Consider the following 55,924-nt stretch of genomic DNA (forward strand, 5'->3'; position numbering starts at 1 on the left):
GAATATGACGGCTGACGCCAGACTGAGAGGTGTAGAGCATATTAGCGACGTCGGTCAGGTTGTAATCCCGCCTTGCCGCTTCGCGGATAATTTTAAGCTGCTGGAAATTCACATCGCCCCCGGGAGACATTCAACATGACGCTATTGTTAAAGTCACCCGATGGACAGAACAAATAATAAAAACCAGCAATATATTCCTGGATGGAATATAAGCTAGCCCACCAGCATCAACTCACGGCTTTCGAGCGCCGGGCGCGTCACCAGCGACAGCAAAATTTCTTTCACCGCCTGCGCTTGCGGGGAAAGCGGCAGCGTTGACGAGAGATTCAGCGACAGCGGCAGGTTCATGGACGGCGCCGTTATGCGGGCCATCCAGCCGTTCGCGGAGCCCGCAAGGGATCGCGCCGCCGATTCCGGCAATACCGTTACGCCCATGCCGCTGGCGATAGCCGCTGTCAACGTAGCGATAGACTCAATCTCGCCGATGATTTTGGCCGTCAGGCGACGCAGCGAGAAGGCCTCATCCACGCGCTTGCGCACCGCGCTGTAATCGCGAGGGAGAAACAGGTTCATCTCCGCAACGGCGGCGAGATCGATGCTCTGGCCCGGGCAGTCGCGGGTGCCGACCAGGTAAAGATCTTCTTTCAGCAGCGGCTGGCTGGTGAGCCCGGAGGTTGCCGAACGGTCATAGAGCACCGCCATGTCGAGCTGGCCGTTGAGCACTTTCTCGTTTAACACCGACCCGCTGTTTTCATGCAGATAGACCAGCACGTCCGGCAATTCCGCGCGCACGGCCTGCAGCAGCGGCATGGTAATAGAAGAGGCCGCCGTTCCCGGCGCAAGGCCGATAGAGACGTGGCCGCTCAGCGTCTGGCCGACATTGTTCACTGCCAGCTGCGCCTGCTCGCACTGGCGTAAAATGGTGCGCGCATGAGCATAGAGTATTTTTCCGGCTTCCGTCGGGGTTACGCCCCGCTTGGTGCGAATCAACAGCTGTTGATTCATCTCCCCTTCCAGGGTTGCCACCTGTTGGCTAAGGGCGGGTTGCGCAATGTGCAACACTTCAGCGGCCTGCGTCAGGCTCCCGATGTCGACGATTTTTACGAAATACTTCAGTCGTCTTAAGTTCATTTTGCCTCCTGTACGGAACGCCGGTAGTAAAGCCAGCAAGATAGTCGCAGGATGTGTTGCAATATGCTTGCCAGTTTTCAGATTGCTCCGACCAGGGACGCTAACCGGCTGGATAATAAGAGAAACCAATCACAACGCGTTGAACCATTATTGAAACAGCGTTTTTCTGATGCCCCGTTTCGAACGGCGGTTGCACCACAACGGTGCGAGAGCGGATTTTATGAAGGGCCTGCGCGCGGGATGGCTAATTTGTCGGCAAACGAATCGTTAACGTTAATTCGCCCTTTGACAATCCCGGCCTGCGCCGTTAGTATGCGCCCCGTTCACACGATTCCTCTGTAGTTCAGTCGGTAGAACGGCGGACTGTTAATCCGTATGTCACTGGTTCGAGTCCAGTCAGAGGAGCCAAATTCAGAGAAGCCCGCTTAAGGAAACTTAAGCGGGCTTTTTGCTTTTCAGCGTTTCATCTTTCCTTCACTGCGCTTTCCTTATCCTGTGACATACTAACGGCATGGCTAACACCCGCCTGTCATGCGGGATAAGGAGAAAATATGCATAACGAAGCCGGAACTCACCTGACGCCAGAACAAGCGCTTGATAAACTCGAAGCCATGTACGACGCGGCGGTTAACGCCCTGCGCGAAGCCATCGCCGCCTTTATTGAAAACGGCGAAACGCCGCAAGAGGCTCGCCGTTCGCAAGGGTTGTTCGTCTACCCGCAATTGCGGGTAAGCTGGGACGGCAACGCCCGCAACCCGAAGAAAACCCGCGCCTACGCCCGCTTTACTCACCCGGGCTGCTATACCACCACCATCACCCGCCCTTCGCTTTTTCGGCCTTATCTGGCGGAACAGCTGACGCTGCTGTATGAAGATTACGGCGCGGCGATCGAGGTTTCGCCTTCTCAGCATGAGATCCCCTACCCTTATGTGATAGACGGCTCCACGCTGACGCTGGACCGCTCAATGAGCGCCGGTCTCGCCCGCCATTTCCCGACCACTGAGCTTGCGCAGATTGGCGATGAGACCGCCGACGGCATCTTCCATCCGACGGAGTTTTACCCGCTCTCGCATTTCGACGCCCGCCGCGTGGATTTTTCGCTGGCGCGCCTGCGGCACTACACCGGCACGCCCGCCGAGCATTTCCAGCCGTTCGTGCTGTTCACTAACTACACGCGTTACGTGGATGAGTTTGTGCGCTGGGGTTGCAGCCAGATCCTCGACCCGGAAAGCCCTTACGTGGCGCTCTCTTGTGCGGGCGGTGTCTGGATCACCGCGGATACCGAAGGGCCGGAAGAGGTTATTTCCGATCTCGCCTGGAAAAAGCACCAGATGCCCGCCTGGCATCTGATTACCGCTGACGGTCAGGGCATTACGCTTATCAATATCGGCGTTGGACCGTCGAACGCGAAAACCATCTGCGATCATCTCGCCGTGCTGCGCCCGGATGTCTGGCTGATGATTGGTCATTGCGGCGGGCTGCGTGAAAGCCAGGCGATTGGCGACTACGTGCTGGCGCACGCGTATCTGCGCGACGATCACGTGCTGGATGCCGTACTGCCGCCGGATATCCCTATCCCGAGCATTGCAGAAGTGCAGCGCGCGCTGTATGACGCCACCAAACTGGTGAGCGACATGCCGGGCGAAGAAGTTAAACAACGGCTGCGCACCGGCACCGTTGTCACCACCGACGACCGCAACTGGGAGCTGCGCTACTCCGCCTCCGCGCTGCGCTTCAATTTAAGTCGCGCGGTGGCGATTGATATGGAGAGCGCCACCATCGCCGCCCAGGGGTATCGCTTCCGCGTGCCTTACGGCACGCTGCTGTGCGTTTCCGACAAGCCGCTGCACGGAGAGATAAAGCTGCCCGGCCAGGCGAACCGCTTTTATGAAGGGGCCATTTCAGAGCATTTGCAGATTGGCATTCGCGCTATCGACCTGTTGCGCGCCGAGGGCGAGCGCTTACACTCTCGTAAGCTGCGCACCTTCAACGAACCGCCGTTCCGCTGATCCCCCGGCTGAAAAAACACCGCCGCGTACTCCCTTCGCGGCGGCGTTTTCTTTTCACTGGCGCGTCCGATATGCGGCCTTTCGCCCAGAAAAGTGTCAAAAAAAGCGCAGCTTGCGGAATTAATCGGCAAACGGCGCGTTTTTTTAAAAGAGCTTTTGACAACCCAGGGTCATCTCGTTACTATGCGCCCCGTTCACACGATTCCTCTGTAGTTCAGTCGGTAGAACGGCGGACTGTTAATCCGTATGTCACTGGTTCGAGTCCAGTCAGAGGAGCCAAATTTTAGTCTTAAGAGATCTCTATGCGTCTTAAGGCTGTTAAAAAAACAAGAAGTTATCTATACCCGGCTGTCCAAATAAGGATTGCCGGGTTTCTTTGCATCCATAGTTTTTGGGGGCTTAATCGGGGGCCTTACGGTTCGGTGAACAAATGGAGCCCCCCGCTATGGCATTAACAGATACCGCTATCCGCAAGCTCAGACCCACAGACAAACCCTTCAAACTCGGCGACAGTGCCGGACTGTACCTGCTGATCAAACCCAACGGATCAAAACTCTGGTACTTTTATCGTCATGAATAATTTTGAGTACAATGTGCTGAAAAATTTCATGAAGAATCAGGCTGGCTACTCCTCCGTTGCATTGGGGAAATTCATCGGCATGGTTCTGGTGAACCCTTGCATTGATTTTCAGTCGCTTGCGACGTCGATGGGCATCAGCGCCTGCCGTGTCACCCAGGCTGCTGATATCACAGCGGCGGTTAAAATAGGTATAGCCAGCGGGAAGACGAATCTGATTGAAGTGGTGATCTCCGCGGGCTAAATAGCTGTTATTAGTCGTTTCGCACCAGAAAGAGATTCAGTGCGGATTGTACGATCTGATCAAGCATACACTCCGGAAAGAGTAACACCAATCAGCTGCGGCCACGCCGTTGAGAATGAACAGGAGTAGAGCTATCAGCAGTTGTTTCATCGCATCCTCCCCATGGGGATTGAAAATGAGGGGGATAGCGACAACTGTTTTTTGGTAAAAAAATAGCGCCCGATTCTCCAGGCGCGAAGACCCAGTATTTATGCAATGCCAGGTTTGTTATTGCTGGTCAATGATTTCATAAGACGTGATGGCATACGCTGAACATCCCCAAATTATATTTGATGATGTCTGAGACAGGCATAAATCGCCCTGGCCAAATAATGACTGTTCTGCCGGAATATTCACTGAAATTTCTTCAATATAGCCAGTGTCAGGATCAAGGGTTCCCAGATACTGGCCTGAATGTTCGTTAAACCAGATTGCACCATTATTCATAATGACAATATCAGATGGTGGGCCATTCAGAATGCCTTCGCTGTATTGGGTATATTCCCCTGTTTCGGGAGTAAACTTACCGATTGCTCCGGCGTTATTATTATAGTAGGTGTTGGTATACCAGATGTTTCCGTCAGTATCGGTAGTTAAGGCGTTAATATTGATATCTTCATTCAATGGGGCGGGATAGTATGAGAACTCCTGAGTGTTGGGTGTAAATCGGATAAGCCCTGCTCCAGAGAGTTCGACAAACCAGATATTCCCGGCATTATCGACAGTAATATCTCCGGGATTATCAGGACTGAACGATGCTGTGAGGTATTCTGAGATTTCTCCGGTAGCAGGGTTATAGCTGATAATGCCCTGCCTGACGTTTTCGGGATCGGTTTTAATATCATAAACACGGCTGGTCAGCCAGATGAGTCCGGTCGTTTTGTCAGTAGTTATCCCTCCCAGCATTCTTGATGTCACTGTACCGGGAATGGGTATTTCGGATATTGAGCCAGATGTGGGGGCGATTTTGCCAATATGATAATTTATATTTCTCTCAGAAAAGTAAATCATCTGGTCATTGCCCAGAGTCATTTTACCAAGCTCTCCCTGCGGAGTGAAACCGCTGGTAATGGCACGGGTTGTTGAGGTTGCCACATTAAGTTGATATATCGCCCCCTCTTCTCCGCCATTAAATACAGGAAAGGTTCCGTAGATATAACCCATTCCTGAATCCTGAATGCCGAAACCATCACTACCTTCACTACAGTCATAGATTGTTGTTTTGATTGAAATAGACATATTTATTCATCCTTGTACTGTTAGTCGATATACGTTGAAGAAAATTTACCTGCTGTGGTTGGTGAGGCTTGAGCAAAAAAGCATAAAAAATAAATCAAAATGCGCCCGGTTAAACCGGGTGCAAAAATCAATATGATGTTTTAAATTTATGATATGCATCACATTCCAATCAATTATAAGATTGGGGACTTTATTGAGGGCTTCGTTCTAAACCGAAAATAGAAATAATTAAAAATTCAAATGGAGATGTGACATATTGTATCCAGTCAGAGGAGCCAAATTCAAAAAAGCCCGCTTAAGGAAACTTAAGCGGGCTTTTTGCTTTGCTGGTTCAGAGCGTTAAACGCATAAAAGGACGCAACTCTGCTTGCTTTGCGCCCTTTGAAAATAGCGTTACTCGTTGCCCCACTGATTCAGAAACATCGCTATCTCGTCGATACGTTCTTCATCAATCCCGGCTTCACTGGCCAGCTCTCGCTGCGCCTCTTCGCTGATCTCCTCGTTATTCATTAACCGGGTGATCAGCAGTTGGAAATAGCGCGCCAGGGGTTCGCGTTCGGACTCCGTTACCGGCTCCGCGCATTCGGTCGAGTACTCATCCGCGATATCATAATATTTAAGTGGTATTTCAGCGCTCATAAGCAGCCCCCCTAGATTAACGTCTTTAGTAAGTTATAGCCTGCCCCGGCAGACCTGAAAATATCCTGCTTCCCTGCGGCTTGCTGTCATCCCTGCAAGCTGGACGCCTGAAAGACTTCATGCTGGCATCAGCATTAACCCAACGCCGTAGTCTCTGCACGCCATACTGCTCATTACCACATCAAATCATCAGGGACTTTGAAATCAGCATACGGGTCGTCCTCATCCTGCGCTTCCTGGCTCAGCACGTGATTGACGACAATGCTGCTCGCATCTCGCTGGGCGATTTTATCGGCAACGCTCGCCGGGATAATGGCGTATTCACACTCTCCCTTGCCATCAACCACTAATCGCGCAATGGCGAGACGGCCGTTTATCAGCTGCGTCTGAGTGGGCTTATCCACAACAACTTTTTTGATGAGGTTATTATCGGTGAAATTAAAATCGATGTTGCCTTTTGAAATGGTAATTCTGTTCATTTCAATGAGTTGCTTAACCTGAGCTTTATACTCTTTAGATAAAGCCGCCTGTTTTTGCTGTTCGCTTAGCTGCTTATCACGCTCAAGCTGCGCTTTTTTATTCTCTTCCACGGCTTCTCGCGCCTCGCGGGCCTGAACCCGTGATTTTTTCGCCGTTCTTTGCACTTTGGCCATTTTTTTGCTGGTCACTAAGCCAGCCTTTAGCATCTGCTCTTGTAAGGTAAGTTTCGTCATTTTCGTTTCTATAACCCGCCAGTCATGGGTGAGGTTGTATTCAGGCAGTTATGCCCGGGTGCGGTAGCCGATGGGCGTATACCCTGTCCGGAACCCGGCGCAAGGCATATCAAACTTTAAGCAGTTTCACCGTGGCATCCACATCAATCTCATCTTCCGAAAAGATTAATGTCGTACCCTGGAAAGTGGTGATAGCCAGCTTTTTCAGCGAACGCATTTCACCAGGCTTAGCGGCGGTTTTCGGCTTAATGCTGTTCATTAACGCCCCGACAGAGAGCACCGCATTTTCTTTATCAATGCGCGTGCTGGCAGGCACCTCTTCGCTGAAAACCACGTAAGATTTGATAGACGTGAGCTTCAGGCGCTCGCCTGCGATATAAATATATTTGCTCTCCGGTACAACTTTCACCGCATAAGCTGACAACCCTTTATTATTGGTGGTGGGTTCGAACGTCACCGCGGCATCTTTTTTAATCAGTTCCGGATTGGCGACCTTAATCACATGAAAATAACGGTTATCGCCGTTTTCATCTTTGATAAACCCAAACCCTTTTTCTTTAAACCAGGTTGTGATCTTTCCGTTCATCGCCATTATCGCCTGCTAATCGTTTATCTACTCAGTTTTTGCAGCGCGCAGTGTAAAGCACAATGTCCGCGCAGACTACGTCTTTAGTTTACGTCTGGATGCTCAAGGAGCGATAAAGTGGAGGAGTAAAAAACCGTAAACGCGCTAGCCTGGCGTTTACAGGCGTCGGCGCAAGCGCCCTGTACAGCTGCCGACAGGTCAATAAAGCGCGCCGTTATCGCGCCTGACGTTGAGCGCCCGCAGTGTGCATCGCGTGCTGGCTACATCCCGTCGTCAGGCGCATCCCTGGTCTCATGCCGGCTTGATGTTCTGATTCATCCGAAAGAGGTTCATCGGGTCGTATTTATTTTTAAGCTCCACCAGCCGCTTCCAGGTTGTACCGTATGCGAAGACGATGCGGTCAGTCTCGTCGTGGGTGAGGAAGTTGATGTAGGCGCCGCCGCTGGCAAACGGCTGTGATTTAGCGAAGAATTCACGCGCCCAGGTGATGCAGCGCTCATCCTCGGCGGCGGTCTCCCAGCGCCCGTGCACATTCATCACATACCTGGCGTCCCGGCTTGAGTAAGCCATGGCCTCGGGCGCTACGCTGGTCGTCTTGCCGCCAACTGTGCCGATAAATATCTCACAATGCGGTGACGGCAATCTGGCCGCATATTCAATGATGGTATCGATAACGCCTTCGCTGATTTGTGAGAAGTTGTGCGACTTCCAGTAGTTGCGCGCCCCTTTTGTTAAGAGCGGATCGAACGCCTGCTGCCAGGCCGTATAGGGTTGCACGCCGATGTGTTCGCCGAGCACGGTGCCGAACCCGCGTAGCGGTGCGATGAGCTTCTCGCCTTCTTCCGGGTCGTCCGCATAGCATAGTGCGAGCGCAACCATCTCTTTCCCGTGAACCGCTTCCGGCAGGAAAGGCAGCGGAGGCGCCTTGCGCGTAACCATCCAGACATTGAGCGCTTCCGGCATCGTCTCGGTGAAACGGGCGAACTGCGAGATAACGGATTTTGCCTGCTCAAACGGAAAGACGATCAGCCCGCTCAGTACGTTCGGCCCGACGGGATGAAGCTGGAATTCGAAGCGAGTAATCACACCGAAGTTGCCGCCGCCGCCCCGCACCCCCCAAAAGAGATCGGCGTTTTCTGCTTCGCTGGCGTGCAGCTGTCTGCCATCTGCCGTAATAATCTCCACCGAGAGTAAGTTATCTATGGTCATGCCATACTTGCGGCTCAGCCAGCCGAATCCGCCGCCGAGCGTCAGGCCAGCCACGCCGGTGGTTGAATTGATGCCAAGGGGCGTGGCAAGGCCCCAGGCCTGCGCCACCGCATCGAAGTCGCCAAGGGTGCAGCCTGGCTCAACGTTTGCCCTGCGGGTGGTTGGGTCCACTTCCACGCCCTTCATCAACGACAGGTCTATCATCAGACCATCGTCGCACACGGCATTGCCCGCGATGTTATGTCCACCCCCGCGGATAGAAATGAGGAGATTTTGCGTGCGCCCAAATTCGATGGCCTGGATGATATCCTCAGGCGTCGTGCAGCGGACGATCAGCGCAGGTTTACGGTCGATCATGGCGTTCCAGATCTGGCGCACCTCGTCATAATTTGCATCTTCAGGAACAATCACCTCTCCCGTGAACTGCTTTTTGAACTCGCCGATATTTACCTCTGATAACCCGTTCATGATGCTTTCCTCTTTTGGCTTAACCCTACTAATTATGGTAGGTGGGTTAAGCCATGATAACTTTAAGGGTATTTTTGAGGCGTTTATCAACTTTGGCCGCCATCAGGCGCAACACGGGAGCACTCGTCTGCCTGAGGCTGCGTTTCGCTCAATGATTTTTAAGCGCGCATGCTGGCGACACGGCGTGAAAAAACAGGGCGCGAGCAGCGAGTGAGTAAAATAAACGTGTTCCAGCAACTGAGGAGCCAGGAGAGCGCTAATCTTAAAAGTAGCCCTCGCTTTGCAGAGCGAGGAGCGGACGGTAAATGACGCTTGCGGTGGCCTGCCAGGCAGGCTAGCCTGCTCAAACCACATGTAAATTATCTCCTTGTAACAGGTAACACCGGCATGGCTCTGATCCCAAAAAACTACTCACGGCTGGAAAGCGGCTACCGTGAGAAAGCATTAAAACTCTACCCGTGGGTATGTGGGCGCTGCTCGCGTGAGTTTGTTTACTCTAACCTGCGTGAATTAACGGTCCACCATATCGATCATGACCATACCAATAACCCGGAAGATGGCAGTAACTGGGAGTTACTGTGTCTTTATTGCCATGACCACGAACACTCGAAGTACACGGAAGCGGACCAGTACGGCACAACCGTTGTAGCGGGCGAAGACGCGCAAAAAGATGTGGCTGCGGCAACCTATAACCCCTTTGCCGATTTAAAGTCGATGCTTAATAAGAAGAAATAAAGGCAGGCGTATTTGCTTGCCATAGCCGCTTCGTGACTCACCCAAAATTAAAAGCCCCGCATCTTTTACAATGCGGGGCTTTTTTTATTTCAGACTGACCTTATCAGGCTATTCACGCCAGCCCATCGCCGGAGCGACGTGCTTCAGAATGGACTCAATCACGTGTACGTTGTAATCCACGCCCAGCTGGTTCGGCACGGTCAGCAACAGCGTATCGGCTTCGGCTATCGCCTCGTCCTGCTTCAGCTGTTCGATTAACTTATCCGGCTCAGCCGCGTAGCTGCGCCCGAAGATAGCGCGGGTTTTCTCATCCAGGTAGCCAACTTTATCGCTTTCGTCACGGCTGGCGCCGAAATAAGCACGGTCGCGGCCATCCATCAGGGCGAAAATGCTGCGGCTAACGGAGACGCGCGGCGTGCGGGTATGCCCCGCCTGCGCCCAGGCTTCGCGGTAAGCGCGGATCTGCTTCGCCTGCTGAATATGGAACGGCTCGCCGGTTTCATCATCTTTCAGAGTGGAGCTTTGCAGGTTCATGCCGAGTTTTGCTGCCCAGACCGCCGTCGCATTCGAGCCCGCCCCCCACCAGATGCGCTCGCGCAGGCCTTCCGAGTAAGGTTCCGGGCGCAAAAGCCCCGGCGGGTTCGGGAACATCGGCTGCGGGTTGGGTTTCGCAAAGCCTTCGCCGCGCAGCACATCCAGCAGCACCTCCGTGTGGCGGCGCGCCATGTCAGACTCGTTTTCCCCTTCCGCGGGCTGATAGCCAAAGTAGCGCCAGCCGTCGATCACCTGCTCCGGCGAACCGCGGCTGATGCCAAGCTGCAACCGCCCGCCGGAGATTAAATCCGCAGCGCTTGCGCTCTCCGCCATATAGAGCGGGTTTTCATAGCGCATGTCGATAACGCCGGTGCCAATCTCGATAGTGCGGGTTTTCGCGCCAATCGCCGCCAGCAGCGGGAAAGGAGACGCGAGTTGACGAGCAAAATGGTGAACCCTGAAATAAGCGCCGTCCGCGCCCAGCTCTTCAGCCGCGACGGCCAGATCGATGGATTGTAACAGCGCGTCAGCGGCCGTACGCGTTCCGGACTGCGGCGAAGGCGTCCAGTGACCAAATGACAAAAATCCGATCTTTTTCATGACCTTTTACCTTATCTTCAGGGAAATAATCGGCAGGCGGCGCGTTTCTCATAACACGTAATGAAATTCGCCTGAGGGACTGCCTTGCGTGGGGTCTACTTTACGCGTTCCCTGATACGAATAAATGCCATTTGTTTAACATAAAGCTTCAAATTAATTGACCGAGCAAGGCGTTCGCCCGATTCAAAAAGCCCGCCGGATGCAGGCTTCGCTTTGTGTATCAAACGTTTATTGCTGAACACCACTCTGCGGCAGTTGGTCGAGGCTTGTGTAGATCGTGAGCCCCAGCGACTGGCCGATGCGCACGTCGTTGTCGGCGCCGCGGGAAGCGCCATCCAGCCGCAAAATCGCGTCGCAGCGGCCAATGAGCCGGTGCGCCACCGGGTATAAATACGCTTCGCTGATTTCATCGCCAATGCGGGTTGAACCCGCGGCTTGCGCCAGCGGTAAGGCCAGCCACTCGCCGATAACCGGCACGTGGCCCTTCTGCCAGACCTCCAGCGCAGCCTGTTGCATCCGCTTCAGGTTGGCGTCGATAAGTTCGGGGCGATCGTCTGTGCCGCTTCTTACCGGGCCGGCAATCAGGATCTGCATGATTTTCATATCGTCTCCTCAAAGATGGCGCTTAAGGCAAGATGCTGGAGCAGCATGATCGTTTTCCCATCCTCAATTTCCCCGGTTCTGATAGCGTCCAGGGCGCGGGCGAAGGGCCATTCCAGCACTTCGATATCTTCCCCTTCTTCTTCCACCCCGCCGCCGTTGCTGCTGCGGTCCCGCTCCGAGTATTCGGCGATGAAAAAATAGAGTTTCTCTGTGACCGAACCCGGGCTCATATAAGCCTCAAAGACCTTTTCGACATGACTCACGCGAAAGCCAGTCTCTTCCTGCGCTTCCGCTTTGATGCGCTCTTGCGGCGAAAGGTTGTCGAGCAGGCCGGCAGCGGCCTCAATCAGCATGCCCTGGCGATCGTTAAGATAAACAGGGAAGCGAAACTGGCGCGTCAATACCACCGTTTTTTTGGCTTTGTTGTAAAGCAGGATCGCCGCGCCGTTGCCGCGGTCATAGGCTTCGCGCTCTTGCTGCTGCCAGTTGCCGTCACGGCGCAGCAGTTCGAAGCGATATTTCTTTAGCGTGTACCAGTTATCCGAGAGCAACGTCTCGTGAACATTGCGTACTTTTTGCGATTCCAGAAGCATTTTTTGCCCTCCCGTCGTGACAAAAAAGACTCTGGCATGGATAATCGTGCACAGTCAAGCAAAAACAGGAACAAAAACGCATGCTCGCCAGCCAGCGAAAAAAACGTATTCTGGATATTTTAGGCGCCGAGAAGCAGGTGCTTTCCGGGGAATTAAGCCAGCGCTTCGGCGTTTCGGAAGACTCCATCCGCCGGGATCTACGAGAGTTAGCGGCAGAAGGCTTATTGCAGCGGGTGCATGGCGGCGCGCTGCCGGTTTCCGCCGCCCTCGCCCCGTTCGAAACAAGAAAAAACGTGCAAATAGATTCAAAGCGTGCAGTTTCACGCAAAGCCGCCGCGCTGATTCAGCCAGGCCAGGTGGTGATTATCGACGGCGGCACCACGACCACAGAGATGATCAAACAGCTGCCCACCGATCTCCCTTTTACGGCAGTGACTCACAGTCCCGGCATCGCGGTCGGGCTGGTCGATTTTCCCCGGATCGACGTCATTCTTATCGGCGGCAGGCTTTACAAGCATTCCGTTGTTACCGTGGGCGCTTCGATGCTGGAATCCATTAACCGCATCAATGCCGATCTCTTTTTTATGGGGGTGACCGGCGTACACAAAAACGCGGGCTTTACGACGGGCGATTATGAAGAGGCCTCCGTTAAGCGGGCGCTGTCAGCGCGCGCGGCGGAAACAGTCGTGATGGCCTCGCAGGAAAAACTCAATTCCGCCTCCGCCTTCGCCATTGGCCCGCTCTCGCTTGCCAGCACGCTGGTAGTGGACGGGGAACTGGATGCCGAACTGAGCGCACTACTGAAAAAAGAGCGGGTTACGGTCATCTGAATGGATATCAACATCGTGGGTTTTATTCCGGCGCTGCTGCCGGTGGCGCTCTCGCCGGGGGCGAGCTTTACGCTTGCGATGAACAGCGCGCTGGCGCAGGGCCGAAAAGGTCTTCTGGTCACGCTAACGGGAACGGCGCTTGGCATTTACACCCATGCGCTGCTGATTGGCCTTGGCGTGACTTCGCTGCTGGTGGCCTCCCCCGCCCTGTTCGGCCTGCTGAAAATAGCAGGGATATTCTACCTGCTCTGGCTGGGCGCACAGCTTATCCGCAGCGGCCTGGGCGCACAGGAGCTGGCTTTCAGTAAAAACGAGAAGGTAATCACGCTAAAGGATGCCTGGCTTGCCAACGTGCTTAACCCGAAGGCGATACTCTTTTACCTGACTGTGGTGTCGCAGTTTGCTGGCCGTCAGGGCGAGGTGAGCCACTACTTAGCCCTCGCCTCGGTACATGTAGCGGTCATGGCCGTGTGGCTTATCGCGCTCAGCCTGCTGCTGATAACCTCCGCGCGCAAAATCAATACGCGAGCGCTTAAGCGAGCCATTAACATGGGCGGCGGCGCGCTGTTAATCCTGTTCGCGCTGCTTAACCTGCTTCACTAGCTTTACTTTCAGCGCTGAGGGCGGTTTCTGAGCGCACGCGCGGGTACTTCTGTAGCCATTTGCCGCTGGCCATGCGCCAGTAGAAGAGCGCGCCGCGCACCGCCCAGTCGAGGAACATACCCAGCCAGACGCCGACCACGCCCCAGCCGAGCATTATCCCCAGCACATAGCCCGCGATAACGCGACAGCCCCACATGCCGAGCATCGAAACCCACATGGCGAAACGGGCGTCGCGCGCGCCCTTGAGCCCGGCAGGCAGCACCCAGGAGGCCGCCCAGATGGGCATGAAGGCAGCGTTCAGCCAGATAAGCACCTTCACCACCTCTTTTACATCTTCCTCATGGGTGTAAAACGACGCGAGCAGCCCGGCGAACGGAGCGCTAAGCCAGGCGATGGCGGTCAGCATAATGGTGGAAAGCCAGAATACGTGGCGCAGTTGCCGCTCGGCCTGGCCTATCTGCCCTTTCCCCAGCCGCTTGCCAGTGATGATGGTGGAAGCAGAGCCAAGCGCGTTGCCCGGCAGGTTGATGAGCGAAGCGATGGAGAACGCGATAAAGTTCCCTGCAATCACATCGGTGCCCATGCCAGCCACAAACATCTGCGTCAGCAACTTGCCGCCGTTAAACAGCACCGATTCAATACTGGCGGGCAGGCCAATGCCCAGCACTTCCCAGAGAATATTGAGCTTCAGCGGCGAAAAGTAGCTTTTCAGCGTGATGCGCAGCGCCGGGTTAAAACCAATCATCAGCACATAAATAATGCCGATGGCACCGATATAGCGCGAAATGGTCAGCCCCAGCCCGGCGCCGACAAACCCCATCCCGTCCCAGGAGAAAAGCCCGTAGATGAGAAAGCTGCTGATGACGATATTGAGGATATTCATCCCGCCATTAATGAGCAGCGGAATTTTGGTATTGCCGGCGCCGCGCAGCGCGCCGCTGCCGATAAGGGCAATGGCGGCGGCAGGGTAGCTCCAGGCGGTAAGTTCAAGGTAGGTCAGCGCCAGCTCTTTCACCTGCTGCGTGGCCTCGCCCGCCACGAAATCGATGATGTATTTGCCGGAAAGATGAATCAGCGCCGCGAGCAGTATCGACACAATGGTCATTAGCACCAGCGACTGCCGGGCGGCGGCGCGGGCGCGTCGTCGGTCGCGCTTGCCGAGGCTAAAAGCGACCACTACCGTAGTGCCGAGGTCAACCGCAGCAAAGAACGAGAGCACGACCATGTTGAAGCTGTCCGCCAGCCCCACACCCGCCATCGCCTCTTTGCCAAGCCAGCTGACGAGGAAGGTGCTCAGCACGCCCATCAGCAGTACGCAGGTATTTTCCAGAAAAATAGGTACGGCGAGCGGCGTGATTTCGCGCCAGAACAGTACCCGATAACTTTTTCTTCTGACATACCAGGGGGTGCCTTTCACCGCCTGGTTCAACCTGGTCGCTAAGCTCAAGATAACCTTCACTTAAAGTTGAAACCCCATTTCAAATAATGGGTTAGTTCGTAAACAACTGCAAAGTTTTTCCGGTAAATTGCTAAAAAACAGGGGGCGCTGTGTGGTTTTAAAGCAACTGAACGCGAAGCGATGAAATCGTGTTTGACAAATTCCGCGGCGACGCTAAGATTAGCCTCCACAATTCCTCTGTAGTTCAGTCGGTAGAACGGCGGACTGTTAATCCGTATGTCACTGGTTCGAGTCCAGTCAGAGGAGCCAAATTCGAAAGCCCGCTAAACAGCGGGCTTTTTTTATAACCCGTTTGCCCCGGCAGGGTCGACGCCAATCTGCACCGGCATTCCCGATCTTCGCTCCATCGCTTCGGTTACCGCCGCCGCGTTCACGCTTCCCTCCTGCATCGCTTTTCGCAATACCGGCTGCACTGAGAGCGGTACCCGCTTGTTCGATTCAAACTCCCCCCGGTTACGCGACAACGGTTCATGCACTTCCAGCCAGCGTGAGCCGTCAGGCTCGGTGGTGAACTTCACCGGCCGGTCGATAATCTGTACGCGAGTGCCAACCGGCACATTATCAAACAGGTATTTAATATCGGCGTCGCGCAGACGAATGCAGCCCTGGCTCACCCGCAGGCCAATGCCAAAACGCGCATTCGTGCCGTGAATGGCATACAGCCTGCCGATATAAATCGCATAGCGTCCCATGGGGTTTTCCGGGCCTGGCGGCACCATCGCCGGCAGCGTCTCACCACGGCTTTCATACTCACGTCGGGTATTGGCCGTTGGCACCCAGGCGGGGGCCTCCTGCTTGCGCTCCACGCGTGTCACCCAGTTTCGCGGCGTCTCACGGCCCGCCTGGCCGATGCCGATGGGCAGCACTTCCACCGTATTGGTGTCGGGCGGATAGTAGTAAAGCCGCATCTCCGCCACGTTAATAACAATGCCTTCCCGCTTTGTATCAGGCAGGATCAGCTGCTGCGGAATGACCAGCGTTGTGCCTGCGGCAGGCAGGAAAGGATCGACGCCCGGATTCGCTTCCAGCATATTGCTCAGCCCCTGGCTGTAAGTCGCGGCGAAAGATTCTAACGGCTCGGTATTGCCCTGCGGCACCACCACGCTAAACGTGTTGCCGACCAGGCGGCTGCCTTCCGGCGGCAGCAACCAGGTGACAGCAAGCCCGGCGCGCATGGCGGCGACCATCAGCAAAACGGCAAGCAACAACACTCTGGTCATAGGTTTTCCTGTATCCGGGGGATGAGTTAAGTCATTACCCGCGCCGTCTGTTAAAGCCATCATGCCACGGTATGTTTTTGTTAACGTCAGGAAACCAAAAGACGGCTTTTGGCGAGGACAGGATAAATTTTAGCACAGGCACGGGGATAGCCTGTTTCGGGCAGCGGCAAGCGGGAAGCGCGAGGAACGCGCACTGACTGAACGCCTTTTGCGGAATGCGGCCGTAAAAAAACCGCCCGGAGGCGGTTTATTGCTTATTCGCTTTTCGGCTCGTGGGCTTTCAGTTCGCCCATCGCTTTAAGCTTTTTGGAGATCTCACGGCGCTCTTTGGAGATTTCCGCATTCTTGATGATGTAATCATCCACGCGGTCTTCATAGTCGCTTTTCATGCTGGCGATGATGCCCTGAATGGCCTCTACGCTCATACCAGGCTTAATGTAGTCGCTCAGGTTGTCGAGCAGCAGCACGCGCTTCTGGTTGTCACGGATCTTTTTCTCAACGTCCTGAATTTCGCGCTGAAGTTTGTTTTTACGACGGAACAAGCGGACAAACTCAAGCACGTCCTGGAATGAAGGTTTGCTGTTTTCCATTTTTACACCCCTGCTAATTTTGAGACTCGGATTCGTTAAACAACCGCGACCTGGTTAAACATAGCCTTTCAGGGCTGCGGATGACAATGGCTTACGCCGGATAAATACCCTGCCGGTATCATAACCTTAAACGCGGCTGAATCGAAACAACCTGCCTGCGCGCCCGCGTCGTCTGATTCTTATTTGCGCAACGCCCGGCAGATAAGCTGCGAGAGCCGCTCAAGCTGGCGCGCCAGCTCCATGCTCAACCAGACATAGCCGTGTATGGAGGTTTCCACCAGCTCGCCGTACTGTTCGTCACGCATCAGCGTACGCAGCTCCTGCACAATTTCCGCCAGCTTTTCGTTATTGGCCAGCGCGGGCGAAGGGTTGCCTTCGTGCAGCGCCTGCGACAAGGCCTCGAAGGTGCGCTGCGTCATCAACTGCACGTCGCGCAGCGTCCGGGCGTTAATCATCAGGAAATGGCTTTCGCGCGAGGCCCAGTAGGCGTTGATTTGCATCTCCAGCGTGCAGACCATATTGCGGCTGGTAGTCTGGATCGCTTCGTAAATCCCTTTCTGAATGTGCGTCTCTTTGCTGGCGGGCGTGATAAGCGCACGCATCTTTACCACGTCGCTAAGCACTTTCTGCAATGGTTTATCGAGCCGCGGCCGCTCCACCAGGTTAGGCGAAAAGCCCGCCTGGTAGATGCGGTTAAAGTCGCCTATCAGCTTCGCCATCTGGATGCGCCAGTGGATAAAGGCGCGTTGCGGCAGTACGCTGGTAAAAAGCATCGCCAGCAGCGAGCCGAAAATTACGTCGCCGCTTCGCCATAGCGCCACTTCCATATCGCCGCTCGGCGAACCCACCACCACAGAAAGCGTAATGCCTATCAGCAGCGCCTGGTAGGGGCGCTTGCCAAGGGTCAGGTAGCCGCACAGAAACATCGCCAGCGCGCACCAGATAAGCATCAGCGGCAATGAAAACAGTTCCAGCCGGAGGGCCACCAGCCCAAGCGCGGCGCCTAAAATGGTGCCGCCGATGCGCTCAAAGGCGCGGGGCACGACGTTGCCCCAGAAGGAAATAGGCCCCATCACCACCACCAGCGTGATAAGCGGCCAGGTGCCTTCCGGCACCTGAACGAGGCGCACAATCAAAAAAGTGAGGATAAAAGCCAGCGCGATGCGCACGCCATGCACAATGCGATAGTGACGATAAATGCGCACCTCGAAAGGCGTTAAAGTCTTGTCGGGACGCACACCCGTTCTCCACCTGCCAAAAGGCTAATTGTACCCGCTTTTCGCGCTTCCAGGCCATATAACCCTGTTTTTTACCGCGTTATTTGCCCTTTTTTCACCCCCTGTACTACTGTCTTCTTAGTCTAAAAAAACACACAAATACATATTTCTTAACATTTCTGACATTTCATTACAGGAGATAAACCTTTTCTTAACAATGCAAAGCGAGCTACCCTTTAAATACTTCGCTGCGTAATCATTTCACGCGGTGGTTTTTTTATGCACATCTAAGGAAGCAATAATGCGCAAGCCACAAAAAACGCTGCCTGGGGTCACCCGACGGCAGGTTCTGAAATGGTCTGGCGCGGCGCTAACCCTGGGTGCCGGTTCCGCAAAAGCAATCACGTTAACTGGTACACCCGGCTGGCAGCCGTTCGCCGATAATCCTCCCGAAACGTTCGACGCGCAGGGTTGGCTTTTCCTCACCGCTGATGAAGCGGCCACGCTTGAAGCGATAGTTGACCGCCTGATCCCGGCAGACGATCTCAGCCCCGGCGGCAAAGAGATGGGCTGCGCGGTGTTTATCGACCGTCAGCTTCACGGTTTTTATGGCAACTTCGAACGCCTGTACATGGAAGGCCCGTTTCAGGAAGGTACGCCGGAGCAAGGCGACCAGTCTGAGCTGACGCCTCGTCAGCGCTACCGCATAGGCCTCGCCGCGCTGAACAAATACACTCAGCAGCAATTTCAAAAACCCTTCCGCGAGCTTTCCGGCGACGACCAGGACAAGGTGCTGGCGGGCCTTGAGAAAGGCGATATTGAACTGGAAGGCATTGCGGGCACCCTTTTCTTCGCTCAGGTGCTCAGCAACACCACCGAAGGTTTCTTCGCCGACCCGGTCTATGGCGGCAACCGCGACATGGCGGCCTGGAAAATGCTCGGTTTTCCCGGCGCGCGCTACGACTACCGCGATTTCATTGAGAAACACAACGTAGAACTGAAATTCCCGCCGGTCAGCATTCAGGGCGGACCTCAATGGAACAAAAAGGCATAAAACATGGCGAAGAAATTACCTAAAACCGACGTGGTCGTGGTGGGCCTCGGTTGGGCGGGCTCTATCATCGCAAAAGAGCTTGCCGACGAAGGTCTTAACGTGGTCGGCATTGAACGCGGCCCGTGGCGCGACACCGCGCGCGACTTCAATATCAACACCGTCCCGGACGAATTACGCTACGTGCAGCGCCAGGAGCTGATGCTGCGCACCCGGCAAAACACCTGCACCATGCGCAACAATCCGTCGCAGACGGCGCTGCCGATGCGCAGTTGGGGCTCTTTCCACCCGGGCAACGGCACCGGCGGCGCGGGCAACCACTGGGCGGGCATCACCTTCCGCTTCCAGCCGGAAGAGTTTCGCTTAAAAAGCCACCTGCTTGAGCGCTACGGCAGTATTCCTGACGAGCTGGTGCTGCAGGACTGGGGCACCACCTGGGAGGAGATGGAGCCTCACTACATGGCGTTTGAGCGCGTGGCGGGCACCTCCGGCAAAGCGGGCGTGCTGAACGGCCAGCGCCAGGAAGGCGGCAACCCGTTCGAAGGCACCCGCAGCGGCGAATACCCTACGCCGCCGCTGCGCCAGCCCTACGGCCCGGTGCTGTTCGCCGACGCGGCGAAGAACATGGGGTATACCCCTTTCCCGGTGCCTTCTTCGCTGGTCTCAGAGGCTTACACCAACCAGTATGGCGTGACCATGGGCCCCTGCACCTTCTGTGGTTTCTGCACCAACTACGGCTGCGCCAACTACTCCAAAGCCAGCGCCATCGTCAACGTGCTCCCTGCGCTGCTGCGCCAGGAGAACTTTGAAGCGCGTACCTTCTGCGAAGTGTTGCAGGTCAATACCGACAACACCGGCAAGCAGGTGACGGGCGTAACCTATATCGACTCCTCCGGCGACGAGTGGGAGCAACCGGCTGACCTGGTTATCGTTGCGGCGTTTACCTTTGAAAACGTTCGCCTGATGCTGCTTTCCGGCATCGGCAAGCCTTACGATCCGGTGACCAACTCCGGCACCACCGGGCGTAACTATGCCTACCAGACCGCCAACGGCGTGACACTCTTCTTTGATGATAAGAAGTTCAACCCGTTCATCGGCGCGGGCGCGGTGGGCATGGGCATCGACGACTTCAATAACGATAACTTCGACCACAGCGGCCTTGGCTTCTTCGGCGGCGGCAGCATCCGCGTAACGCCAATCGGCGGCGCGCCGATTAACTATCACCCGACACCGCCGGGCTCGCCGAAATGGGGCAAAGGCTGGAAAGAGGCGATGGTGAAAAACTACCAGAGCACCATGTCGATTGGCTGCGAGGCGAGCAGTTACACCACGCGCACCAACTATCTGTCGCTCGACCCGAACTACAAAGATCATCTGGGGCGTCCGCTGCTGCGCATCACCTTCGATTTCCCGGAAAACGACTTGAAAATGGCGCAGTACTGCACCGGCAAAGTGGCGGAAATCGCCAAAGCGATGGGGCCGCGCGAGATAGTCGCCAAGCCGACTACCGGCCACTGGAACAGCGTGCCGTACCAGTCTTCCCACGTGGTGGGCGGCTTTATCATGGGCGCCGATCCTTCCACCAGCTCAGTGAACAAGCATCTCCAGGTATGGGATGTGCCGAACCTGTTTGTGGTGGGCGCTTCCGCCTTCCCGCAAAACCCGGGCTACAACCCGACCGGCACCGTGGGCGCGCTGGCGTTTAAAGCGGCGCACGCCATCCGCAACTTCTACCTGAAAAACCCGGGGGAGATGATAAGCGTATGAAACGACTAGCTGCTTTATCGCTTCTCGCTCTCGGTCTCGCGTCGTTTGGCGCGCAGGCGCAGCCGGAGTTCGAGCAGGTTGAAAAAGGGCGCTATCTGGCGACCGTGGGCGACTGTACGGCCTGCCATACCAGCGATCCGCAAAAACCGTTCGCAGGCGGTGTGGAAATCAGCACCCCGTTCGGCAAGCTGGTGGGGGCCAACATCACACCGGACAGCGAAACCGGCATCGGCAACTGGACTTACGATGACTTTAAGCGCGCCATGTCCGAAGGGATCGGCCACGGCGGCAAGCGGCTCTACGGCGCGATGCCGTTTACCGCTTACACCAAAGTCACCGATGAGGATAACCGCGCTATCTGGGCGTACCTGCAAACGCTGGAGCCCATCCATAACCCGGTGGAAACCAACCAACTGCCCTTCCCGTTCAACATCCGCACCAGCCTGATTGGCTGGAACTGGCTGAACTTCGACAGGGGCGTTTACCAGCCGGATATGTCGAAATCCGCTGAGTGGAACCGCGGCGCCTATCTGGTGCAGGGCCTTGGTCACTGCGGCACCTGCCATACGCCGAAAAACATGATAGGCGGCGATAAGAACGACAACTTCCTGCAGGGAACGGAGATAGAAAACTGGTGGGCGCCGAATATTACCGCCGCCAATCACCAGGGCATTGGCCGCTGGAGCGAGCAGGATATCAAGGATTACCTGCGCACCGGCGTAAACCGCTACGACATCGCCTCCGGGCCGATGGCCGAGCAGGTGAAAAACTCTTCCCAATACTGGAAAGAGGAAGACCTGCAGGCGGTGGCGGTCTATCTGAAATCGCTCGGCGTGAAAGATGAGAAGGTGCCGGCGCCGCTTAAAGGCGACGACAAGCAGATGATTGCAGGGCGCCACATCTACTTCGACCGCTGCTCCGCCTGCCATGGCTCGTCGGGCAAGGGCGAGAAGAACATCTTCCCGCAGCTGGCGAACAACGCGCTGGTCAATGCCTCTGAGCCGGTTTCGCTGGCGCACGTGGTGCTGGCGGGCAGCCGCGGCGTGGATACCGACGCGCGCCCAACCGCACCGGCGATGCCGGCTTTCGCGAGCATCATGACCGATGAAGAGATAGCGACCGTTCTGACCTATATCCGCAATAGCTGGGGCAACTCGGCGCCGGCGGTTAGCGCAGACGATGTGAAGAAAATGCGCGAACGCTTAACGCCGTAAGGCGTGATGATGCGCAGAAAAACAGAGGCCACCCCCGGGGTGGCCTTTTTACTGGCTAAACGCCTTATTCCGTGGCGTTCGGCCCGACAGGAATATACATGGCGATATCCCAGTGGCCATCGGCCTGCCCATCATTGAGGTAGATTTCAAAGCAGGGTTTATCCGCCACCCGATTTATACCGTCGTGGTGCAGCTTAACGAAAAATTCATCCCAGGCGGAGGCGAAATCCTGGTTCACCACTTTGGTTTTCGCCACCGCATACTCGCCGCCCGGCAGCTTCGTCAGGATCACGCCTTCGCTGTTCTCCGGCAGGCTGAAGCCCTCCGGCACAGAAACGACAACATCCGCCCGCAGCTTCTCCGGGGGCACTTTTTCCGGATTATCGTAATAAACGGCGATCCATTCATTAGGCTGGATAGCTTTATTATCCACCCACATCGTTAGCTGCTCGAACCCCTGCGGCACCGTTTGCTCCCAGGGGCCAACCAGATGAAAGCCTGCGATAGCGCGCTCGGGTACGTGCTCAATGGTGTAGTTCATGCTCTCTCCTCACGGTTTAAATAACCGAGTATAGATAGTTCTCACCAACAAGCCGTGCGATAGCGCGCAAGCGCGCCTTACAGTTTTTGATGCAGGTAGTCGCTAAGACGCGAGAACATGCCGCCCTTTTCAACGTTATCCAGGGTAACCAGCGGCCAGTGCGCCACCACTTTATCGCGGTCATAAAGCTGAATTTCGCCAATGCGCGTGTTGGCCGCCAGCGGCGCGTCCAGCTCCGGTTTTTCCAGCACGTAGCGCGCTTTGATATTCGCCACTTCCGCCTTCGGCAGCGTCAGCCAGAAATCCTGATCGGTGCCGACGTTCACCTGCTCTTTATCGCCGTACCAGACTCGCTCGGTTCCCACCTTTTTGCCTTTATGCAGGATCTGCACAGTGTCGAAATTCTGCTGGCCCCAGTGCAACAGCTTGCGCGCCTGATCTTCGCGCCCTTTCGGGCTTTCGGCGCCCATGACCACCGCAATCAGGCGGCGGTTGCCGTCAACGCTTGAGGCAATGAGGTTAAAACCGGCGCCGGAAGTATGGCCGGTTTTCAGCCCGTCCACGTTCAGGCTCTTATCCCACAACAGACCGTTGCGGTTCTGCTGGGTGATGCCGTTCCAGGTCAGGCTTTTCTCGCTGTACATATGGTAGAACGACGGCTCGCCGTGAATAATGGCGCGGGAAAGCACCGCCAGGTCATACGCCGAGCTGTGCTGGCCGGGAGCGTCGAGGCCGTGCACCGTTTCGAAATGCGTATCCGCCAGATGCAGCTTTTGCGCGTAATTGTTCATCATGGCGACAAACTGTTGCTCGCCGCCCGCCACATAATCCGCCAGCGCCACGCAGGCGTCGTTGCCGGAATCGACAATCAGCCCACGGCTCAGATCGCGTACCGTCACGCGATCGCCTGCTTTTAGAAACATCAGCGAAGAGCCTTCAAACACCGGGTTGTCTTTTGCCCAGGCGTCGCGCCCTACGGTCACGATGTCGTCGGCGGTAATACGGTGGCTGTCAATGGCGCGATCCACGACATAGCCGGTCATCAGTTTGGTAAGGCTGGCCGGGTTGCGCTGCTGGTGCTCGTTATTCGCCGTAAGAATTTGGCCCGTGGTGTAATCCATCAATACCCAGGCGCCCGCCTGAATGGGTGGCGGCACCGGCGAACCGCTTATTGGGGTATCCGCAAAAGCGGGGCACGCAAGAAAAACGAACAAAGAAGCGGCAAATAAAGGGCGAAGTTTCAACAGCATATCCTCAATGACATATTTTTCGTCGCCTGTTTTACGGGAGTTCTTATTTCGTTGCGCGGGCAAATTGCAAGGAAATATTTCTCAAAATCTGTACGCCGCTATTTCCATTGATTTGCGGTAATTCTGATAATCAGACATTCTCATGCTGTTCCGATTGCCCTGAATGCTTTTTTCCTGGTTTCATGCATCCTTATTTTAACCAGAGGAAAAACGTTATGGCGCAGGGCAAAAACTGGTCGCCGGAGCTGGAGGGGCTACGGGGCATCGCCTCGCTGTGGGTGCTTTTTGGGCATATTTGTCTGCTGGTGCAGTGCCGTATTCCGCTGCTTTACGACCCGGGTATGGGGGTTGATCTGTTTATTTTGCTGTCGGGCTATCTGATGGCGAAAAATTATCAGGATCGGCGTGAAAAAGCGCCGTGGAATAGCCTGACGACCATCCGGGAGTTCTGGCTACGACGCTTTTTCAGGATCGCTCCGCTCTATTATTTGTTACTTATCGTCGCGCTTATTTTCGGCGGCCTGTTTGGCGAGTGTCGTGATATTATCGCCAGCGCCTGGATTTCCACCCAGACCGACGCCAGCCGTTACGCCGATCATTCATTCCTTAATATCCTTACCCACCTGAGCTTTATTTTCGGCGCATTGCCGGACTATTCCTTCCGTACCGTGCTGCCGGACTGGAGCATTGGTCTGGAGATGCAGTTCTACGTCCTGTTTCCGTTTATCATGCTGATGGTTATGCGCTGGGGTTTTATGCTCAGCGCGTTGGTAGTCATGGTGGTTTGCCTCGCGGCGCGCTTTTTGCTGGCGGATTACTTCGACGCGTTCCCGATGCCGTCGATGATTTTAATTAAGCTGCCGCTGTTTCTGGCGGGCATGGTGATGGCGCAGGCGGTGCGCGAAAGCAACCTGCGGCTCTGGCTGGTGGCGCTCCTCGCCCCGCTTTGCGCCGCCTGGATGGGCATTGCGGTTACGCCGGTGCGGCTGGCAGCGCAGTGGGTGATGATAATCGGCATGACGGCGCTGCTATGGCAGGCGGCGGAAGGCTCGCGCCTTGAGCGCGCCATGCGCCTGCCAAAGCGCCTGCTGACGCTGCGGATAAGCCAGTTCCTGGGCGATGTCTCCTATTCCGTTTACCTTTTGCATTTGATGATTGTCATCCCGACTATCGCGCTGCTGGTGAACTACAGCAATTTTGAGCATCTCCCCTCGCCCGTACGCATGCTGATGGTGGCGGCGCTCTGCACGCCTGTGGTTTACCTGTGCGCCTGGGGGCTGTTCCACCGGGTGGAAAAACCGGGCATTGCGCTCGGCAGGCGCGTTATTACCGGCAAGAATGTCCGGCCGGAGCAGGTTTTACCCTGATAAAAGGGCGCTTCGGCGCCCTTTTTCTTCTGCTTGTCGGGGGGATGGTTTACCATTAAAGACAGTGTATTACTGACTGGAAAAATCCCCGTGTCTGAGCCTTCGGCGCAACCCACTTTTCTGTTTCATGATTATGAAACCTTCGGCACCAGCCCGTCGCTGGACCGGCCTGCCCAGTTCGCCGCCCTGCGAACCGACGAAAATTTCAACGCGCTTGGCGAACCCGAGGTGTTCTACTGTAAACCGGCCGACGACTACCTGCCGCAGCCTGAAGCGGTGCTGATAACCGGCATTACGCCGCAGGAAGCGCTGGCGAAAGGCGAGAACGAAGCGGAATTCGCCCGGCGCATCCACGCCCTCTTCACCGTGCCGAAAACCTGCGTGGTGGGCTATAACAATGTCCGCTTTGATGATGAAGTGACGCGCAATATTTTCTATCGCAACTTCTACGACCCTTACGCCTGGAGCTGGCAGAACGATAACTCCCGCTGGGATTTGCTCGACGTCATGCGCGCCTGCTACGCGCTGCGCCCGGAAGGGATTGTCTGGCCGGAGAACAACGACGGGCTGCCGAGTTTCCGCCTGGAGCACCTTACCGCCGCCAATGGCATTGAGCACAGCAATGCGCATGACGCGATGGCGGACGTTCACGCCACCATCGCCATGGCGCAACTGGTGAAAACCCGCCAGCCGCGGCTGTTTGAGTATCTTTACAGCTATCGAAGCAAGCAGAAGCTGATGACGCTTATCGATATTCCGCAGATGAAACCGCTGGTGCATGTCTCCGGCATGTTCGGCGCCTGGCGTGGCAACACCAGCTGGATTGCGCCGCTCGCCTGGCACCCGGAAAACCGGAACGCGGTAATTGTGGCGGATCTGGCGGGCGATATTAGTCCGTTGCTGGAGCTCGACCACGACGCGCTGCGCGAGCGGCTCTATACGCCAAAAGCCAGCCTTGGCGACGACCCGGCGGCGCCCATTAAGCTGATTCATCTGAATAAATGCCCGGTGCTGGCCCAGGCGAACACGCTGCGCCCGGAAGACGCGGAGCGTTTAGGCATCGACCGCCAGCAGTGTCTGGCGAACCTGAAGCTGCTGCGAGAAGCCCCGCAGGTGCGGGAAAAAGTGGTCGCGCTGTTTGCCGAAGCGCCGCCTTTTCCGCCGAGCGATAACGTCGATGCGAAGCTTTATGACGGCTTTTTCAGCGACGCCGACCGCGCGGGCATGCGCATCATCCTGCAAACGCCGCCGCAGAATCTGCCGGCGCTGGATATCACGTTTGCCGACAAGCGCATTGAGAAATTGCTGTTTAACTTCCGCGCCCGTAATTTCCCGGGCACGCTGGATGAAGCCGAGCAGCAACGCTGGCTGCAGTACCGCCGCGACCGCTTCACACCTGAATTCCTGCAGGCCTATGCCCAGGAGCTGGAGATGCTCTACAACCAGTACGAAGGGGATAAAGAGAAAATCGCGCTGATTAAGGCGCTGTATCAGTACGCGCAGGAAATCGTGGGCTGAGGTGACGCGCGTTGCGCTTCGCTTGCCTGCGTTACGCGGTTTGGTATTTTCACACGCGGGTGAGCACAGCGCCGCCCGCCTGGGCAAAGAAGGGCCTCTCCCGCCGGGTTTTTCTCTCATGCTGGCCCACATACAAAAAAGGCTCCCGCAGGAGCTTTTTTTAACGCTTCAACATAATGAAATAAAAGGATTTATTTCAGGTGGCGTCCACATATTGACCACATCGTATAAAAAGCCCCGTGAATGCGGGGCATTTGTTTGAACTGATGCTGATGGGTAAAAACACATTTAGCCAGTAAGGAGTATTCTTACGACTGTCTGCTGTGAGCGAAGAGCTGACTTTGTAAAAGAACGAACGCTGCTTCAAGAGATAAAAACAACTTGTTTACGCAACATACTGCGAAACGACCATAGCTTTGCTAGCTTCAGATATCTTGCTGAGTTCCTCAGCCACCTTAAGTAAACCGGCGTTGTGTATGATGACAGGATTGTTAGTATGAAAGAGGAGAGTTACCTTGTGTTTTGTATAAAACTTCGACACCCATACCAAAACCGCTAACTATCAATCTTTCAAGGCTATGTGTCAGATCAAGTTACGACTATTACGAATAATAGACAGATATCATTCTGTTCTGCCTATTATTCTTTCACAATTATTTAGTGTAATTCCGATAGGATTATGGTAACAAACTCTTTACATGTTGAAGCTTTATAATCAAGCTTACGGCTGTCCTGTCTCATCACCGCGATGAGAAGACAAGCGGTAAAACACCAAAAATGCGATGAGTCTGAAAGATTGTATCCCCCTATCATTGTTTGAATCCTCATTGCTATAGATGGGTACTCTTCACTACCCCATTTATCGGTATCTGGTGTTAATGCATGTATAGTAAAGGCGGCAAGAGCTATCCCCATTGCTCGTTTTTGCATGACCTCTTCATAAGTATGTCCAGCATTTTTAGCATAGTCTCCGGCCCCCTTAGTTATATATTCACGAGCCCAAGTGTCACAGGCTAACTCTTCTTCATTCTTCTCTTGGAGATTTTCATGTTTTTTTTCTTCAGCTCGTGCTTGGACATGATTATATTCATGAAGTATTGAAAAAGACAATGCTAATGCTACTAGATCAAAAACAGTTTGCTCTTGAGCATTATTCAAACTATCTCGCGTTTCTGTTGGATAAGGAATATCTTGAGGCCATGTAATATCAGATGTATTGGCAACGCTTAGCAAAGACTTTGTAGTATGGAAATGCTGTTTATAATTTAGTTCATATTGGCCACGTTCTTCATCAGATTCTAAAGCCGACTCTAACGTCATACCTTCTAAGCATGCTTTTACTAGGGCTGGAGAATATGTCTCAATCGTTAACCATGAACTAAACCCAAATAACCAAAAGAAATCGATAGTTTTAGAGTCGAACTCGATGCGCCTACTAGTTGCATTCATTGTTGATCCATGGGCATCCTTTGCAAGCTCGACCGTGTGTTTATAGCTTTTCCAGGTCTGACAGAGCTCATCAGCATTCTCGGGGACAGCCCCTCTTAGGAGGTTTAAAACTATAGTTTCTAGTGATGGCATAAAACCGAATCCTTATTCTATTTGTTATAAAGCAACGATGTTGTGTTAATGCTCTATTTTAGATGTTCATATAATTCTTAACACATCTATTATTTGATAATAAAAAGCATAAAGTGCTATTTTAAACCACTAGAAAAAATGAATATAAAATGTTCCTTTGCCCGCTCCAGCCACAAGCGATAGGCATGAAGTCTTCAGTGTACGAATAGTAAGCATTTCCATTACACTTGGAAAGGCTATTTACAAGTCTCAACTAAACATCATAATTTATACCATTAGTAATCTCATATACCTATGATAAACTAGGTTTCAGATTTAAAATTATCATCTTAACTTGAAGCTAGGTTGCTAAATAGGGAGGAGATAGCACCTCTAAAATTAAATCCTATGCTCCTATATTCCTTTTTTATAATCCCTAGATAAAAAATCAAATAGGACTTTACGTTTATAAAGCAACGTAGCCCTTACATTTTCAAGATCTGACTCTTTAATGTCACTTTTGCCATCATAATAATTTCTCCGCATTGCTTTTAAATAATCACCGTAGTCTCTTAAAGCAACTGATGTATCAGTTAAACCTAAAAGCAAAAGCTTCGACTCTGCAACAGTCAAACTTTTAAAATTGTCAAATAAATCTAATTTTGTTTTCTTTAACTCTTCTTGCCTTTCTTTAGTAAGATCCAGTCCCTTCTGTTCATTATTTCTAACCCATTCAATTATCAAAGCCCAATAGCGTAAGGATATATGTGTCATATCCTCAACCTGAGTGCTTACAGATTCTAATGAATCATAATAGCGACGACTTTTATCTTTATCAAATTCATGTTTGTGATTCATTTTTGAAATAATAAATGTACCTGCCAGCGTTATTATACCACCAAATCCAATCTTCACAGCCGTATCAACAACTTCCACCCAGGTTGTCATCAAAAACTACCTCTTGATGTTATTAAACACTCGACCACACAAATGCATTGAAAACTAATTATTTTTTTCTCGAAACCACATTTTTTATATTATGTCTTCTACTAGAACCAAAATCAATCATTAGTGAAAGTGAAATAATAGCGACATTGGCTTAAAGCTACTGAGTGTTGATCAGCCGTTTATGGACACACGTCCGCTTCTGGCTGTGAGTCCATTGAATTATCACTAGAAACTAAAACCCCGCGTTTGCGGGGCTTCTTTTTAGTCACTGCCAGTGAATTTGTTGCTGGCCGGATGATGTCGGGTGCGGTGCCGCTGGTACTACTATCCCCGGCGATACAATAAAGCGCTCGACCGTTTCGGTGGTCACAAACGTCGCGCTGCAGTTGATGTTTGTACACTGGTGATACCGCTCTTTGGTCGTGTCAGTAAAATAGCGACTTGTGCGGGCATGAGCGGCGAAATGGCATTTTGGACAGTGAAACATGGCGAGCACCTCATTTATTTTCCGATGCGCTAATTTTACTCAATTTATCATTATATAACAAACACTTAAAAATAAATCACTGCGTTAATTCTTCGCTTTCGTACTCCACATCCGAAACCTTAACCTCAAGCTCTAAGCCCGTCGTGTAGCCGCTCCCGTTGAGGTTATGCACCACCCGGCTGATTATCCACGCCTGCTCGTCTATAACGCGCTTAAAGCCTTTCACCGCGATGGGCGTTTCAGGAAATAAATCTGCCCGGCCAATCGCCAGCGAGATTGAAAACTCCGCAACGCCTCGCTGCAGCTTGTCCCACTTAGCCTGAGCGGCGCGCATGGCCTGCGCCTTTGTCGCGTAGATGGTCGTCAGTTCCAGCACGTTGTCAGCCTCACCGGCCATATATTCACCCTCGCGCGCTTCCTGCTCTTTTTTAGCTTTGGTCTTTGCCGGGGCTTTGGTTGCTTTCGGGTGCTGCAGCGCTGCATGGTCGATGCGATGGAAGAATGGGAGGACTTCGAGCCGTTCGCCGACCGACCGTTTAACTGGCGACCGGTCTGGATTGGCTATGACCCGTCACACACCGGCGACAGCGCCGGGTGCGCGGTGCTGGCTCCGCCGGTGGTTGCCGGTGGCAAGTTCCGCATCCTTGAGCGTCACCAGTGGAAAGGTATGGACTTTGCCGCGCAGGCCGAGGCCATCCGGGCGCTGACCGAAAAATACACCGTCGACTATATCGGCATCGATGCGACCGGCATCGGCCAGGGTGTTTACCAGCTCGTGCGCTCATTCTTCCCGGCGGCGCGCGCCATCCGCTACACGCCGGAAATGAAAACCGCAATGGTGCTGAAAGCAAAAGACACCATTCGCCGCGGGTGTCTGGAATACGACGCAGGGGCAACCGACATCACGCAGTCATTTATGGCTATCCGCAAAACCATGACCAGCAGCGGCCGCAGCGCGACCTATGAAGCCAGCCGCAGCGAGGAAGCCAGCCACGCGGATATCGCGTGGGCGACCATGCACGCCCTGTTAAACGAGCCGCTTTCCGCCGGTAGCGGTATGCAATCAAGTTCAATTCTGGATATTAACTAAGATGAAAAAACGCCAAAACAAACAGCCAAAACAGACCAGCATGACCGCCAGCGCGCCTCAGAAAATGGAGGCGTTCACCTTTGGTGAGCCGTCACCCGTTCTGGATCGCCGCGACATCCTCGACTATGTCGAGTGTATCAATAACGGCAAATGGTACGAGCCGCCGGTCAACTTCTCGGGACTGGCAAAAAGCCTGCGCGCAGCCGTACACCACAGCTCCCCGATTTACGTCAAGCGCAACATTCTGACCAGCACCTTTATCCCGCACCCGTTGCTGTCCCGTCAGGACTTCAGCCGCCTTGTGCTTGATTATCTGGTCTTTGCAAACGGCTATCTCGAAAAGCGCATGAGCGTGACCGGCCAGCTCTTTAAACTGGAAACCTCCCCGGCCAAATACACCCGCCGCGGTGTCGAGGATGGCGTTTACTGGTACGTGTCGGACTATACGCACCCGCACCAGTTCACCCCCGGTTCGGTGTTTCACCTGCTTGAGCCCGATATCAATCAGGAGCTCTACGGGATGCCGGAATACCTGAGCGCGCTCAATTCCGCCTGGCTGAATGAATCCGCCACGTTGTTTCGTCGCAAGTATTACCAGAACGGCGCGCACGCGGGTTACATCATGTACGTGACCGACGCGGCGCAGAGCAGCACCGACGTTGAGGCGCTGCGCTCCGCCATGCGTGACTCGAAAGGACTCGGTAATTTCAAAAACCTGTTTTTCTACGCCCCGAACGGGAAGCCGGATGGCATTAAGATCGTGCCGTTGAGTGAAGTCGCCACGAAGGATGATTTTTTTAACATCAAGAAGGTGAGCGCCGCTGACCTGCTCGATGCGCACCGCGTACCGTTCCAGCTCATGGGCGGCAAGCCTGAGAATATCGGCTCGATGGGCGACATCGAGAAGGTGGCGCGGGTGTTTGTGCGTAACGAGCTGACGCCGCTGCAGGAGCGGTTTAAAGAGATAAACGACTGGCTCGGGATGGAGGTGATCCGCTTTAAGGATTACAACATCGATACCGAATAACCCCGCCTAAAATGCCGCCTGCGGGCGGCACATCCTCAGAGCAAGCCAGACGCCGCACACGCGACGCAAGCGCCCCGACATGACCTTGACGACTTCACATCACAGCGCGCCACCACGACGCGCACAGACGCGTAAAATAAATCCTGTCACCACGTCTGGCGCGCAGTGCTATCCCCGCCTCGCCTGCCCGCTTGATGGAGCGGTTTTGATGCAGCAGCATGATCACGCTTGGCCCCCACCAGCTATGGAAGCACTCTTGCAGATAAGGCATACCGAGCGCATGCAAAATCATGCATGATATGCATGCATTCCCGAAAACTGAAGCGTCACGGTAAAATGTAATAAAATAACCGGACGCAAGGTACCGGTTTAAATTTAAACTTTTAAGGATTTTGATTATAGTGCATCACGGATCCACGATTCATAATAGCGTCTAATTTTATATAGATAAGAATCGACATCAGAAATTGTCAAACCACTAGGGTTTATCACACTCGCTGCAATCAAATCTGTTGCCACCGTTCGGTCATTCATATGTGATGATGGCGTACCAGTTGGGACGACTAAAAAAGCATCTCTTTTGATAAATCGATATGTATCTTTAAACTCATCACGATTTACCGCGTACGTTTCTCCTTCAATTCTGACATACTGGTTCCTAACATCGTCTGGATCGAGGTAATGTCCACGCCATTCTATTGCGTAATCTACCTTAGAAGTTATATTGCCTCGAGTTTTATACTTAGAAAGATCATTTATATCAGAATATTCAAATTGTGGCATGCCGTGAGTTAAAACTATAAAGAAATTTTTATACGGATAGTTCCTGTCATTATAGGCATAAATTTCATCAATAGTAATTTGATGTGGAAAAACGCCGTACATGACGTTGTAGAGACGACCGCTTTTAAGAATTGCCCCATGATAATTAAGATCACCACCAGTAGAATCTATCATCCAAAGATGATCTTTTCTTTCTTCATCCATGATAAGAGCATCAACATTCGATAAGAACTGGCTTATATCATTTTCGGTTGAAATTTTAGCCAATCTATTTATATGAGGTATGCTGCGGACTATAGCATCATCTAGGTCATGTAAAAAAAGCCAACGTTCTGAATCTCTTTTCGACTGCTCACGCATTTTTTCTTGATTTTTAAATGATTCGGATTCAGTGTCAAAGAATATTTTAATGTCCTCCATGCTTGAAAATCGATCACTAGGGTTATGCATTATACATTTATTAATAACTTTATCCAGAATAGTTAAGAACTCTGACTCATTACGAAATAGTAAAGGTGCTCGACCGGGTCCTTTGCTAACATCTCCTGTACCAAAGTACTGCAGCAATTGTCCGAAAGAGTAAATATCACTAGATTTTGTTACTTCATAAGTATTTGACGATTGCTCAGGTGCCGAGAATTTGAAGTTTGCCAACCTTTCGCCATCTTGTGTTCTTGAAAACCGCGCATAGACATCATCGTCAAATTTGGATATGCCGAAATCACCAATAACATATGTATCATTAATCTCATCAACAAACACATTCTCTGGCTTAAGGTCTCTATGAATGATCTCATGATGATGAATGAACCTAATCCCATTATAAAGGGCCGTAAAAAATTTACGCATTGAGTCATAGTACGTTTCAGCTGACTCTTGATTTGCATAATCTTTTTTCACACTCCTTGCATAACGCTTCATAATAATGACATAATAATCATTCTCAGCAACTTTAATTTTGTCTAGGTGATAATATTTGACTACGTTTTTATGAGTAGGCATTTGTGCAACGCAAAAATACTCATCTTTGAATCTTGTTATTTTACTATCTTCACTTTCTTGCTTTAAAAACTTAATCGCAAATTCGTGCTTTAAATGAGAATAGAGAAAAACATTACTATTCCCACCTTCACCAATTACCCCTTTGTAATCAAAACGGCCAACATTGGTATCTATAAAACCAACTGCTTTTAGTTGCTTCGGCAAACTTTGTGTAGTCATTGAAAAAACCCATCAATTATTAGAAATATGATAAATAGAGAACAGTCTCAAATTAAATATACAACACAAAATATCCATGAGCAAACAAAGAGTTATAGAAAAATACGCAAGAAACAAGTTAGCATGGTAATCACTAAAAATCATTTTAATCACTAATGGTGATCATGCGAACTCAAATTATGAGCCTCTACATCATCTTAAAAAGAAACTATTAGTTTTCAATTGCTTTTTCAAGGTTATGCTTCTTGAGGGCATTAGAGATATAACTAATTAGTAATCATTAAAATTCTATGAGTCGCCTTCAAAGAGTTTTTCTTAGACTCCATAGATCTTCCGGCCTTTGTTACCCATATTGCTAAAATATATTATCTTTTAACTCAACTCTGACCCTTTTCATAACTCCTGTATCACTCAAACAAATAATGTTATCAATCGGATTTAGCATCATATCTGCACACTCAAAGGATGTAGGCTCCATGACTTGAGCCGTGTTTTCAGTAAGCTTTCCACAGTTATTGACAGGACTCCGAGGCGCGGCAATGCCGCTTTTTAAAGTCAAAGGCTCAACGGCCAAAAGCTTTGGAACAATGCGCCATTCGGCTGTCCGAGTAAGACGTACCAGCTCAGAGCCCAAGTGCGGGGCGTAGATGCCCACAACTCTCTCTATATCCTCTTCATAGGCGTTGACCTCATCAGTCACGTTACGAGCCACACGGACGGTCTGGCTATCGCGTGGAACATTCGCCCCACCCTGCGCTGCGATATACCGGTCAAATTCACCTTTATCAGCTGCAGCTCTGGCTGCCTCGACACGCTCATCGAATTCATCAGCAATACTTACCCCGCGAGGCAGTTTGCGCAGTTCGCGGTATGCGCCCATCGTCGGCAGACCAATTGATTTGAATTGCGGGATACGCCATGTTGATGCCCATGCGGTTACAGCTGCTGCGGTATCGGTTAGAGGTTTGCCGGTGTCGTGATCGACCTGACCATCGAGCGCGTAACCATCGATATTCTTCGCGATGTATTTTGCAATGTAACCGGCTGCGCCACCTTGATTGAGGTGCTTAGCTTCAAAGCGCTGTGCTTCAGCGCCTTTTTCATCGCCATCTTCTTTTAAGGCATAACGGCGCATGATTTCGGTGACCTGTTTGCGTTGCTCTGGTTTGCAAAAAAGCATCATATGCCAGTGCGGAGTCCCGTCATGATGCGGCTCAACAACACGCATCCCGTAGACCTGCAGACCGTTATCCTTAAAAGCTGTACGCATCAGGCTCCAGATACGGCACAAATACCGCTGTCCATCCTTGGGCGTAAAGGCAGTGTCATTCCATCCGTGGTTAAGCTGCACCGTCTTTTTGTCGCCCTTTCCAACCTGACGTGTCGGGTGATACTTCGACGGCGTGGTGATAGTGATAAACATCCCGACGTCACCCTGACCGGCCGCATAGCGTTCAATTCCTGCGATAGTATTCATCAGTTCCATACGACGGATTTCGGGGTTTGAAATACTTCCCATGACTTTGCTGATGAGATCGATGCGCTCACCGGTGACTTTGTTTTCCAAGTCACACGACTTCAAGTATTCGAAGTTAGCCTGACGGCGGGAATGTACATCACGGATCGCCGTTTTGCTGGCGTATGGGGAGCGGTCTTTATTCACCTCACCGGCGGCAATCAGCAAAGCCTCGTGCCAGCGCATACGCTGCGCCTTAAACTGGTTAATCCACCATTCATCGTTAATCAGACGAGAGATGGCGGAAAATGCCTGGCGGATCGTGATTTGCCCTTTGCGGTATTTCTTCCAGAACATTGGGGTAATGTTGAATGCACGAGCTGCACCGGCAACGTGACCATATAAGTGCGCCTGCGCTTCATCGGTGAAAAGGGTTTCTTTACCGCCATGAGCATCTGCCCATGCGTCGCTAAGTTCCTCATAAGCAACATAGAGCTGCGAAGCAATACGAGCAGCAAATTTTTTGAGCGCTTTGTCACTCATACCCGCTAATCGTGAATAGCTTTCGCGCTCGCTCAGAAAGAGAAGCGATGCAGTCTCGTTCATTCCATTTAACTGATTAACCCGCTCAAGACGCGGCCCCACCCTTTGCTCAACGGTATTCTTGAGGAAATAGAAACCATGAAGTGGGCTTTTTGTACGACGGATGAAGTCATACCGCGAGTTAAACAACGTTTTTAAGACATATGGCAGGCGATTAACTTTAACTAAAACGCCTTGCACCTGACGGAATTCGCCACGTGTAAGGGGTCTTTCACGGCCAATTGCAGGACGTGGAGCATTCCATGGGTAAGCACCGACGAATGAATCACTAGTGCCCTTCAAAAATGGTGGTGGTGGCGAGGGGGCAACACGCCCCCGAGGTTCGTTGGACATATTATTTAAAAGCGTCCAGACATTGCTTCCCCATTCGTTCAATCCGAGCTTCCAGAGCTGAGAAGCCAGTAAGATCGCTGGTCAAAAGATCATGCAATACCAAGCCTGAGATAAGCTTAGGGATAGTTGGGTAGTAACCCACAACGTCCAACCATTCCTTACCTTCATTCTTCCCGGATGTAGCGGTCTTTTTTTCCTGCAATATGAAGTGATAGCGGTCACTGGTGATGACGTACTGGTTATTAATCTCGATGCGTATGCACATTTTTGCTTCCTGTTAAAAGTGGTTAGCCAGCCCTACCAAAAATTGAGTTGTGTAACTTTTCAGACTCCTGACCTAATAACTCGATAATCTCGGTACGATTAAGTTCTGACTTACTGATGTGCGCGATAAGCCCGTCAAACTGAGAAGAGAAACGGGTCGCCGTATCGCGCTGTGCCTCACTTACTGCCTGCGCCAGATGTGCCGAATACATCCCCCGCTGCGCTGTATTTTGTTCTTGCATTTGCCTATCTCCGGGCAAAAGGAGTCCCCACGCTGTAAGGCGCGTAATTAGTCGAATCCAGATTAATTAATGTAAATACTGCTCAGGTTTTACCGAGGTTAAAATAGTTGGTGCGTATTCAAAAAGGCTGAACAGCTCTCGCAGAGCGCGGAAAAGTTTGTCACGCCAGTAACAGTCCTCTTCATTCAAACGCCAGTGCGGCATCATAAATTCCTGCTCTGTCAGTCCGGCATGAAGAAACAATGAACGCCTTTGGCTGACGGTCAGGCGGCTGATGAAAGTTGCTTTTGACGCGCCAAGTTGACGATACCGGGTGAATGCATTTCTCAATTCATCAAGTGCACAAACAAGACGCTCACGATCGGCTTCAGCCATTTCCTCTAAGCGCATCACAGAGTGACGCTGTTTTAATTGAGCGTGGAAACAAACCGTTAGACGCTCCCGCTCCATCATCTGATTGTAAAAATCACAGGTATCCTGCCAGCGAGGCTGAGCCAGATACTTGCAGACCAGACCGCGAAGTGCTGTTGGTTGTTTCTGGATCACATCAAGTGTCATTACCGTCATAACCACAGTCCTCTTTTTTTGACCAAACGACGAAGCTTCTCGATAACACCCTTCTTACGGGTTCGGATGATGATGCCCTTGCGTCCGCGACCGTGAGTGATAGTGAAGTTAATCGGATTAGGGCTTTCTCTTCGAAGCAACTGTGCAATGCAACGAGGTTCATTCTTCATACTGGCCCCCCTAATCCGAGCCACATCAGCCAACCATCGCGAATCTCTTTAGGACGGCTGTCATACGCCATCTTCATTCCTTTGTTCCATGCTGGCAGGTAGACCCAATATTCCCCTGCGCGCCCACTCGTTGACTGCGGATCAGTCATCTCGACTACAGGCAGCTTGCCCTTCTCAATCATGCCTTTAACGGCTGCAGGTGTTTTACCAATAAGGCGCGCGAATTCCTGGTATGGAACGGCGTCGCTCACACTATCAATGACCCTATTCATTTGTGAGTATTCCTCGTTAGTGTTTTAATTGCTCCTAATGGCTATTAATTGCCATATTGGAGCCATTGTTTTGCGATAACGAATCAAAGATTACTCCGTTATCGTTTTTCTATCAATAGTGGAGTGTTAATTACGATGATGCCCGTAAATGAAAAGCTAGCGATCATGCGTGAGTCTGAACGTATGAATAGGAAAGAATTCAGTGACTTAACCGGTGTTCCATACAGTTCTCTTTCGAGTTACGAGAAGGGTGTAAAAGATATGGGCATACAGGCGGTGATGAAGATTTTGAATCATCCTCAGTTCAAAAAATATACGATGTGGTTCATGACAGAGACAATATCACCTGAAGCTGGGCAGATTGCACCGGCTCTCGCGCACTTTGGGCAGCAGACAACAACGTCACCCCACTCAGACCAGAAAACTGGCTAACCATTTACAGCGCTTTTTTGTGCAGTAAATGCACAGTGAGTTTTTGCTATTTAAATCAGGAAATTGAAGTACGCAGTAACATCATCGGGAGGCTTTATGTCTGTTAAAAAGCTCGATGATGGTCGATATGAAGTGGACATTAGACCGGCTGGGCGTAAAGGAAAACGCATCCGTCGGAAGTTCGATAAGAAAAGCGAGGCGATGGCTTTTGAAAAGCATACTCAATATAACCATCACTCAAAGGAATGGCTTTCAAAACCCACGGACAAACGCCAACTGTCAGAACTGAAAGAGTTATGGTGGAAGCTGAAAGGTAAACACGAGGAACACGGTCAATCGTATCTCAGGAAAATTGAGCGTTTCGAAACGATGACCGGTAACCCATGCGCTTTCCAGATCACCAAGAGCCTGATAACGCAATATTGTGCTCAACGCCGGGCTGAAGGTATTAAGCCAACTACCATCAACCGCGACCTGATTACATTAGGTGGAATGTTTACTACCCTGATTGAGTCAGAAATGTATAACGGCGAGCATCCGTTTAGGGGGTTCAAAAAACTGAAAGAGCAGACTGCCGAAACGGGCTATCTCACTCTTGAGGAAATTGACACCTTACTGGCAGCGCTATCAGGAGATAATCGTAAAATTGCCGTCTTGTGTCTGAGTACCGGGGCAAGATGGGGTGAGGCTGCAAGGCTGAAAGCGGAGAACGTGATTCATAACCGGGCGTCTTTCGTTAAGACGAAAACCAACACACCGCGCACGGTCCCGATCTCTGATGACGTTGCGGCTTACGTAGTCGGCAAAGCACGAGGCTTTCTGTTTCCTGATGCCAGTTATGCTGAATTCAGGCGAATCCTCAAAGAAGTTAAGCCCGACTTACCGGCGGGGCAAGCAACACATGCACTAAGACACTCTTTCGCCACGCACTTTATGATTAACGGGGGCAATATCATCACACTGCAGAGGATCTTAGGTCATACGAAAATTGCGCAGACAATGGTCTATGCGCACTTCGCTCCTCAGTACCTGCAGGACGCGATTTCGCTTAACCCGCTGAAGGGTGCTAATGGTGGTAAGAGTGTCCACAATGTGTCCACACCCTAGCCGCTTTTTATGGCTTTTGGCTGCTAGTAGTAAAATGTGAAGCCTTGTCTGGCGCGGCTTTCCAGCTACGCCAGACATTAAAAAGGCTCCCGACGGGAGCCTTTTTCTTTTCGCCTGAATTACGCGATATCTTCGTTGTATTGCGGAACCGGGTTGCGGAAGCTGCGGGTTACGCAGGCCAGGTAAACCACACCGATGCCCGCCCAGATAAGACCCAGCACCATGGAGCTTTCTTCCAGGTTCAGCCACAGCGCGCCTACCGTCAACGCGCCGCAGATCGGCAGAATCAGGTAAGTGAAGTGATCTTTCAGCGTTTTGTTGCGCTTCTCGCGGATCCAGAACTGAGAAATCACCGACAGGTTGACGAAGGTAAACGCCACCAGTGCACCGAAGTTAATCAGCGCCGTCGCCATCACCAGGTCGAAGTTAATCGCCATCAGCGCGATAGCGCCTACCAGCACCACGTTCAGCGCTGGGGTACGCCATTTCGGATGAACGTAGCCGAAGAAGCGGTTCGGGAATACGCCATCACGGCCCATAACGTACATCAGGCGCGCAACGCCTGCATGCGCCGCCATACCGGAAGCCAGCACGGTAATGGTGGAGAAAATCAGCGCCCCGACCTGGAACGCTTTGCCGGCCACGTAGAGCATGATTTCCGGCTGCGACGCGTCTGGATCTTTAAAACGCGAGATATCCGGGAAATAGAGCTGGATAAAGTAAGTCGCTAAAATAAAGATAAGCCCGCCAATCAGCGCCGTCAGGAAGATAGCGCGCGGAATAACGCGGCCTGCGTCTTTCGTCTCTTCAGACAGGTTGCTGATGCCGTCAAAACCGGTGAAGGAGAAGCACAGAATCGTCGCCCCGGTAATCATCGGTATCACGTGCGCGTTTTCAGACCAGAACGGACGGGAGCTCACCAGCGTACCCGCGCCTTCGCCATGAGAAACGCCGTAAATCACCATGCCCAGAATAACGGCGATAAGCGCCACCTGCAGCACCACGATAATGGTGTTGAAGTTCGCCACGCCTTTCAGGGTGCGCATGTTGAAAACGGTCATGAAGGCGACCAGCACTATCACGAAGATCCATGATGGAATGCCAGGCACCAGCGCTTCAAAATAGATTTTCGCCAGCAGAATGTTGATCATCGGCGCGAACAGGTAGTCAAGCAGCGAAGACCAGCCCACCATGAAGCCCACGGTCGGGTTAATCGCTTTCTGGGCGTAAGTGTAGGCAGAACCCGCAGACGGGTAACGACGCACCAGTTTGCCGTAGCTCAGCGCGGTGAACAGAATCGCTACCAGTGCGAAGGCGTAGGCGGTCGGCACGTGACCATCCGTCAGACCAGAAACAATACCAAACGTATCGAACAGCGTCATCGGCTGCATATAGGCCAGGCCCATCATTACAACCGGAATTAACGTAAGCGTTTTACGTAATTCCACGCGAGGGGTGTTAACGTTATTGACGTTATGCGACATGGTGATTTCCCCCTACGGCGAAAGCCAGCGCAAAAGCAAGGAATTGCCCCATCTTATATTCTTCCTCAGCGACACGACTGTCGATTTTTAGTAAGTATCTATCCGGTACGAAGCCCGGCCTCTTGAATTTAATGACGTTGCTAAACTGCAAAAAAATAACCGACGCGTTTTACGTCGGTTATTTATCTCATTTTGCAGGGCGCGTATTTTGCACCATTTCGAGGCTCGATGACAAGATGTTGAGCCCTTCATCGATAATTTCTTTTTCCGCCGTGAGCGGAATAAGGAACCTGATAACGTTAGCACGCACCCCGCAGGAGAGCAAAATCAGGCCCTGTCGTCCCGCTTCCTGGACCAGCCGTTGGGTTAGCGTTTTGTCCGGGCGGTGGCTGTCTCGCCCTTCCACCAGCTCCATCGCCACCATCGCGCCAGGGCCGCGTACGTCGCCAATACAGTCATAGCGTTCGGCCAGTTCTTTGAGGCGGCTGATAAGCCGTTCGCCCTGCGCCTGCGCGCGCTCGTTAAGCCGCTCTTTTTCGATAAGCTCTGTGACCGCCAGCGCGGCGGCGATGCTGACGGGGGAACCGGCATAGGTGCCGCCAAGCCCGCCGGGCAGCGCTTTATCAAACAGCGATTTCTTACCCACCAGCGCCGCCAGAGGAAAACCGCCCGCCAGGCTTTTGGCCATCGTGACCAGATCCGGTTCGACGCCAGAATGCTCGATAGCGAAGGTTTTGCCGGTGCGGCAAAAGCCGCTTTGGATCTCATCGACGATAAGCACTATGCCATGCTTATCGCATAGCGCGCGGAGTTGCTTCATAAACTCCGGCGACGCGGCGTAAAACCCGCCCTCTCCCTGTACCGGTTCGATGATAATCGCCGCCACCTCGTCGGGGGAGACATCAGCCGCGAAGATGCCCGCCAGCGAAGCCAGCGCCTGCGTGTCGCTTACGCCAAGGTAAGAGGCTGGATAAGGCGCATGGTAGATTCCCGCCGGAAACGGACCATAGCCCTTTTTGTAGGGCTGCACTTTACCCGTCAGCGCCATTCCCAGCAGGGTGCGGCCATGAAACGCGCCGCGAAAGGCGATAACGGCGGAGCGACCGGTGGCGATGCGCGCCACTTTAATTGCATTCTCCACCGCCTCCGCGCCCGTGGTGAGAAACAGCGTCTGGCACGGCTCGCTTATGGGCGCAAGTTTATTCAGACGCTCAGCCAGTTCAATATAGTTGCCATAAGGGGTGACCTGAAAACAGGGGTGAGTAAAGTGCTCAAGCTGCGCTTTAACGGCTTCAATAACAGCCGGATGATTATGGCCGGTATTAAGCACCGCAATGCCCGAAGCGAAATCGATATAACGCCGCCCTTCCACATCCCAGAGTTCTGCATTTTTTGCCCGCTCAATATAAACCGGCAGCGCATTACCCACCCCTTGCGGCACGGCGTCGACGCGCCGCTGCTGCCATTGCTGGTTAGTCTGACTCATACAACCTCCTTGCGCATAAAACCCCTGCGTTAACAACACAGTGGTGAAAGAAAAACGGTTTCGGCAGGGATCTGCCTGCTTTAAACATAGACGAGGTTATAAAGTCGAAAGTATGAAATTAACTCAGCCTCCGTCATGAGGGGCGGGAGCGGAATAAAGCGCGGTAATTTCGCTGTTGCTCAGGATCTGCTCGCGCCACCAGGCGCAGGCAAGCCCCGAGGTCTGCTCATTCCAGCCAATCCATACCGGCTCGTAAGAGACGTGTGAAGCCACCTCTTTTTCCACCAGCGCGCCGCTGTCAAGATGCTGTTGGGCGAGATAGCGCGGCAGCCAGCCGCAGCCGATGCCGCGCAGTTGGAGTTCCAGTTTGGCTTTGAAATCAAAAACGGTGACGGCGTCCTGGTCCTCCAGAACGCCGGAGGCAAAAGAGAGGTGTGTACTTGCCGGGTCGGCCACCGCCACGGCGCGGTAGCGTTTGATAAGGCGTCTTGATAGCGGCTCCTGCGCCTGCGCCAGCGGATGGTGGGGAGCGACCGCAAAAACGCTGGCCAGATGGCCAAGCAGCGTGAAAGAAAACCCGCTTAGCGGCGGAGGCGTGCGCATCGCGCCGATAACCAGATCAACGCGCCCCTGCGTCAGCGACTCCCAGGAGCCGCCCAGCACGCCGTTGATAAACTTCAGCCGTGTCATTTCATGAAGCTGTAAAAAAGCCTCGATATGGGGAAACAACAGCGTAAAGGGAAAAGTATCGTCAACACCGATGGCCAGTTCGTTTTCCCAGCCCAGGTGAAGCTTGACCGCCTGCTTTTCAAGATCGCGTACGGTTTGCAGCACTTCGCGCCCTTTATTCAACAACATCGTGCCGGTTGGGGTAAAACGGGCGCGATGCCCGCTGCGGTCCAGCACCTGAATATTCAGGTCGCTTTCAAGTTTATGAACGGTGTAGCTCAGAGCGGAAGGTGTTTTATAAAGCCGGGAAGCGGCAGCGGCAAAGCTGCCCTCTTTATCTAATGCATCAAGAATAATTAATACATCGAGCAATGCTCTCATTGTCGCCTCTTGCGCTGTGCAGCACGTTTACCGGCGTCAGGAACGGCAGCTACTCCATTGGCATCACTAACGGATCGGGATAAAGATATTCAAAACCAAGTTCATTACAGATACGGTTGCCATCCACCCGCTTTCCTTCACCATTGCCTGCCGCTTCGCTAAAGCGAGGCGGCTCAAGGCCGAGCAAACGCGCCATATGCGGATAAAATATGGCGCGCGCCGGATGTTGGGGGGCACAGATATTATAGATATGTCCCCCTTTCGGCGCCTGTAAAAGTAACTGTATGGCGCCAATAACATCTTCCAGATGCACCAGGTTTACGCCGTGCTGGCCGTCCGGCGCGTGCTTACCGGCAAAAAAGCGGCCCGGATGTCGCCCCGGCCCTACCAGCCCCGCCAGGCGCAAAATGTCGACCGAGGTTCCCGGCAGGTTATGCAGCCAGTCTTCCAGCTCCTTAAGCACCCTTCCGCTTTCCGTGACCGGATTGCGCGGCGAGGTCTCTTTCATTACGCCTTCGCCATTGCCATAAACGGAGGTGGAGCTGGTGAAAATAATACGCTTAACGTTGTGCGCCAGCGCGCTGTCGACAATTTCCTGCACTGCCTGCATATAAAAATCCCCGTTGCCGCCGGTGCGGCGGGCGGGCAGCGTGAGCACCAGCGCGTCGACGTTCAGCAACGCGTCCAGGTCATCGCTGTCGCAGACCAGCTCAGGTTGCAACAGCAGCGGGTAACTCTCAATGCCGCACATGCGCGCCGCTTCTACGCCATCCTGAGTGGTTTTGCTGCCCGTGACTTCCCACCCTTTTGCCGAAAGCGACAGCGCGAGCGGCATACCCAGCCAACCCAACCCGACAATTGCGACCTTTTTCATCCTTCTCTCCTGGAGACTGTCATCTTGCGAACTTACTAAGTTTAGGCTACGCCAGCGGCGTCTGGCTGACAATTCACGGGCGCAATATGATGATTTTTAATGATGAAAAAAAGCGCTTGCATTCTTCGCCTCGTATGGTTTACGGTTAAAGCCAGTTAATGAATAGTCATTCACACGAGAAATTTACAATGCGCGTTCAGTTTAAAAACCACCACCATCACCATCATCCTGATTAGTCTTTCAGGCGATGTGTGCTGGAAGACGATCGGTTCTTCCAGTGGTGCATGAACGCAGAAAAAGCCCCCGGAAGATCCACTTCCGGGGGCTTTTTTTATGGACCGTTTACAGACAGGATCACGAGGACATCAACATGACCGATAACACCCGCTTACGCATAGCTATGCAAAAATCTGGCCGCTTAAGCGATGACTCACGCGAACTGCTCGCCCGTTGCGGCATAAAAATTAATCTCCACACTCAGCGTCTGATTGCGCTGGCGGAGAATATGCCGATCGATATCCTGCGCGTACGCGACGACGACATCCCGGGCCTGGTGATGGATGGCGTGGTGGATCTCGGCATCATTGGCGAAAATGTGCTGGAAGAGGAGTTGCTCACACGCCGCGCTCAGGGCGAAGACCCGCGTTATTTCACGCTGCGTCGCCTCGATTTCGGCGGTTGCCGCCTTTCCCTGGCGACCGCCGTGGACGAACCCTGGGACGGCCCGGCCTGCCTGAACGGCAAGCGCATCGCCACCTCTTATCCGCACCTGCTCAAGCGCTACCTCGACCAGAAAGGGGTGCAGTTTAAATCCTGTCTGCTTAACGGTTCGGTGGAAGTCGCCCCGCGCGCAGGCCTTGCCGACGCCATCTGCGACCTTGTCTCCACGGGCGCCACGCTTGAGGCTAACGGTCTGCGTGAAGTGGAGGTCATTTACCGCTCCAAAGCGTGTCTTATCCAGCGTGACGGCGAGATGCCGGAAATGAAGCAAAAGCTTATCGACAAACTGCTGGTGCGCATTCAGGGCGTAATTCAGGCCCGTGAGTCAAAATACATCATGATGCATGCGCCGACCGAGCGCCTGGAAGAGGTTATCGCCCTGCTGCCGGGCGCCGAGCGTCCCACCATCCTGCCACTGGCGGGCGACCAGCAGCGTGTGGCGATGCACATGGTGAGCAGCGAAACCCTGTTCTGGGAAACCATGGAAAAACTCAAAGCCCTCGGCGCCAGCTCTATCCTCGTGCTGCCGATTGAGAAGATGATGGAGTAAGCGCCATGACCTTTAGCACGATAATCGACTGGAATAACTGCAACAGCGCGCAGCAGCGCGCGCTGCTGACGCGCCCGGCCATTTCCGCATCTGAAAGTGTTACCCGCACCGTCGCCGACATTCTTGATAACGTAAAAGCCCGGGGCGATGCGGCGCTGCGCGAATACAGCGCGAAGTTTGATAAAACCGACGTGACGGCGCTGAAAGTTACGGCTGAAGAGATCAACGCCGCCGAAGCGCGCCTTGGCGAGGAAATAAAAGAAGCGATGGCGGTAGCGGTCGCCAACATCGAGACCTTCCACCTCGCCCAGCGCCTGCCGACGGTAGACATCGAAACCATGCCGGGCGTACGTTGCCAGCAGGTAACGCGCCCGGTGGCTTCCGTAGGCCTCTATATTCCCGGCGGCTCCGCTCCGCTTTTTTCTACTGTATTGATGCTGGCGACGCCTGCGCGTCTCGCGGGCTGCGCCAAAGTGGTGCTCTGCTCCCCTCCGCCGATTGCGGATGAAATTCTTTATGCGGCGAAGCTTTGCGGCGTGCAGGAGGTTTTCAACGCGGGCGGCGCGCAGGCTATCGCCGCGCTCGCTTTTGGCAGCGAGACGGTGCCTAAGGTGGATAAAATTTTCGGCCCCGGCAACGCTTATGTTACCGAAGCGAAACGCCAGGTGAGCCAGCGTCTTGATGGCGCGGCTATCGATATGCCCGCCGGTCCTTCCGAGGTGCTGGTGATTGCCGACAGCGGCGCTACGCCCGATTTCGTCGCCTCCGACCTGCTCTCCCAGGCGGAGCACGGCCCGGACTCGCAGGTGATTCTGCTGACGCCGGACCGCGAGATGGCGCAGGCGGTCGCAGAGGCCGTAGAGCGCCAGCTCGCCGCTCTGCCGCGAGCCGAGACGGCGCGCCAGGCGCTTTCCGCCAGCCGCATTATCGTTGCGCGCGATCTGGCGCAGTGCGTGGAAATTTCCAACCAGTACGGCCCGGAACACTTGATTATCCAGACCCGTAGCGCCCGCGAGCTGGTAGAGCGCATCACCAGCGCCGGTTCCGTGTTTCTGGGCGACTGGTCTCCCGAGTCCGCCGGCGATTACGCCTCCGGCACTAACCACGTGCTGCCGACTTACGGTTACACCGCTACCTGCTCAAGCCTTGGGCTTGCGGATTTTCAGAAGCGTATGACCGTACAGGAGCTTTCCATGCAGGGCTTTGCGAGCCTTGCGAAAACCATTGAGACGCTGGCGGCCGCTGAACAGCTTACCGCCCATAAAAACGCCGTCACGCTGCGTGTCGCCGCCCTTAAGGAGATGGAATGAGCATTGAAGAACTGGCCCGCGCCAATGTCCGCGCGCTGACGCCCTACCAGTCCGCCCGTCGTCTCGGCGGCAGCGGCGATGTCTGGCTGAACGCCAACGAATACCCGCTGCCGGTGGAGTTTCAGCTAACGCAGCAAAACCTCAACCGCTACCCGGAATGCCAGCCGAAGCAGGTGATTGAACGCTACGCCGACTACGCCGGCGTGAAACCGGAACAGGTGCTGGTGAGCCGCGGCGCCGATGAAGGCATTGAACTGTTGATCCGCGCCTTCTGCGAGCCGGGAGAGGACGCCGTGCTTTACTGTCCGCCGACTTACGGCATGTACAGCGTCAGCGCGGAAGCGTTCGGCGTTGAGTACCGCACCGTTCAGGCGCTGGAAGACTGGCAGCTTGATTTACCCGCCATCGCCGAAAAACTCGACGACGTGAAGGTGGTGTTTGTCTGCAGTCCCAATAACCCGACCGGACAGCTTATCAACCCGCAGGATCTGCGCACGCTACTGGAGATGACGCGCGGCAAAGCGCTGGTGGTCGCCGACGAAGCCTATATCGAATTTTGCCCGCAGGCGACCGTCGCCGGCTGGCTGGCGGAATACCCGCACCTGGTCGTGCTGCGTACGCTCTCAAAAGCGTTCGCGCTTGCAGGGCTACGCTGCGGCTTTACGCTTGCCAGTGAAGAGATAATCAACCTGCTGCTGAAAGTGATCGCCCCGTACCCGCTTTCCACGCCGGTGGCGGATATCGCCGCGCAGGCGCTGAGCCCGCAGGGCATCGTGCAGATGCGTGAGCGGGTGGCGGAAATTAAACGCAACCGCCAGTATCTGGTATCGGCGCTGCAAGAGGTGCCGTGCGTTGAGCGCGTTTTTGACAGTGAAACTAACTACGTGCTGGCGCGCATTACCGCTTCCAGCGCGGTGTTTAAATCCTTATGGGATCAGGGCATTATCTTACGCGACCAGAACAAACAGCCCTCGCTGAGCGGCTGTCTGCGTATTAGCGTCGGCACCCGCGAAGAGTGTCAGCGCGTGATTGACGCCCTGCGTGAACAACCCGGCCTTGCGGCCACGGAGCGTGTATGAGCCAGAAGACTCTCTTTATTGACCGTGACGGTACGCTGATTGCCGAGCCGCCGGAAGATTTTCAGGTGGATCGCTTTGATAAGCTGGCCTTTGAGCCAGACGTGATCCCCACTCTGCTGAAGCTGCAAAAAGCGGGCTTTAAGCTTGTGATGATCACCAACCAGGATGGGCTTGGCACCCACAGCTTTCCGCAGGCCGATTTTGACGGTCCGCACAACCTGATGATGCAGATCTTCACCTCTCAGGGGGTGATTTTTGATGACGTGCTGATCTGCCCGCACTTCCCCGATGACGCCTGCGATTGCCGCAAGCCGAAAACCACGCTGGTGCGGAGCTATCTGGAAGAGGGCGTGCTGGATACAGCCAACAGCTATGTGATTGGCGACCGCGCCACTGACATTGAACTTGCGGAAAACATGGGCATTCAGGGGCTGCGCTATAACCGCGCCGACCTGAACTGGACGATGATTGGCGAGAAGCTGACAAAGCGCGACCGTTTCGCACAGGTCTCCCGCAACACTAAAGAGACGCAGATCGATGTGAAAGTCTGGCTCGACCAGGAAGGCGGCAGCAAAATTAACACCGGCGTCGGCTTCTTTGACCATATGCTCGACCAGATTGCCACCCACGGCGGCTTCCGGATGGAGATTGCAGTGAAGGGAGACCTTTATATCGACGATCACCACACCGTGGAGGATACCGGCCTTGCGCTGGGCGAAGCGCTGAAACTGGCGCTTGGCGACAAGCGCGGCATTAACCGCTTCGGCTTCGTGCTGCCGATGGATGAGTGTCTGGCGCGCTGCGCGCTGGATATTTCCGGACGTCCGCACCTTGAGTACCGCGCCGAGTTCACTTACCAGCGCGTAGGCGATCTCAGCACGGAAATGGTGGAGCACTTTTTCCGTTCACTCTCTTACACCATGGGCGTAACGCTGCACCTGAAAACCAAGGGTAAAAACGACCACCATCGTGTGGAAAGCCTGTTTAAAGCCTTTGGCCGCACGCTGCGCCAGGCGATTCGCGTGGAAGGCGACACCCTCCCCTCCTCAAAAGGAGTGCTGTAATGAACGTGGTGATTCTGGATACCGGCTGCGCCAACCTCTCTTCCGTGAAGTGGGCGGTGCAGCGCCTGGGTTACGAACCGCTGGTCAGCCGCGAGTCGGATGTGGTGCTGCGTGCCGATAAGCTCTTTTTGCCGGGGGTGGGCACCGCTCAGGCGGCAATGGATCAGCTGCGCGAGCGCGAACTTATTGACCTGATTAAAGCCTGCACCCAGCCGGTGCTGGGGATATGTCTCGGCATGCAGCTGCTGGGGTCGCGCAGCGAAGAGAACAACGGCGTCGAGACGCTGGGCATTATCGATGAACCCGTGCCGCATATGACCGACTACGGCCTGCCGCTGCCGCACATGGGCTGGAACCGCGTCTACGCGAAAGCGGGCGACCGTCTGTTCCGCGGCATTGAAGACGGCGCGTATTTTTACTTCGTGCACAGCTACGCCATGCCAGTGAACCCCTGCACTATCGCGCAGTGTAATTACGGCGAGCCGTTTACCGCCGCGGTGCAGAAAGATAACTTCTGGGGCGTGCAGTTTCACCCGGAACGCTCCGGCGCCGCGGGCGCGCAGCTGCTGAAAAATTTCCTGGAGATGTAAATGATTATCCCGGCATTAGATTTGATTGACGGAAAAGTGGTGCGTCTCCATCAGGGCGATTATGGCCAGCAGCGCGACTATGGCAGCGACCCGCTGCCGCGTCTGCAGGATTACGAAGCGCAGGGCGCGCAGGTGCTGCATCTGGTGGATTTAACCGGCGCGAAAGACCCGGCGAAGCGCCAGATCCCGTTGCTGCAAAAGCTGCTGGCGGGCGTGAGCGTGCCGGTGCAGGTCGGCGGCGGTGTGCGTACGGAAGAGGACGTGGCCGCGCTGCTTGAAGCGGGCGCCAGCCGCGTGGTGGTGGGTTCCACCGCCGTGAAATCACCTGAAACGGTGCAGCAATGGTTTAAACGCTTCGGCGCCGATGCGCTGGTGCTGGCGCTGGATGTGCGTATCGATGAAGCGGGCCGCAAGCAGGTGGCGGTCAGCGGCTGGCAGGAAAACTCCGGCGTTACGCTGGAGGCGTTGGTGGAAAGTTATCTGCCGTTCGGCCTGAAGCATGTGCTCTGCACCGATATTTCTCGCGACGGCACGCTTTCCGGCTCCAACGTGGCGTTGTATGAAGAAGTATGCGCCCGCTATCCGCAGGTGGCGTTCCAGTCCTCCGGCGGCATTGGCGAACTTAATGATATTCGCGCCCTGCGCGGCACTGGCGTTCAGGGCGTAATTGTCGGGCGCGCGCTGCTGGAAGGCAAATTTACTGTGACGGAGGCGATTCAATGCTGGCAAAACGGATAATCCCCTGCCTGGACGTGCGAGACGGCCAGGTTGTCAAAGGCGTGCAGTTCCGTAATCACGAGATTATTGGCGATATCGTGCCGCTGGCAAAACGCTATGCGCAGGAAGGCGCCGATGAACTGGTCTTTTACGATATCACCGCCTCCAGCGATGGCCGCGTGGTAGACAAAAGCTGGGTTTCCCGCGTGGCGGAAGTGATAGACATCCCTTTCTGCGTAGCGGGCGGCATCAAATCCCTGGACGACGCGGCGCAGATCCTCTCTTTCGGGGCGGACAAAATCTCCATCAACTCCCCTGCCCTGGCGGACCCGGAACTCATCACCCGTCTTGCAGACCGTTTTGGTGTGCAGTGCATTGTCGTAGGCATTGATACCTGGTTTGACAGCGAGACGGGCAAGTATCACGTGAACCAGTATACCGGCGACGAAAGCCGTACTCGCGTCACCCAATGGGAAACGCTGGACTGGGTAGCGGAAGTGCAGAAGCGCGGCGCCGGCGAGATAGTCCTTAACATGATGAACCAGGATGGCGTGCGCAACGGTTATGACCTGACGCAGCTTAAAAAAGTGCGCGAGGTCTGCCGCGTTCCGCTGATCGCTTCCGGCGGCGCCGGCACCATGGAGCACTTCCTGGAAGCATTTCGCGACGCGGACGTGGATGGCGCGCTGGCGGCATCGGTATTTCACAAACAGATTATTAATATTGGCGAACTGAAAGCATTTCTGATTCAGCAAGGCGTGGAGATTCGAGCGTGTTAACAGAACAACAGCGGGCCCAACTGGACTGGGTGAAGACCGACGGGCTGCTGCCGGTCGTGGTGCAGCACGCAGTATCTGGCGAAGTGCTGATGCTGGGTTATATGAACGACGAGGCGCTGCGCCGGACAGAAGAAAGCGGCAAGGTGACATTCTTCTCCCGCACTAAACAGCGGCTGTGGACCAAAGGCGAAACTTCCGGTCACTTTCTGAATGTCGTGAGCATAACACCGGATTGCGATAACGATACGCTGCTGGTGCTGGTTAACCCAATTGGGCCAACCTGCCACCTTGGCACCTCGAGCTGTTTTGGCGAGGCGCATCACCAGTGGCATTTTCTTTACCAACTGGAAGCGCTGCTGGCGGCGCGTAAAACCGCCTCGCCGGAAAGCTCCTATACTGCAAAGCTGTATGCCAGCGGCACCAAACGGATTGCGCAGAAAGTGGGAGAAGAAGGCGTGGAAACGGCGCTTGCCGCGACGGTACGCGACAAAGAAGAGTTGGTTAACGAGGCGTCTGACCTGGTTTATCACCTGCTGGTGCTGTTGCAGGATCAGGAACTGGATTTAAGCGCGGTGATAGAGAATCTGCGCGGCAGGCATAAGTAAGCATAAAAAAGGCCGGGTTAACCGGCCTTTTATCAAACAACCCGCCAGAGAGATTACCCCGGTCGATGGTTGCGTACAGCATGACGAAGAAGTACAACGCCTGAGCCAATGATGCCACCAATCAGCACTGCCAGAATAAGCGTTAATGCTCTCTTCGGACTATCTCGATAAATCGGCAAGCTTGGCTTCATGACATAACGGAACGAATAGAGCGAATCAGGTTTTGACTTAAGCGCACTGACAGCAAGCAAAGACTGACGTGTCTGGTAGTAATAATCTGAAAGCGGCAGTGGACGCGTTCCTTCGTTCTTGATTATTGAAGAAAGCGCGTCGCTACCTAATACAAATAAGGTGTCTTCAGAAAGTGTTTCGGCCTGTTGAACTAGCGTATCTTTAATATTCGCTTGCTGCGCTACAAGCAATGCCTGATTAAGTACGGCAAGGCGTTTATCTTTTTGCTCTTGCGCCACTTTAATCTGCGTCGCCAGGGAGGCTTTCAGGTCTTCCAGCTTACTGTCGATGTTGACTTGCAAGTCAGCATCCAACTCTTGCACGACCTGTTTATTAATTTGCTGGATATATTTATCTAATGTCTTCTGCGCCTGTTCAGCACCATTCGCTGTGTAGCTGATAGTCAAAGGTACCTGCTGTCCTTTCACCGTCTGTTCAATTTTCAGGCTCTCTTTTTCAGGCTGGTTTTGCAACTCATCGGCCAAAGCAGAAATGGCTGAATTGAAACGGCCAAAAAAACGCTCCTGGACATCCACAACGGTAGGCGCGTTTGTGGGGTTTTGACCATAAAGTATGCCCATTGAGTTGTTGTAATTGGCTATCTGCCCGGAGTCAGGCAGAGTAACTATCGCTTCAGAAGTCCACTTTTCTTTCGCGACGAATAAATAAGCAACAGCAAGCAGGATCGCAACGACAATACACGCAGCAATGGTCAGCTTTCCGCGCCATAACTGAAGCAGTAGATCTAACAGGTCAATTTGCTCGTTGGCGTCCGGTTGCCTGTTATTAGCAGTAGAAGAAGTGTGCACCATACAAACCTTATAATAAATTTATTTGTTATCAAACAGATAAACAACTTTACGTGTAGCCTGCAGCGCTTAGTTTGCCAAATTCATTTCTTATGTTGATAAGACAAAGATGAAACTGCACGTAGCGGCACAATTTACCTGTAAAGTTTGTTGATTGTAAGGCTCTTTTTATATCTATTTATCCAGAAAAAAGCCCGGCCATGGCCGGGCTTTAACATTCAAAAAGTAAAAGATAGAGTTAATCCAGCCATTCGGTATGGAACACGCCTTCTTTATCGGTGCGCTTGTAGGTATGCGCCCCGAAGTAGTCGCGCTGCGCCTGAATAAGGTTTGCTGGCAGTACAGCAGAACGGTAGCTGTCGTAATAAGCGATAGCTGCGGAGAAGGTCGGCGTCGGGATACCGTTCTGTACCGCATAAGCCACTACATCGCGCAGCGCCTGCTGGTAATCATCAGCCGCTTTCTTAAAGTATGGCGCCAGCAGCAGGTTCGCAATAGATGGGTTTTCAGCATACGCATCGGTAATTTTCTGCAAGAACTGAGCGCGGATGATGCAGCCAGCGCGGAAGATCTTCGCAATTTCACCGTAGTTCAGATTCCAGTTGTGCTCTTCAGAAGCCGCACGCAGCTGGGAGAAGCCCTGAGCGTAAGAGACAATTTTACCGAGGTACAGCGCGCGGCGTACTTTCTCAATAAATTCAGCTTTATCGCCTGCGAAAGGTTTGGCCTGCGGGCCGCTCAGTACTTTGGAAGCGGCAACACGTTGCTCTTTCAGGGAAGAGATATAACGCGCAAAAACAGACTCGGTGATTAGGGACAGCGGCTCCCCGAGATCGAGTGAGCTCTGGCTGGTCCATTTACCGGTGCCTTTGTTAGCCGCTTCATCCAGAATCACATCAACCAGGTAGTTGCCCTCTTCGTCCTTCTTGGTGAAGATGTCTTTAGTGATATCGATGAGATAGCTGCTCAGCTCACCTTCGTTCCATTCAGAGAAGGTTTTCGCCAGTTCTTCGTTGGAAAGATTCAGGCCGTGCTTCAGCAGAGAGTAGGCTTCTGCAATCAGTTGCATATCGCCATATTCGATGCCGTTATGCACCATTTTCACATAATGACCAGCACCATCCGGCCCAATGTAAGTAACGCACGGCTCGCCTTCCGCCACAGCAGCAATTTGCTTGAGGATAGGCGCGACCAGCTCATAAGCTTCTTTCTGACCGCCAGGCATGATAGATGGCCCTTTCAGGGCGCCTTCTTCACCGCCGGAAACACCAGTGCCAATGAAATTGAAGCCTTCTTCAGACAGTTCGCGGTTGCGACGAATCGTATCCTGGAAGAAAGTATTACCGCCATCAATGATGATGTCGCCTTTATCCAGATAAGGCTTGAGAGATTCAATGGCTTTATCAGTACCTTCGCCTGCTTTAACCATCAACAGGATACGACGGGGCGTTTCCAGGGACTCAACGAACTCCTGCACCGTATAGTAAGGAACCAGGTTTTTGCCCGGGTTTTCTGCAATCACTTCTTCGGTTTTTTCACGGGAGCGGTTGAATACGGATACGGTATAGCCACGGCTTTCAATGTTAAGCGCCAGGTTGCGCCCCATCACGGCCATACCAACAACGCCGATCTGCTGTTTGGACATTACATACTCCTGTCAGGTGTGGTCACTGCGAATCATCACGCAGGTAAATGTAGCTACGATGTTAACTCAGGATGGACAAATGTGGGAGCCTTTCGTCTGAGGATTACGTCTTCAACAATAATTGCTTACAAACAAATGCGGATCAAACTAACGGCTTATAGCCATTAGGGTTTTGCTGTTGCCAATTCCAGCTATCACGCATCATCTCATCCAGACTTCTTGTGGCGCGCCACGCCAGCGCTTTATGCGCCAGGGAAGAATCGGACCAGCACTCAGCGACATCGCCCGGACGGCGTTCAGTAAACGTGTAGGGAATTCTTACATTACTTTGCGCTTCGAAAGCAGAAATCAGCTCTAAAACCGAATACCCTTTGCCAGTACCCAGGTTATATATGTTACATCCGCTATCAGCATTCATTTTTTCAATTGCTGCGACGTGACCTTCAGCAAGATCCATCACATGGATATAATCCCTTACTCCCGTTCCATCATGAGTGGGATAATCATTACCGTATATAGAAAGCTTTTTAAGCTTTCCAATAGCAACTTGACTTATATACGGCAATAAATTGTTAGGGATACCATTTGGATCTTCACCAATTAAACCAGAAGGATGGGCACCAGCCGGATTAAAATACCGAAGAATGGTAATGTTTAATTGCGGTTGCGCTTTGGCTGTATCCGATAAAATCTGCTCAACCATAAGTTTTGACGTACCATAGGGATTAGTAGTACCGCCTGTTTTGCAATCTTCTGTAAGAGGGATACGCTCTGGTTCACCGTAAACGGTTGCCGATGAACTAAAAATCAGCTTATAAATACCATGCTTCATCATTTCTTCAAGGAGAATAATACTTCCCATAACATTATTCTCGTAATACTTAGTAGGGTACTTTATCGACTCGCTCACAGACTTCAAACCAGCAAAGTGGATTACCGCTTCTATTGTATTCTCTGAAAAAATTTTCCCTAGGAAGATTCGATCGGTGATATCGCCTTGATAATAAACGATATCACGTTGCGTGATCGCTTGTACTCGACGTAAAGATTCATATGAAGAATTACTGAGGTTATCTAAAACCACAACATTGTAACCTCGCTCCAGAAGGCATAATACTGTATGTGATCCAATATAACCGGCACCGCCCGTCACCAGTATTGACATATCTATTCCTTAAAAATAAGTATAGCTATATTTGCCCATAGAAAGTGTTCGTTATGAAGAAAGAAGGTTTATCAATTTATCGCAGGCTTGTTCTTCATCAAATTTTTCTAACGCTATAGTACGGCTTGCCAATCCCATCTGAACAATCAGCTCGGGTTGCTTAATAAAAGATATCATCTTGTTAGCAAGCTCATCTGCATCCCAGGGCGGAATCAAAAAGCCATTGTATCCAGCGATGACGGTTTCTCTACAACCCGGCACGTCTGTAGTAATAATTGGTCTTCCTATTGCCATCGCTTCTTGTGTACTACGTGGGACCCCTTCACGGTAAGAGGGCAGAACAAAAATGCTGCTATTAATTAAGTGACTTTTAATGTCCGATACCTGACCTAAGAAATTCACATCACCTTTTTTAATCCAGGCTTCAAATTCCTCACGAGTAATGCCGCCAGGGTTATCATCAAACGTCCCTGCAATACTAAATTGCACATCAGGATATAGACGTTTTACTTTCTCAGCAGCGAGAACGTATTCTCTGACACCCTTTTCAACTAGTAGCCTGGAGACCATAGTAAAATGAATGACATCTGTACGCGCAGGCACATAACTGTATTGTTCAAGATTAACTCCAATTCCGCCTACAACTTCAGTCGACTTG

Annotated in this window: 57 protein-coding genes, 3 tRNA genes, 3 pseudogenes and 1 other annotated feature (2 of these 64 only partly in view); of the genes and pseudogenes, 28 read left to right on the forward strand and 35 right to left on the reverse strand. The window is 53.0% G+C overall.

The features are described 5' to 3' along the window. A protein-coding gene (gene cbl, locus MT962_RS17710) for an HTH-type transcriptional regulator Cbl (protein WP_024558628.1) crosses the window boundary here: on the reverse strand, positions 1–112 show its 5' portion. Its footprint begins 833 nt before the window's first position; the window shows 112 of its 945 coding nt (coding positions 1–112); its start codon is at positions 110–112; its stop codon lies beyond the left edge, outside the window. Between the two features lie 101 nt (positions 113–213). Beyond that, complete coding sequence (gene nac, locus MT962_RS17715; protein WP_024558627.1) at positions 214–1,131, reverse strand: nitrogen assimilation transcriptional regulator NAC; 918 nt, start codon at positions 1,129–1,131, stop codon at positions 214–216. Between the two features lie 332 nt (positions 1,132–1,463). Here nac and MT962_RS17720 point away from each other — a divergent pair. The 5 genes and pseudogenes from MT962_RS17720 (at position 1,464) to MT962_RS17740 (ending at position 3,961) form a co-directional block, all read left to right on the forward strand. Continuing rightward, positions 1,464–1,539 (forward strand) — tRNA-Asn (locus tag MT962_RS17720). A 143-nt stretch (positions 1,540–1,682) separates the two neighbouring features. Beyond that, the gene (locus tag MT962_RS17725; RefSeq protein WP_024558626.1) at positions 1,683–3,140 is read left to right on the forward strand and encodes an AMP nucleosidase; all 1,458 of its coding nucleotides are present in this window, start codon (positions 1,683–1,685) and stop codon (positions 3,138–3,140) included. 203 nt (positions 3,141–3,343) lie between these two features. Continuing rightward, positions 3,344–3,419, forward strand: a tRNA-Asn gene (locus tag MT962_RS17730). Positions 3,420–3,585: 166 nt separating this feature from the next. Then, positions 3,586–3,711, forward strand: a pseudogene (locus MT962_RS17735) (Arm DNA-binding domain-containing protein); the annotation flags it as partial. A 1-nt stretch (position 3,712) separates the two neighbouring features. Beyond that, entirely contained in the window at positions 3,713–3,961 is a 249-nt protein-coding gene (locus MT962_RS17740; RefSeq protein ID WP_247366146.1) for a thiamine pyrophosphate-dependent enzyme, read from the forward strand. Positions 3,962–4,228: 267 nt separating this feature from the next. Here MT962_RS17740 and MT962_RS17745 read toward each other — a convergent pair whose 3' ends face one another. The 5 genes from MT962_RS17745 to MT962_RS17765 form a co-directional block, all read right to left on the reverse strand. Then, on the reverse strand, positions 4,229–5,239 hold the full coding sequence (locus MT962_RS17745; protein ID WP_247366147.1) for a hypothetical protein: 1,011 nt from the start codon (positions 5,237–5,239) through the stop codon (positions 4,229–4,231). A 393-nt stretch (positions 5,240–5,632) separates the two neighbouring features. After that, entirely contained in the window at positions 5,633–5,878 is a 246-nt protein-coding gene (locus tag MT962_RS17750) for a DUF2543 family protein (protein ID WP_024560622.1), read from the reverse strand. A 173-nt stretch (positions 5,879–6,051) separates the two neighbouring features. Next, positions 6,052–6,591 carry a DUF2058 domain-containing protein gene (locus MT962_RS17755; protein ID WP_024560621.1) on the reverse strand — a complete coding sequence of 180 codons (540 nt, stop codon included), beginning with the start codon at positions 6,589–6,591 and terminating at the stop codon, positions 6,052–6,054. A 109-nt stretch (positions 6,592–6,700) separates the two neighbouring features. Then, positions 6,701–7,183: a cold shock domain-containing protein gene (locus MT962_RS17760; protein ID WP_024558621.1), complete on the reverse strand. Its 483-nt coding sequence runs from the start codon at positions 7,181–7,183 to the stop codon at positions 6,701–6,703. A 285-nt stretch (positions 7,184–7,468) separates the two neighbouring features. After that, entirely contained in the window at positions 7,469–8,854 is a 1,386-nt protein-coding gene (locus MT962_RS17765) for an FAD-binding oxidoreductase (RefSeq protein WP_247366148.1), read from the reverse strand. A 387-nt stretch (positions 8,855–9,241) separates the two neighbouring features. Here MT962_RS17765 and yajD point away from each other — a divergent pair, with 387 nt between their 5' ends. Continuing rightward, entirely contained in the window at positions 9,242–9,589 is a 348-nt protein-coding gene (gene yajD, locus MT962_RS17770) for an HNH nuclease YajD (protein ID WP_024558618.1), read from the forward strand. Positions 9,590–9,697: 108 nt separating this feature from the next. Here yajD and MT962_RS17775 read toward each other — a convergent pair whose 3' ends face one another. The 3 genes from MT962_RS17775 to MT962_RS17785 form a co-directional block, all read right to left on the reverse strand. Further along, positions 9,698–10,723, reverse strand: a complete 1,026-nt coding sequence (locus MT962_RS17775; RefSeq protein ID WP_024558617.1) for an LLM class flavin-dependent oxidoreductase — start codon at positions 10,721–10,723, stop codon at positions 9,698–9,700. Positions 10,724–10,951: 228 nt separating this feature from the next. Further along, positions 10,952–11,326, reverse strand: a complete 375-nt coding sequence (locus MT962_RS17780) for an NUDIX hydrolase (RefSeq protein ID WP_024558616.1) — start codon at positions 11,324–11,326, stop codon at positions 10,952–10,954. Further along, on the reverse strand, positions 11,323–11,919 hold the full coding sequence (locus MT962_RS17785) for an NUDIX domain-containing protein (RefSeq protein ID WP_024558615.1): 597 nt from the start codon (positions 11,917–11,919) through the stop codon (positions 11,323–11,325). Before MT962_RS17785 ends, MT962_RS17780 begins: the two co-directional genes overlap by 4 nt. Before the next feature lie 80 nt (positions 11,920–11,999). Between MT962_RS17785 and MT962_RS17790 the strand changes: the two genes are divergently transcribed. Continuing rightward, a complete protein-coding gene (locus tag MT962_RS17790) occupies positions 12,000–12,749 on the forward strand; it encodes a DeoR/GlpR family DNA-binding transcription regulator (RefSeq protein WP_247366149.1) in 750 nt (249 codons plus the stop codon). Beyond that, positions 12,750–13,352 carry a LysE family translocator gene (locus tag MT962_RS17795; protein ID WP_048888080.1) on the forward strand — a complete coding sequence of 201 codons (603 nt, stop codon included), beginning with the start codon at positions 12,750–12,752 and terminating at the stop codon, positions 13,350–13,352. On the opposite strand, the gene MT962_RS17800 is transcribed toward MT962_RS17795, so the two are convergent. Then, entirely contained in the window at positions 13,336–14,811 is a 1,476-nt protein-coding gene (locus MT962_RS17800; protein ID WP_229701872.1) for an EmmdR/YeeO family multidrug/toxin efflux MATE transporter, read from the reverse strand. The genes MT962_RS17795 and MT962_RS17800 overlap by 17 nt on opposite strands. Positions 14,812–14,984: 173 nt before the next feature. On the opposite strand from MT962_RS17800, the gene MT962_RS17805 reads away from it, so the two are divergent. Further along, positions 14,985–15,060, forward strand: a tRNA-Asn gene (locus tag MT962_RS17805). Between the two features lie 32 nt (positions 15,061–15,092). Here MT962_RS17805 and ldtA read toward each other — a convergent pair. From ldtA to MT962_RS17820, 3 genes are all read right to left on the reverse strand, one after another. Then, on the reverse strand, positions 15,093–16,031 hold the full coding sequence (ldtA, locus tag MT962_RS17810) for a L,D-transpeptidase (RefSeq protein ID WP_247366150.1): 939 nt from the start codon (positions 16,029–16,031) through the stop codon (positions 15,093–15,095). Positions 16,032–16,285: 254 nt separating this feature from the next. Then, positions 16,286–16,621, reverse strand: a complete 336-nt coding sequence (locus MT962_RS17815) for a DUF496 family protein (RefSeq protein WP_024558610.1) — start codon at positions 16,619–16,621, stop codon at positions 16,286–16,288. A gap of 179 nt (positions 16,622–16,800) precedes the next feature. Further along, positions 16,801–17,859, reverse strand: a complete 1,059-nt coding sequence (locus MT962_RS17820; protein ID WP_028019730.1) for an FUSC family protein — start codon at positions 17,857–17,859, stop codon at positions 16,801–16,803. Positions 17,860–18,139: 280 nt separating this feature from the next. Between MT962_RS17820 and MT962_RS17825 the strand changes: the two genes are divergently transcribed. Genes MT962_RS17825 through MT962_RS17835 form a run of 3 tightly spaced genes read left to right on the forward strand, consistent with a single transcriptional unit; the run spans position 18,140 to position 21,870 of the window. Next, on the forward strand, positions 18,140–18,892 hold the full coding sequence (locus MT962_RS17825; RefSeq protein WP_024558936.1) for a gluconate 2-dehydrogenase subunit 3 family protein: 753 nt from the start codon (positions 18,140–18,142) through the stop codon (positions 18,890–18,892). A 3-nt stretch (positions 18,893–18,895) separates the two neighbouring features. Continuing rightward, entirely contained in the window at positions 18,896–20,656 is a 1,761-nt protein-coding gene (locus tag MT962_RS17830; RefSeq protein WP_024558935.1) for a GMC family oxidoreductase, read from the forward strand. Continuing rightward, positions 20,653–21,870, forward strand: coding sequence for a cytochrome c (locus tag MT962_RS17835; RefSeq protein ID WP_247366151.1), 1,218 nt, complete (start codon positions 20,653–20,655; stop codon positions 21,868–21,870). The genes MT962_RS17830 and MT962_RS17835 overlap by 4 nt, the downstream gene beginning before the upstream one ends. Positions 21,871–21,934: 64 nt before the next feature. On the opposite strand, the gene sbmC is transcribed toward MT962_RS17835, so the two are convergent. Next, positions 21,935–22,411, reverse strand: coding sequence for a DNA gyrase inhibitor SbmC (sbmC, locus tag MT962_RS17840; RefSeq protein ID WP_024558933.1), 477 nt, complete (start codon positions 22,409–22,411; stop codon positions 21,935–21,937). Between the two features lie 77 nt (positions 22,412–22,488). Then, positions 22,489–23,661: a serine-type D-Ala-D-Ala carboxypeptidase DacD gene (gene dacD / locus MT962_RS17845; RefSeq protein WP_188724274.1), complete on the reverse strand. Its 1,173-nt coding sequence runs from the start codon at positions 23,659–23,661 to the stop codon at positions 22,489–22,491. Here dacD and MT962_RS17850 point away from each other — a divergent pair. The 3 genes from MT962_RS17850 to sbcB all read left to right on the forward strand — a co-directional run bounded on the left by MT962_RS17850 (position 23,555) and on the right by sbcB (position 26,546). Continuing rightward, complete coding sequence (locus tag MT962_RS17850; protein WP_247366256.1) at positions 23,555–23,782, forward strand: hypothetical protein; 228 nt, start codon at positions 23,555–23,557, stop codon at positions 23,780–23,782. The genes dacD and MT962_RS17850 overlap by 107 nt on opposite strands. Before the next feature lie 94 nt (positions 23,783–23,876). Further along, the gene (locus MT962_RS17855; RefSeq protein WP_024558931.1) at positions 23,877–25,028 is read left to right on the forward strand and encodes an acyltransferase; all 1,152 of its coding nucleotides are present in this window, start codon (positions 23,877–23,879) and stop codon (positions 25,026–25,028) included. A gap of 90 nt (positions 25,029–25,118) precedes the next feature. Continuing rightward, the gene (gene sbcB, locus MT962_RS17860) at positions 25,119–26,546 is read left to right on the forward strand and encodes an exodeoxyribonuclease I (protein ID WP_247366152.1); all 1,428 of its coding nucleotides are present in this window, start codon (positions 25,119–25,121) and stop codon (positions 26,544–26,546) included. Positions 26,547–27,203: 657 nt separating this feature from the next. Here sbcB and MT962_RS17865 read toward each other — a convergent pair. From MT962_RS17865 to MT962_RS17880, 4 genes and pseudogenes are all read right to left on the reverse strand, one after another. Continuing rightward, positions 27,204–28,127, reverse strand: coding sequence for a phage exclusion protein Lit family protein (locus tag MT962_RS17865; protein ID WP_247366153.1), 924 nt, complete (start codon positions 28,125–28,127; stop codon positions 27,204–27,206). A gap of 393 nt (positions 28,128–28,520) precedes the next feature. Next, positions 28,521–29,054: a hypothetical protein gene (locus tag MT962_RS17870; RefSeq protein WP_247366154.1), complete on the reverse strand. Its 534-nt coding sequence runs from the start codon at positions 29,052–29,054 to the stop codon at positions 28,521–28,523. Positions 29,055–29,319: 265 nt separating this feature from the next. Next, positions 29,320–29,541, reverse strand: coding sequence for a DNA-binding transcriptional regulator (locus MT962_RS17875; RefSeq protein WP_071965096.1), 222 nt, complete (start codon positions 29,539–29,541; stop codon positions 29,320–29,322). 76 nt (positions 29,542–29,617) lie between these two features. Beyond that, positions 29,618–30,019: pseudogene (locus MT962_RS17880) on the reverse strand (phage late control D family protein); the annotation flags it as partial. Between MT962_RS17880 and MT962_RS17885 the strand changes: the two are divergent. Next, positions 30,011–30,631 (forward strand): annotated as a pseudogene (locus tag MT962_RS17885) (oxidoreductase); the annotation flags it as partial. The pseudogenes MT962_RS17880 and MT962_RS17885 overlap by 9 nt on opposite strands. A 1-nt stretch (position 30,632) precedes the next feature. Then, positions 30,633–31,658: a phage portal protein gene (locus MT962_RS17890; protein WP_247366155.1), complete on the forward strand. Its 1,026-nt coding sequence runs from the start codon at positions 30,633–30,635 to the stop codon at positions 31,656–31,658. A gap of 94 nt (positions 31,659–31,752) precedes the next feature. Here the strand turns inward: MT962_RS17890 and MT962_RS17895 are convergent, their stop codons facing one another. The 7 genes from MT962_RS17895 to MT962_RS17925 form a co-directional block, all read right to left on the reverse strand. After that, on the reverse strand, positions 31,753–31,929 hold the full coding sequence (locus MT962_RS17895) for a hypothetical protein (RefSeq protein WP_247366156.1): 177 nt from the start codon (positions 31,927–31,929) through the stop codon (positions 31,753–31,755). A 125-nt stretch (positions 31,930–32,054) separates the two neighbouring features. After that, positions 32,055–33,662, reverse strand: a complete 1,608-nt coding sequence (locus MT962_RS17900; protein ID WP_247366157.1) for a protein kinase family protein — start codon at positions 33,660–33,662, stop codon at positions 32,055–32,057. A 355-nt stretch (positions 33,663–34,017) separates the two neighbouring features. Further along, complete coding sequence (locus MT962_RS17905; protein WP_247366253.1) at positions 34,018–36,054, reverse strand: replication endonuclease; 2,037 nt, start codon at positions 36,052–36,054, stop codon at positions 34,018–34,020. Between the two features lies 1 nt (position 36,055). After that, on the reverse strand, positions 36,056–36,319 hold the full coding sequence (locus MT962_RS17910) for a DUF5405 family protein (RefSeq protein ID WP_247366158.1): 264 nt from the start codon (positions 36,317–36,319) through the stop codon (positions 36,056–36,058). Positions 36,320–36,341: 22 nt separating this feature from the next. Beyond that, entirely contained in the window at positions 36,342–36,560 is a 219-nt protein-coding gene (locus MT962_RS17915) for a DUF2732 family protein (RefSeq protein WP_159125402.1), read from the reverse strand. A 66-nt stretch (positions 36,561–36,626) separates the two neighbouring features. Continuing rightward, the gene (locus tag MT962_RS17920; protein ID WP_000217660.1) at positions 36,627–37,127 is read right to left on the reverse strand and encodes a hypothetical protein; all 501 of its coding nucleotides are present in this window, start codon (positions 37,125–37,127) and stop codon (positions 36,627–36,629) included. A 166-nt stretch (positions 37,128–37,293) separates the two neighbouring features. Next, a complete protein-coding gene (locus tag MT962_RS17925) occupies positions 37,294–37,569 on the reverse strand; it encodes a regulatory phage cox family protein (protein WP_045352347.1) in 276 nt (91 codons plus the stop codon). Between the two features lie 135 nt (positions 37,570–37,704). Here MT962_RS17925 and MT962_RS17930 point away from each other — a divergent pair, with 135 nt between their 5' ends. Then, positions 37,705–38,001, forward strand: coding sequence for a helix-turn-helix transcriptional regulator (locus tag MT962_RS17930; RefSeq protein ID WP_247366159.1), 297 nt, complete (start codon positions 37,705–37,707; stop codon positions 37,999–38,001). A 96-nt stretch (positions 38,002–38,097) separates the two neighbouring features. Continuing rightward, positions 38,098–39,108, forward strand: coding sequence for a tyrosine-type recombinase/integrase (locus MT962_RS17935; RefSeq protein WP_247366160.1), 1,011 nt, complete (start codon positions 38,098–38,100; stop codon positions 39,106–39,108). A gap of 119 nt (positions 39,109–39,227) precedes the next feature. Here MT962_RS17935 and MT962_RS17940 read toward each other — a convergent pair whose 3' ends face one another. From MT962_RS17940 to MT962_RS17955, 4 genes are all read right to left on the reverse strand, one after another. Further along, positions 39,228–40,592, reverse strand: coding sequence for an APC family permease (locus MT962_RS17940; protein ID WP_024558929.1), 1,365 nt, complete (start codon positions 40,590–40,592; stop codon positions 39,228–39,230). Between the two features lie 187 nt (positions 40,593–40,779). Continuing rightward, positions 40,780–42,078 (reverse strand): 4-aminobutyrate--2-oxoglutarate transaminase, encoded by a 1,299-nt coding sequence (gabT, locus tag MT962_RS17945; protein ID WP_024561112.1) that lies wholly within the window; start codon positions 42,076–42,078, stop codon positions 40,780–40,782. Positions 42,079–42,201: 123 nt separating this feature from the next. Beyond that, on the reverse strand, positions 42,202–43,128 hold the full coding sequence (locus MT962_RS17950; RefSeq protein ID WP_024561113.1) for a LysR substrate-binding domain-containing protein: 927 nt from the start codon (positions 43,126–43,128) through the stop codon (positions 42,202–42,204). 49 nt (positions 43,129–43,177) lie between these two features. Continuing rightward, positions 43,178–44,002, reverse strand: coding sequence for an SDR family oxidoreductase (locus MT962_RS17955; RefSeq protein WP_024561114.1), 825 nt, complete (start codon positions 44,000–44,002; stop codon positions 43,178–43,180). 188 nt (positions 44,003–44,190) lie between these two features. On the opposite strand from MT962_RS17955, the gene hisL reads away from it, so the two are divergent. From hisL to hisIE, 9 genes are all read left to right on the forward strand, one after another. Further along, positions 44,191–44,238: a his operon leader peptide gene (gene hisL / locus MT962_RS17960; protein WP_110877335.1), complete on the forward strand. Its 48-nt coding sequence runs from the start codon at positions 44,191–44,193 to the stop codon at positions 44,236–44,238. Beyond that, positions 44,214–44,335, forward strand: a sequence feature (His leader region). It overlaps the preceding gene by 25 nt. 37 nt (positions 44,336–44,372) lie before the next feature. Then, positions 44,373–45,272, forward strand: a complete 900-nt coding sequence (hisG, locus tag MT962_RS17965) for an ATP phosphoribosyltransferase (protein ID WP_024552613.1) — start codon at positions 44,373–44,375, stop codon at positions 45,270–45,272. 5 nt (positions 45,273–45,277) lie between these two features. Beyond that, positions 45,278–46,582: a histidinol dehydrogenase gene (hisD, locus tag MT962_RS17970; protein WP_247366161.1), complete on the forward strand. Its 1,305-nt coding sequence runs from the start codon at positions 45,278–45,280 to the stop codon at positions 46,580–46,582. Beyond that, positions 46,579–47,661: a histidinol-phosphate transaminase gene (gene hisC / locus MT962_RS17975; RefSeq protein WP_247366162.1), complete on the forward strand. Its 1,083-nt coding sequence runs from the start codon at positions 46,579–46,581 to the stop codon at positions 47,659–47,661. Before hisD ends, hisC begins: the two co-directional genes overlap by 4 nt. Next, the gene (gene hisB, locus MT962_RS17980) at positions 47,658–48,725 is read left to right on the forward strand and encodes a bifunctional histidinol-phosphatase/imidazoleglycerol-phosphate dehydratase HisB (RefSeq protein WP_188724279.1); all 1,068 of its coding nucleotides are present in this window, start codon (positions 47,658–47,660) and stop codon (positions 48,723–48,725) included. Before hisC ends, hisB begins: the two co-directional genes overlap by 4 nt. Further along, entirely contained in the window at positions 48,725–49,315 is a 591-nt protein-coding gene (gene hisH / locus MT962_RS17985; RefSeq protein WP_007869104.1) for an imidazole glycerol phosphate synthase subunit HisH, read from the forward strand. Before hisB ends, hisH begins: the two co-directional genes overlap by 1 nt. Continuing rightward, positions 49,316–50,053, forward strand: a complete 738-nt coding sequence (hisA, locus tag MT962_RS17990; RefSeq protein ID WP_024555804.1) for a 1-(5-phosphoribosyl)-5-[(5-phosphoribosylamino)methylideneamino]imidazole-4-carboxamide isomerase — start codon at positions 49,316–49,318, stop codon at positions 50,051–50,053. It begins immediately after the preceding gene. Further along, positions 50,035–50,811, forward strand: coding sequence for an imidazole glycerol phosphate synthase subunit HisF (gene hisF / locus MT962_RS17995; protein ID WP_007869109.1), 777 nt, complete (start codon positions 50,035–50,037; stop codon positions 50,809–50,811). Before hisA ends, hisF begins: the two co-directional genes overlap by 19 nt. Further along, positions 50,805–51,416 (forward strand): bifunctional phosphoribosyl-AMP cyclohydrolase/phosphoribosyl-ATP diphosphatase HisIE, encoded by a 612-nt coding sequence (gene hisIE / locus MT962_RS18000; RefSeq protein WP_007869111.1) that lies wholly within the window; start codon positions 50,805–50,807, stop codon positions 51,414–51,416. Before hisF ends, hisIE begins: the two co-directional genes overlap by 7 nt. A gap of 53 nt (positions 51,417–51,469) precedes the next feature. On the opposite strand, the gene wzzB is transcribed toward hisIE, so the two are convergent. From wzzB to MT962_RS18020, 4 genes are all read right to left on the reverse strand, one after another. Continuing rightward, the gene (gene wzzB / locus MT962_RS18005; RefSeq protein WP_024561409.1) at positions 51,470–52,459 is read right to left on the reverse strand and encodes an LPS O-antigen chain length determinant protein WzzB; all 990 of its coding nucleotides are present in this window, start codon (positions 52,457–52,459) and stop codon (positions 51,470–51,472) included. A 235-nt stretch (positions 52,460–52,694) separates the two neighbouring features. Further along, positions 52,695–54,101, reverse strand: a complete 1,407-nt coding sequence (gene gndA, locus MT962_RS18010; protein ID WP_024561408.1) for an NADP-dependent phosphogluconate dehydrogenase — start codon at positions 54,099–54,101, stop codon at positions 52,695–52,697. A gap of 142 nt (positions 54,102–54,243) precedes the next feature. Next, positions 54,244–55,266: a UDP-glucose 4-epimerase GalE gene (gene galE, locus MT962_RS18015; RefSeq protein WP_024561407.1), complete on the reverse strand. Its 1,023-nt coding sequence runs from the start codon at positions 55,264–55,266 to the stop codon at positions 54,244–54,246. Between the two features lie 51 nt (positions 55,267–55,317). Continuing rightward, positions 55,318–55,924: the 3' portion of a glycosyltransferase family 4 protein gene (locus MT962_RS18020; protein ID WP_024561406.1), read on the reverse strand. 515 nt of this gene lie beyond the right edge of the window; 607 of the gene's 1,122 nt are visible here — the last part of the coding sequence; the start codon falls outside the window, past its right edge; it ends in the stop codon at positions 55,318–55,320.

Origin of the sequence: Franconibacter sp. IITDAS19 (genome assembly GCF_023079515.1) — a bacterium.
In the GTDB taxonomy this organism is placed as follows: Bacteria; Pseudomonadota; Gammaproteobacteria; order Enterobacterales; family Enterobacteriaceae; genus Franconibacter; species Franconibacter pulveris.

What these genes read in the sequence shown, in the direction of transcription:
- nac (WP_024558627.1), bottom strand. Translation starts at nt 1,131, where the DNA reads ATGAACTTAAGACGACTGAAGTATTTCGTAAAAATCGTCGACATCGGG.
- MT962_RS17725 (WP_024558626.1), top strand. Translation starts at nt 1,683, where the DNA reads ATGCATAACGAAGCCGGAACTCACCTGACGCCAGAACAAGCGCTTGAT.
- MT962_RS17740 (WP_247366146.1), top strand. Translation starts at nt 3,713, where the DNA reads ATGAATAATTTTGAGTACAATGTGCTGAAAAATTTCATGAAGAATCAG.
- MT962_RS17745 (WP_247366147.1), bottom strand. Translation starts at nt 5,239, where the DNA reads ATGTCTATTTCAATCAAAACAACAATCTATGACTGTAGTGAAGGTAGT.
- MT962_RS17750 (WP_024560622.1), bottom strand. Translation starts at nt 5,878, where the DNA reads ATGAGCGCTGAAATACCACTTAAATATTATGATATCGCGGATGAGTAC.
- MT962_RS17755 (WP_024560621.1), bottom strand. Translation starts at nt 6,591, where the DNA reads ATGACGAAACTTACCTTACAAGAGCAGATGCTAAAGGCTGGCTTAGTG.
- MT962_RS17760 (WP_024558621.1), bottom strand. Translation starts at nt 7,183, where the DNA reads ATGGCGATGAACGGAAAGATCACAACCTGGTTTAAAGAAAAAGGGTTT.
- MT962_RS17765 (WP_247366148.1), bottom strand. Translation starts at nt 8,854, where the DNA reads ATGAACGGGTTATCAGAGGTAAATATCGGCGAGTTCAAAAAGCAGTTC.
- yajD (WP_024558618.1), top strand. Translation starts at nt 9,242, where the DNA reads ATGGCTCTGATCCCAAAAAACTACTCACGGCTGGAAAGCGGCTACCGT.
- MT962_RS17775 (WP_024558617.1), bottom strand. Translation starts at nt 10,723, where the DNA reads ATGAAAAAGATCGGATTTTTGTCATTTGGTCACTGGACGCCTTCGCCG.
- MT962_RS17780 (WP_024558616.1), bottom strand. Translation starts at nt 11,326, where the DNA reads ATGAAAATCATGCAGATCCTGATTGCCGGCCCGGTAAGAAGCGGCACA.
- MT962_RS17785 (WP_024558615.1), bottom strand. Translation starts at nt 11,919, where the DNA reads ATGCTTCTGGAATCGCAAAAAGTACGCAATGTTCACGAGACGTTGCTC.
- MT962_RS17790 (WP_247366149.1), top strand. Translation starts at nt 12,000, where the DNA reads ATGCTCGCCAGCCAGCGAAAAAAACGTATTCTGGATATTTTAGGCGCC.
- MT962_RS17795 (WP_048888080.1), top strand. Translation starts at nt 12,750, where the DNA reads ATGGATATCAACATCGTGGGTTTTATTCCGGCGCTGCTGCCGGTGGCG.
- ldtA (WP_247366150.1), bottom strand. Translation starts at nt 16,031, where the DNA reads ATGACCAGAGTGTTGTTGCTTGCCGTTTTGCTGATGGTCGCCGCCATG.
- MT962_RS17815 (WP_024558610.1), bottom strand. Translation starts at nt 16,621, where the DNA reads ATGGAAAACAGCAAACCTTCATTCCAGGACGTGCTTGAGTTTGTCCGC.
- MT962_RS17825 (WP_024558936.1), top strand. Translation starts at nt 18,140, where the DNA reads ATGCGCAAGCCACAAAAAACGCTGCCTGGGGTCACCCGACGGCAGGTT.
- MT962_RS17830 (WP_024558935.1), top strand. Translation starts at nt 18,896, where the DNA reads ATGGCGAAGAAATTACCTAAAACCGACGTGGTCGTGGTGGGCCTCGGT.
- MT962_RS17835 (WP_247366151.1), top strand. Translation starts at nt 20,653, where the DNA reads ATGAAACGACTAGCTGCTTTATCGCTTCTCGCTCTCGGTCTCGCGTCG.
- sbmC (WP_024558933.1), bottom strand. Translation starts at nt 22,411, where the DNA reads ATGAACTACACCATTGAGCACGTACCCGAGCGCGCTATCGCAGGCTTT.
- MT962_RS17850 (WP_247366256.1), top strand. Translation starts at nt 23,555, where the DNA reads ATGGGTGGCGGCACCGGCGAACCGCTTATTGGGGTATCCGCAAAAGCG.
- dacD (WP_188724274.1), bottom strand. Translation starts at nt 23,661, where the DNA reads ATGCTGTTGAAACTTCGCCCTTTATTTGCCGCTTCTTTGTTCGTTTTT.
- MT962_RS17855 (WP_024558931.1), top strand. Translation starts at nt 23,877, where the DNA reads ATGGCGCAGGGCAAAAACTGGTCGCCGGAGCTGGAGGGGCTACGGGGC.
- MT962_RS17865 (WP_247366153.1), bottom strand. Translation starts at nt 28,127, where the DNA reads ATGCCATCACTAGAAACTATAGTTTTAAACCTCCTAAGAGGGGCTGTC.
- MT962_RS17870 (WP_247366154.1), bottom strand. Translation starts at nt 29,054, where the DNA reads ATGACAACCTGGGTGGAAGTTGTTGATACGGCTGTGAAGATTGGATTT.
- MT962_RS17875 (WP_071965096.1), bottom strand. Translation starts at nt 29,541, where the DNA reads ATGTTTCACTGTCCAAAATGCCATTTCGCCGCTCATGCCCGCACAAGT.
- MT962_RS17890 (WP_247366155.1), top strand. Translation starts at nt 30,633, where the DNA reads ATGAAAAAACGCCAAAACAAACAGCCAAAACAGACCAGCATGACCGCC.
- MT962_RS17895 (WP_247366156.1), bottom strand. Translation starts at nt 31,929, where the DNA reads ATGCCTTATCTGCAAGAGTGCTTCCATAGCTGGTGGGGGCCAAGCGTG.
- MT962_RS17900 (WP_247366157.1), bottom strand. Translation starts at nt 33,662, where the DNA reads ATGACTACACAAAGTTTGCCGAAGCAACTAAAAGCAGTTGGTTTTATA.
- MT962_RS17905 (WP_247366253.1), bottom strand. Translation starts at nt 36,054, where the DNA reads ATGTCCAACGAACCTCGGGGGCGTGTTGCCCCCTCGCCACCACCACCA.
- MT962_RS17910 (WP_247366158.1), bottom strand. Translation starts at nt 36,319, where the DNA reads ATGTGCATACGCATCGAGATTAATAACCAGTACGTCATCACCAGTGAC.
- MT962_RS17915 (WP_159125402.1), bottom strand. Translation starts at nt 36,560, where the DNA reads ATGCAAGAACAAAATACAGCGCAGCGGGGGATGTATTCGGCACATCTG.
- MT962_RS17920 (WP_000217660.1), bottom strand. Translation starts at nt 37,127, where the DNA reads ATGACGGTAATGACACTTGATGTGATCCAGAAACAACCAACAGCACTT.
- MT962_RS17925 (WP_045352347.1), bottom strand. Translation starts at nt 37,569, where the DNA reads ATGAATAGGGTCATTGATAGTGTGAGCGACGCCGTTCCATACCAGGAA.
- MT962_RS17930 (WP_247366159.1), top strand. Translation starts at nt 37,705, where the DNA reads ATGATGCCCGTAAATGAAAAGCTAGCGATCATGCGTGAGTCTGAACGT.
- MT962_RS17935 (WP_247366160.1), top strand. Translation starts at nt 38,098, where the DNA reads ATGTCTGTTAAAAAGCTCGATGATGGTCGATATGAAGTGGACATTAGA.
- MT962_RS17940 (WP_024558929.1), bottom strand. Translation starts at nt 40,592, where the DNA reads ATGTCGCATAACGTCAATAACGTTAACACCCCTCGCGTGGAATTACGT.
- gabT (WP_024561112.1), bottom strand. Translation starts at nt 42,078, where the DNA reads ATGAGTCAGACTAACCAGCAATGGCAGCAGCGGCGCGTCGACGCCGTG.
- MT962_RS17950 (WP_024561113.1), bottom strand. Translation starts at nt 43,128, where the DNA reads ATGAGAGCATTGCTCGATGTATTAATTATTCTTGATGCATTAGATAAA.
- MT962_RS17955 (WP_024561114.1), bottom strand. Translation starts at nt 44,002, where the DNA reads ATGAAAAAGGTCGCAATTGTCGGGTTGGGTTGGCTGGGTATGCCGCTC.
- hisG (WP_024552613.1), top strand. Translation starts at nt 44,373, where the DNA reads ATGACCGATAACACCCGCTTACGCATAGCTATGCAAAAATCTGGCCGC.
- hisD (WP_247366161.1), top strand. Translation starts at nt 45,278, where the DNA reads ATGACCTTTAGCACGATAATCGACTGGAATAACTGCAACAGCGCGCAG.
- hisC (WP_247366162.1), top strand. Translation starts at nt 46,579, where the DNA reads ATGAGCATTGAAGAACTGGCCCGCGCCAATGTCCGCGCGCTGACGCCC.
- hisB (WP_188724279.1), top strand. Translation starts at nt 47,658, where the DNA reads ATGAGCCAGAAGACTCTCTTTATTGACCGTGACGGTACGCTGATTGCC.
- hisH (WP_007869104.1), top strand. Translation starts at nt 48,725, where the DNA reads ATGAACGTGGTGATTCTGGATACCGGCTGCGCCAACCTCTCTTCCGTG.
- hisA (WP_024555804.1), top strand. Translation starts at nt 49,316, where the DNA reads ATGATTATCCCGGCATTAGATTTGATTGACGGAAAAGTGGTGCGTCTC.
- hisF (WP_007869109.1), top strand. Translation starts at nt 50,035, where the DNA reads ATGCTGGCAAAACGGATAATCCCCTGCCTGGACGTGCGAGACGGCCAG.
- wzzB (WP_024561409.1), bottom strand. Translation starts at nt 52,459, where the DNA reads ATGGTGCACACTTCTTCTACTGCTAATAACAGGCAACCGGACGCCAAC.
- gndA (WP_024561408.1), bottom strand. Translation starts at nt 54,101, where the DNA reads ATGTCCAAACAGCAGATCGGCGTTGTTGGTATGGCCGTGATGGGGCGC.
- galE (WP_024561407.1), bottom strand. Translation starts at nt 55,266, where the DNA reads ATGTCAATACTGGTGACGGGCGGTGCCGGTTATATTGGATCACATACA.